Here is a 56112-nt window from a genome sequence, read left to right as displayed (position 1 = left end):
AGCGCGAGACTTTCGAACCCGCCCCAGGAATATCCGAGCCCGAACAGCGACAGGGCGTCGAGGAAGGCATGCGCCTTGGATTTGAACCGACTGGCGCTATCGGCCGCAAGAACAAAGGAAAAAATGCCGCTTGATCCCTTGAAGTCACGCTTCCATAGCTCATGGCCCGCAAAACTCGGCAGCGCCGGATGCAGCACGCGCGCAACGTCGTCGAAGCCTTCGAGCCACTTGGCAATCGCCAGCGCGCTTTCCTGATGGCGCTCCAGGCGAACGCCCATAGTCCGCAGGCCGCGCAACACCTGATAGGCATCGTCCGGAGCCCCGCAGATGCCGAGCGCGATGTTTGCTTCTTGCAACCGGTCCCAATGCTCCGCGTTCGCCGACACGGTGCCCATGAGGATATCCGAATGGCCGGCCGGATACTTGGTTGAGGCATGGATCGAAATGTCTACACCATAATCGAGTGGTTTGAAGAAGACGGGTGTTGCCCAGGTGTTGTCCATCGTCACAACGCAGCCATGCCGGTGGGCAGTTGCCGATATCGCCGGGATATCCTGCATTTCGAAGGTGTTCGACCCGGGAGCCTCCGTATGTACCAGCCTTGTATTGGGCCTGATCAACTGTTCAATGCCGGCGCCGATGGAAGGGTCGTAATACTCAACCTCGACGCCCAGCCGCTTCAACATCGTATCGCAGAATATGCGGGTCGGCCCATAGACGGCATCGACGATCAGCGCGTGATCGCCCGACGACAGGAAGCCGAGAAACGGCACCGTTATCGCTGCGAGGCCCGAGGGCACGAGAATTGTCCCGGCCGAACCCTCCAACGCATCGACGGCTTCGCACAGCGCATCCGTTGTTGGAGTGCCTCGCGTGCCGTACGTGTATTTCTGGGCGCGCGTCTCCATCGTGCGGGCGTTTGGAAACAATACCGTCGACGCATGGACGACTGGCGGATTGACGAAGCCGTAATAATCGGAGGGCGAATTGCCGATATGCGAAAGACGGGTGTTGATACCGGCGTTCTTGAGCGAAGGGTCTTTGTCTTTCATCTCTATTTCATGCCTTTGACGCGCTAAAAAACAGATTTGTGAAGGCCAACCAAAGCCGGGTCAACCCCGATCCCGCATCATTCTCATGCAATTGCCGCATTGCATCAAACGCAAAGCAACTGCTCATTTGGCACTGATTTTTGGCAAAACACTGCCCAACAGATACCCAAACGCCTGTTTTCAAAGCAAATTCAGGCAAAATGCCGAATTAAGCCGCAATAATTAAGGCCTTCTCTTGACCATGAATGCATTTCCGACTGTGATAGGTTCACTCGCGCCGGGAGGGCGACGGAGATGGCTCGTTTGCGAGCCTTTCGGGCAGCGATACAAATCAATTATAAAACACGTAAAAAAGGTTGGGAAAAATGAAAAAGACGCTTCTGTCTCTCATAATTGGCTCAGCAGCCTTGGCATTTGGCGTGTCAGGTGCTTCGGCTTCGACGCTCGACGATGTCAAGGCAAAGGGCTTCGTGCAGTGCGGTGTTAACGGCTCGAATCTGGCAGGCTTTGGTGCGCAAGATTCTTCTGGCAAATGGTCGGGTCTGGACGTCGACCTCTGCAAGGCAGTTGCGGCAGCTGTGTTCGGAGACGTTGACAAAGTCAAATACACGCCCCTGTCGGCAAAGGACCGGTTTCCGGCGTTGCAGTCAGGCGAAATCGACGTTCTCGCCCGCAATACGACCTGGAGCGCCAGCCGCGACAGTCAGCTCGGCTTCGATTTCCGCGCCATCAACTATTATGACGGCCAGGGCTTCATGGTCCACAAGAGCATCGGCGTGAAGTCGGCGCTCGAATTGTCCGGAGCAGCTGTGTGCGTCCAGTCCGGCACAACAACTGAGCTAAACCTTGCGGACTACTTCAAGGCTAACAAGCTCGAATACAAGCCAGTCGTCTTTGAAAAGCAGGAAGAAGTCGACGCAGCCTATAGCTCGGGTCGTTGCGACGTCTACACAACCGACCAATCCGGCCTGTATTCAATCCGCCTGTCACTCGCCAACCCGGACGACAACATCGTCCTGCCTGAAATCATTTCCAAGGAGCCGCTCGGCCCGGCTGTACGCCAGAATGATTCCAAGTGGTTCGACGTTGTGTCCTATGCACATTACGCGATGGTTACAGCCGAAGAGTTTGGCATCACCCAGGCAAACGTCGATGAAATGGCAAAGTCTGAAAATCCCGATATCAAGCGCTTTCTCGGCCAGGAAAAGGACGAGACGATCGGCAAGGATCTCGGTCTTGACGAGAAGTGGGCCTATAACATCGTCAAGCTAGTAGGCAACTATGGTGAAGCTTTCGAACGCAATGTCGGCGAAGGCAGCCCGCTCAAGATAAAGCGCGGCTTGAATGCCCTGTGGAACAAGGGCGGTCTGCAATACTCACCGCCGATCCGGTGATCGTCAACTAAACTGAACTGCGGGAAGACGCTCTGCGTTTTCCCGCAGCCGAAAAGATAACGCTCGAAAAGGGCGAGTGGAAACAGGGGAAAATGTATGGCCGTTGCAGCCGCAGAAGGGACCGGCGACAGTCGTTCCTGGCGTTCTTTGCTTTACAATCAACAGCTGCGCCAGTTTGTCTATCAGGCGCTTACTGTAATCTTTCTCGCCTGGCTCATCTGGTACGCGAGCACCAATGCGGCGCAAAACCTGGCCAAGGCCAACATGACAACGAGTTTCAGCTTCCTGAACGGTCGCTCTGGCTTTGATATAGCCCAGACTCCTATTCAATATTCGAGCGACTCGACGTATTTCCGTGCCCTCGTCCTCGGCTTGATCAATACCCTGATCGTTGCGATTGCCGGGATCATAACCGCCACGGTCGTCGGGTTGCTGGTCGGCATCGGACGCCTCTCGCACAACTGGCTGATTGCCAAACTTTCGACGGTTTACGTCGAAGTCTTCCGCAACATTCCCCCGCTTCTTGTTATCTTCTTCTGGTACAAGGGCGTTCTGTCGCTTTTGCCGGACGTCAAGAAGGCGTTGTCCCTGCCCCTATCCGTCTATGTCAGCAACCGTGGCATCTTCATGCCCGCCCCGGTTTTTGGAGCGGCTGTCTGGATCGTACCGATCGCCTTTGTGCTGGGCGTGGTCGGCGCAATTGTCTACACCCGATGGGCCAACAAGCAGCAGCTGGCGACCGGCAAGAGACCACCGGTGCTTCTGATCAATCTTGGCCTGATCGTGGGTCTGCCTTTGATTGCTTTTGGCATCGCCGGTTTTCCAGTTACGTTTGATGTTCCGGTACTCGGAAAATTCAACATGAGTGGCGGCACTGTCGTCGGCCCGGAGTTTCTGTCGCTTTATATGGCGTTGTCCTTCTACACAGCCGCGTTCATTGCCGAAATCGTCCGCGCCGGGATCCGCGGCGTTTCGAAGGGTCAATCGGAAGCAGCACATGCGCTTGGCATCCGCCCTGGTCTAACGACGCGGTTGGTTGTCCTGCCGCAGGCGCTTCGCATCATTATTCCGCCGCTCACGTCGCAGTATCTGAACCTGACAAAAAACTCCTCGCTCGCGGTAGCCATCGGATATGCAGACCTCGTTGCGGTCGGTGGAACGATCCTCAATCAATCGGGCCACTCGATCGAGATCATTGGTATCTGGATGGTGATTTATGTGTCGCTGAGCCTTGTTACTTCGCTTTTCATGAACTGGTTCAACGCCCGTATGGCATTGGTGGAGCGCTAAGATGACCGGTCAGATCGCTTTTGTTCGTGAGAACCTCATCGCCGCTGAAACGGCCCCGCTTAGTGACAAGACCGTTCGCGGTTGGGCCAGGCACAATCTTTTCGCCAGCCCGAAGGATTCGATCCTGACCGTTGTGGTGGCGGTGGTCGTCGTTTGGTTCCTGGTGTCTGTTGTTGATTTCCTGTTTATCAAGGCGGTGTGGATCGGTCACGATCGCACGGCATGCGCAACAATCAGCCAGGGCGGTACGCAGCCAGATGGTTGGAGAGGCGCTTGCTGGGCCTATGTCGGAGACTGGTTTACCCAGTTCATGGTCGGTTCTTATCCGCGTGACCAGCTCTGGCGGCCGATCCTGATAGCCGTTCTGTTCGTAGGGCTGCTGGTTCCCTTCCTGATGCCGTCTGCGCCGCGCAAAGGGCTGAACGCGCTTCTCCTCCTCGTGGCTTTGCCGATACTCGCCTTCATCCTGCTCCTCGGAGGCTGGTTCGGCCTCTCCCATGTCGAGACATCCAGCTGGGGTGGTTTGTTGGTGACGTTGATCTTGTCCTTCGTGGGCATTGTTGTGTCGTTGCCTTTCGGCATCGTGCTCGCCCTTGGGCGGCGATCGAACATGCCGATCCTCAAGGCTGCCTGCATCGGCTTCATCGAACTGGTTCGCGGCGTACCCCTGATCACGGTGCTCTTCATGGCAAGTGTACTCCTGCCATTGTTCCTCTCGCCCGGGACCAACATCGACAAATTCCTCCGTGCACTCGTCGGCGTGTCGATTTTCGCTTCGGCTTACATGGCGGAAGTCATTCGCGGCGGTCTCCAAGCCATTCCGAAGGGCCAGTATGAAGGCGCAGACTCGCTTGGATTGAACTACTTCCAGAAGATGACCTTCATCATCATGCCGCAGGCAATCAAGCTGGTCGTTCCCGGCATCGTCAACACATTTATCGGCATGTTCAAGGATACCTCGCTGGTATCGATCATCAACATGTATGACCTGCTCGGCATCGTCAAAGCCAGCTTCGGGGACGCCAGATGGCTAACCCCAGTCACACCACTGACCGGACTGATATTCGCAGGTTTCGTTTTCTGGCTATTCTGCTTCGGTATGTCGCGCTATTCAGGCTTCATGGAACGCCATCTAGACACTGGCCACAAAAGATAAGACTCGAGGGAAAAAACATGGCTGAACCCCTACTCAAAAAACTCACCGTCTCCGAGACCGAGGTTGCGGTCGAAATCATCAACATGAACAAGTGGTATGGCGACTTCCACGTGCTTCGTGACATCAACCTCAAGGTCATGCGCGGCGAGCGTATCGTCATCGCCGGACCGTCCGGTTCCGGAAAATCGACGATGATCCGCTGCATCAACCGTCTCGAGGAACACCAAAAGGGCAACATCATCGTCGACGGCGTCGAGCTCACCAACGATCTGAAGAAGATCGACGAGGTGCGGCGCGAAGTCGGCATGGTGTTCCAGCACTTTAATCTATTTCCGCACCTGACCATTCTCGAAAACTGCACCCTCGCCCCGATTTGGGTGCGCAAGATGCCGAAGAAGCAGGCTGAAGAAGTCGCCATGCACTTCCTCACCCGCGTCAAGATCCCTGACCAGGCGCTGAAATATCCAGGCCAGCTCTCCGGCGGTCAGCAACAGCGCGTCGCGATCGCCCGCTCGCTTTGCATGAATCCGAAGATCATGCTGTTCGACGAGCCAACATCGGCGCTCGATCCGGAAATGATCAAAGAAGTGCTCGACACGATGGTGGGCCTTGCCGAAGAAGGCATGACCATGCTTTGCGTCACCCATGAAATGGGCTTCGCCCGCCAGGTGGCGAACCGGGTCATCTTCATGGACCAGGGCCAGATCGTCGAGCAGAATTCGCCGGCCGAATTCTTCGACCACCCGCAACATGAGCGTACCAAGCTGTTCCTCAGCCAGATCCTTCACTGATCTGCCGTTTCCCCAGGACGACATCAGCCCGCCCCTGCCTTGCAGGCGGCGGGCTTCTTTTGATTGCGAATTGTGAAATATAGAATCTTATACAATCTGGGATAGATTTTTCCATCGACAGATGAAACGCTACAGCCGCAACGGTGGATTTCGGAGCGTTACGAGACGGCCTCAAACGCGACCGCCAGAGACGAAGACGATCGAGAAAGCTTGTTCGCAGCGATGGCATGCTTCCCGATCTCAATCCTTTGACCTGACTGCGGTTCAGATCGGCATTGCCGGTGGAGCCGTCGATGCTATGCTGCCAACGAAGACGAGAGGATGCGACTGTGACCGAAGTTGCTTTTCAACCGCAAAAAGACGTCGACCAGGCCAATGCGCCGAATGCTGCGGCCCGCACCGACGACATGATATGGATCAAAGGTCGTACATTTGAAATGGGCTCGGATTGAGCCTATCCAGAGGAAGCACCGGCGCACCTTGTTGCCGTCGACGGTTTCTGGATCGATGCGACGCTGGTGACAAATCGCCAGTTTGCCGCCTTCGTCAAGGCAACCGGCTATGTGACTGTCGCTGAAAAAGCCCCCGATCCAAGGGATTATCCGGGTGCGCAGCCAGACATGTTGAGGGCGGGATCACTTGTCTTCACCCCGCCGAAAGGCCCCCTCAACGGCAACGATATCAGCCAATGGCGGTCGTTCAAGTTTGGGGCAAACTGGCATCATCCCTATGGCGGGCGGAGCGATATTCGCGGTGGCGGCCTCGAGGGCGTCGAATTTGCCTGGGGCGACGAGCTCACCCCCGATGGCAAGCTGATGGCCAACACCTGGCAGGGAACCTTTCCGACCCATAGCACCAAGCCACCCGGGCTCGACAGAACGAAACCTATTCGCAGCTTCCCCGCAAACGGCTATGGCGTCTACGACATGATCGGCAACGTCTGGGAGTGGACGTCCGACTTCTGGTCGACGCGGCACCCGGAACCGGCGGCGAAATCCTGCTGCATCCCGAAGAACCCGCGCGGCGGCGCGTTGGAGGCGAGCTACGATCCACGCCAGCCGGCCATCCTCATCGCGCAGCGTGTCCTCAAAGGCGGCTCGCACCTCTGCGCGCCGAATTTTTGCCGCCGCTATAGGCCGGCGGCGCGCCATGCGGAGCCGGAAGACACGTCAACCAGCCACGTCGGCTTCAGATGCCTCAAGCGAGGCTGAACAAGGGCGCGCTGAGATCGGTGGTGCGCACGTTGGCGTTCTCAAGCGGATTGGATGCCCTCAACATCATTGCCTCGATCAGATGAAAGTCATGGCCGCTGATTGGGCATAGCCCGAAGCGCAGTTGATAGCCCCATGCGGACTTGTTCTCGGTGAATTCCAGGCTATCGAGCAGTGGCCGAATGGGGACCTCGACACCGTCTTTCCATAGAACGTCGCGGCGGTAGGCATTAAAGCCGCCATCCATCTCCACGAGATAGGGCTCGTGATCGCACACTGTGCCGAGAGCGGTAAATGCCTGCAGACGGTCGTTGACGCCCATTGTCGTCGATGGAGAATAATACACAATGCCGTTGCCGGGCTTGACGCGCCTGAGTGGCGCGCCCTTTCCATGGCAAACCTGCATGAAACCCTGCTCGCGGCCGCGCCTGACGTGTTCCGCCGAGGCAACCGCAATCCAATGTCCGCTCATGACGGTTGCTCCTATTCCTGCTCGGGAGAAAAAACGCGCAGGCGGTGGCCGTCGAGATCGAGCGCGACGAAAGTCCGGCCGAAATCCATCGTCGTCGGCTCCTGAAGGATCGAAAGGCCACGTCCCTTCCATTCCCGATAGGTCGCATCGACATCGGCTTCGTTCTCGACGGTGAACGCGACCTCTCCGCCGCCACCCGCAGCCGAGGCCGCCGGCTCCACCGTGTGGCGAGACCAGAGCCCGAGCATCAACCCGGAATCGAGGGCAAACAGTGCAAAAGTCGGCGAAGATTCGACCGGTTCGCGCCCGAGCAGCGAACCGTAGAACGTCTGACTGGCGGCGGGGCTATCGACGTAAAGCAGCATGAAATTCTGGCGGAACATGACTTTCTCTCCTCTTTGAACTGAAGCAACGATATCAGGACATGCTGCCGCTTTCTGGCAGTAGTGATCAAGAATTTGTTCGATATCTGCCGGCGATGCACTCAAATTGCGCTCAAGCCTCTCCCCCCGAGGGCCCTACTCCCGTATTCAAGTCCCGTTCATAAGCGTCTCCTTAGAATTATGGCAAGTCAAACAGCAACGACATGATTCGGCCACGCGCCGAACGGTAGGGAGTGAAGTTCATGAGGAAGAGGCTTCTCAGCGCGATCGCCTTGTTGGCAGCCATCGTGGCGCCCGTCGTCGCGCAGGCCGCCGAGGGCTACGCGACAGCCAATGTGAACATGCGATCCGGTCCCAGCACTGCCTATCCCGCCGTCACGATGATCCCCGCGGGAGTTCCCTTGAACATAAACGGCTGCCTTGCAGAGACACCCTGGTGTGACGTGTCATTCGTTGGAGGGAGAGGCTGGGTCGCAGGCCGCTATGTCCAGGCCATCTACCAGCAAAGGCGGGTCTATGTCGGACCGGAGTACTACGCTCCACTCGGCATCCCAACGATTGGCTTCGACCTGGATAATTACTGGGGACGGTACTACCGAGGCCGTGATTTCTACCGTGACCGGGATCGCTGGCGGCAGGAAGGCAGCTGGGGTAACCGGCAGGACAATTACGATCAGTACCAGCGGGATAACCGGCCGGATCCCGATTGGCGCCGCCGGCAGAACGACAATGCGGACTGGGGCGATCAACCCGACGACAACCAGGATTGGAACAGGCAGCCGGACCGCCGACGCGACTGGAACAGGCAGGGAGACAACAATCCGGACTGGAACAATCGCCCTGACCGCAACCCGCAGGCGCAACGTCCCGACCGCAATCCACCGCCACCGCGCGCCGACAACGCCCAGCCACGGCCGGAAAGGCAGCCCGACAGGCACAACAATCCGCCGCCGAGAAACGACAACAAAGCCGGGCCCTATAGCCCCGACTCATGCGGCCTGCCGGATTGCACCGGCCAATCGCCACGCGGCTCCAACCGATAGGGTTGTCATCGGCCAGCGCGAAGGCGTTCCTCGCTCCCGGCGAGGAACCAAATTCCAATCTCTCTGGACCCACAAGTTGATGGCGACCCCTGCAGGACTCGAACCTGCGACCACCTGCTTAGAAGGCAGGTGCTCTATCCAGCTGAGCTAAGGGGCCCTTTTGTGCTTCGCCGTCCGAATTTGATGCGGCGAAGGCTATAGATATACTGCCGATAACGCGATCAATGCGTCCAGGGCTGAATGCGGTTGTAGCGGAAATTGTCGGTGTAGGACAAGGTCTGCCGCGTTGCTTCCTTCGGGGGGATCACTCGGTAGTCTATGTCGTTGCGCTTGGCATAGGCTTCCGCCTGAGCCTGGCTCTCGAACGTCAGCTTCAGCTGCTGGCGCGTGTCGGCCGAGGAGGTATAGCCCATGATCGGATCGATCTTGCGCGGGCTTTCCTGGTCGAATTCCAGAACCCAAACGTTGGTCTTCGCCTTGCCCGACTGCATTGCGGTTTTCGCGGGACGGTAGATCTTGGCAGACATCGCTGCGCGCCTCCGAATGAAGCGGCGATGCCGCTTTTTAATCTCTATCATCGCCATGCCTTGGGTACGTTGCGATGTTGGTTTTGCTTAGCCGCGAATCCCGCTATTTTCAAGCGAAAAGGCGCCCAATGCGGATCGGGGAGCTGGAAGAGGTTTATGCGCACCACGAAGCGCGGCTGCCGGCGGCGCGATGCGCCAGGCCTTCCGTGATCAAAGTCTCGCCGATCGACCTGCCACCGCGCAGCACCGTCCGCAGCTTCTCGCCCTTCTCGTCCTCATGCGCGACTGCTTCAAGAGTAAAGGGACCGGAGTTCAACAAGCCCAACAGCCGAACCTTTGCCGCTAGGCCGCGGCGCTCCTCCTCGACGCAGCGCGGCGGATTGAGCGCCGGCGTGTCGACATCGGCAAGACGGATCTTGATGCCGCGCACCCAGAAGGTATTGCCGTCAAGGACGCAATTGAAATGGGCTCCCTCGCCACAGAGGCCGAAACTCTCGGACACAGATGCCGGAACGGGTGCTGCAGACGGCACCGGCGGCATCGACTGCAGGCGCATCGCGGCTGGCACGGGCATAGAGACAGGAATCGCAGCCGGCGGCACCGGCAATGCGTCCGACGACTTGGTGTCCGATGACTTGGCGGCGATTTGTTTGGAAGATGGCGACGGCGATGCCTTGAGCGCCGACGAGGGTGTACTGACCGCCGAGCTGGCCATATGCGCTACAGCCAACGCCTTCGGCCTGATATCACTCCAATGATCATATCCGACGATGAGCGCCACGGTGCCGAGCGCCAGCCATGGCAACATGCCGAAGCCGCTGCCGCTTCTCGACCTGCCCCTTGCCGATTGCCTTCGCCTTGCGCGTTTCGCTGCCATGGTTCACCTCTATACCGTCCTCGCCAGGATTATCGCCGGCAACCCTTTCCGAAAGGTTGGCATCACGCCGAGGTGCTGGCGCTTTTGCAATTTTTCTTGGGCAATGGGCGAAGGCGGGCGGCGGGGCACAATTGGCGTCAGGCGGTGAACGCTTCACAGCGCGGATGAAGCATCGCTTCAGGCCGCCATCGCAGACAGTGTTGAAAGTGGAATTTTTGCTGTTGCAGCGCGGGGGTGAAGCGTGTATCTCCCCTGCATCGCCGGTTCGGCCCGGTTCGGAGTGTAGCGCAGTCTGGTAGCGCATCTGGTTTGGGACCAGAGGGTCGGGAGTTCGAATCTCTCCACTCCGACCATCGCCTTCCCCCTGCCGGGCGAGGCTTGCAAGTGGGTAGCGTGGCAAATGGCCCTTGCCGTGTGTGTCTTCCACTAACACAAAGCTACCCGCCTAGACGTGGCGCGCCTCCACCTTCCTCGTCTTGTATTCAACCGAACCATTCAGCCTGACCGTAAGCACGGGCTCTGGGACCTTATGCCAAGCAACCTCTCGCATGCCCGCTGGGATGTGGGTGAAGTGGACGCGGGACGCCGGATAACTCGCCGTTACGTCGAATGGCACGGCATCTCGCCGTGAAAAGATCGTGAAATTTCAATTGTCCCTCCAGGAGCAGAATCTGATCTTGACAAGGGCTGCGATATTTACAGCTAAGGTCAACTCCGTGCCGACTTCCACGCCCAGCATCTTTTGCAGCGCATAAGGAATACTGAACACCGTAGCATCGCCTCTGGCGAATTTTCGTTGTTTAGCCATCTTCGCGTCTCCGCATTGTGCTACATAGACAGCACATTTTAGGACTGTCGCGAGGGCTTCATTGGCGATAACTTCGCAGCCGGATCTGGTGGCATTAGCTAACTGATTGCGCAATTCCGACCTCCGTATCCCAACCAGAAATCGAGGATATCGCATCTTGGACGCAACCCTCTCCCCTCCGGTAACCTTGGTTATATTCGGAGCCACAGGCGATCTAACGCGCCGCCTCCTAGTACCGGCCGTGGTCAATCTCACTCGTAGCGGCCTGGCTGGCGACGATCTGAACATTCTCGGCGTGGGCATCGAACCTGGTGACGACGAAATGCTCCGGCGACGCCTGGACGAGTTTCTTTCGGGGCTAGGCGGAGACAGTCCGCTTTCGAAAGATGAAGCTTGGCTGAGGCTGCGCCAGCGGATTTCTTATGTCTCAGGCGATTTCACCAAGGACGACCTCTTTCTCGAAATTAGCCGCAAACTCGCGCTGGCTCCGCACGGAAATGCGGCCTTCTACTTTGCGGTGCCGCCACAGTTCTTCGGAGCGATCGTTGAAAAATTGGCTCTGCACGGCCTGACCCACGAAACGAACGGCACTTTTCGGAGGATAGCGATCGAGAAGCCGTTCGGGACAGACCTTGCCTCGGCACGGGCGCTAAACGCGCTGATCCTCTCCAACGTTGCCGAGAGCCAGGTTTATCGGCTCGACCATTTCCTCGGCAAAGAGACGGTTCAGAACATCATGACAACCCGTTTCGCCAACATGATGATCGAGTCACTTTGGAACAGCAATTTCATTGACAACGTACAGATCACCGCAGCCGAGACTGTCGATGTCGGGAGTCGTGGCAAATTCTATGATGCCACCGGTGCGCTGCGTGACATGGTGCCGAACCACCTGTTTCAATTGCTGGCCCTGGTGGCCATGGAGCCACCGAATAGTTTCGACGCCGAGGCAATTCGCAATGAGAAAAGTAAACTTCTAAGCGCACTACGGATATACACGCCGGAAGAGGCGGAGATCCATTCCGCCCGTGGCGCTTATTCCGCCGGAGCACTCAATGGAAGAGACATCCCTGGCTTCGCTCAAACGCCAGACGTGTCCCCCGATACCACCACCGAGACATTTGTGGCATTGAAGCTCTATGCAGATACTTGGCGATGGGCGGGCGTGCCGTTCTATCTGAGGACTGGAAAGGCCATGACGGCGCGCGATACAGAGATCGTCGTCACGTTCCGCCAAGTACCATTCGCCCAGTTCCGGAAGACCGACGTCAGTCGCCACTTGCCGCCGAACCGCCTAATTATCCAGGTGCAGCCAGACGAAGGTATCAGCATGGAAATATCGATCAAGTCGCCGGGGCTTTCGGTAGACACGGTGCCCGCCTCGCTTGATTTCCGATACGCCGACGCTTTCGACATCGGCAAGATGACGGGATACGAATCCCTTCTGTACGAACTGTTCGTGGGCGACCAAACGCTGTTCCAGCGTGCAGACGGCATCGAAGCGGGATGGGCAGCGGTGCAGCCCTTCCTCGACGCATGGGCGAAGGGCGGCAAACCGGAGCCCTACGAGCCGGGTAGCACAGGGCCGGCCTGTGCGGAAGACCTGATCAAGCGTGATGGTCGGCAATGGCACGCGTTGGGCACGGCTTCGGGTCGCGACAAGCAGCAATAGCTGGACCGCCGTCCTTCAACTCCAATGGAGCGAACCATATGGCTTCTTGTTGCAGCTACGTGCCGGGTTTGTGGTTGGCAGATTCCTCCTAAGCGAAAAGGTTAGCAACCTTGAAAGCCGTCTTAAAACTCGGGATAAACGAATAAAAGAGACAGAAGGGAAGCTATCTGCCTCAACGGCCGCTACGACGATGACCCAAATCCAATACGGCACATGTTGTTTGGCCGATTTACGGCCGCATACCAAGACACGCGCAAAGATTATCAGTGCTCGTATGAAAGCAGGACTTGAGTTGCCACCGGCCGAGTTTATGAATGCTGAATTGGAGGAGCTGGAAGAACCATGGAGGGTGCGTAATCAATCGAAGAAACTGCGACATTTATGAAGTGTGAAAGCCTAGATTGCCAAGCATGGGCCAATCTCGTCAGCCTTGTAGACAACCATCGTCAAGGTCACAAATCTTAGCACGTCACGACGTTACAAAACCGACAATTATCGTTTCTTTTCAATGAACTATCCGATTTCCAATCTATCCACTCGGACCATTTCCCCCTTTTAAAACCTATCTTTTGGCAATCGTTGCGCTTGATGCATTGTCGCCGACGCTCAGGCCGAACTTCTTGACGATGCCGCCATTGAGCTCGATCACGTATTTCACCGGCCCGCCGGAATTGATGATCGCCTTTGAATAGGGGACGGCATTTTCCTGGATATGGGTGATCTTTCCATCGGCATCGAGAAAAAGCATGTCGAGCGGCAATGGCGTGTTCTCCATCCACATCATGATGTCGCGCATTTTTTCAAAAACGAACAACATGCCGTGGTCCGGCGGCATGACCTTGCGGAACATCAGGCCGTATTCGCGCTGGTCTTCAGTGGTCGCGAGCTCGACCGTGAAGCTATGCGTGGCGCCCTTGGCTGTCTTTATCGTCAGAGGCTCGGACGCGAACTGGACGGCCTCCTGCTGCGCGAGCACAGGCGTCGATACCGTTGGAGCGGCGCTCATGAAAAAAAGCGCCAGTAGGGCGCTTTTCAAGATCACAAGGATGCGGGACCCCATTAGTGCGGCCTGCTGACGGGGCTTGGTGAATCAGGATGTATTTCGGCTGCCATCAGACCCTTTTCACCAGGCCCGAAACGAACGAGAACCACCTGCCCGGGGCGCAGTTCCGTCAGGCCGAAGCGGCGCAGGGTTTCCATGTGTACGAAGATGTCTTCGGTCCCCTCGCCCCGCGTCAGGAAGCCGAAGCCTTTGGTGCGGTTGAACCATTTGACCAGGGCTCGCTCGAGCCCACTCGTCGGCGTGACCTGAACATGGGTGCGAACCGGCGGCAGCTGTGACGGATGCACGGCAGTCGACTGATCCATGGAAAGGATCTTGAAAGCCTGGTAGCCGCGATCCCGCTTCTGAATGAGTGCAACGATCCGGGTGCCTTCGAGGATAGTCTGATAGTTGTCGCGGCGCAGGCAGGTCACGTGCAGGAGAACATCCTGCATGCCGTTATCGGGAACGATGAAACCGAAGCCCTTGGCGACGTCGAACCACTTGACAACGCCACTGATTTCGATGAGCTCGACTGCTTCCCCCGACAGCTCTTCAAAGTCGGCAATTCCACTCGATGAAATTCGGTCACCCATCTTCGCCAGCCCCTCGATTACGCGTCACACTGTTACGGTCAACTGATTCTTCAAATGAAGATTAACATCTTGGTAACCGAAAAGCGCAAGTGCTAGTTTTCGATTATTACCAACTGCAAATCTCGCTCCTGAGACTTGCCCCAGGCTGGCGTAACGTCATCTAAAAAAGACGAATGCAACATTAGAGAGGAAATAGAATGAGATACCTGCACACAATGGTTCGCGTCAAAGATCTCGACGCATCGTTACACTTTTACACCACATTGTTCGGTCTCACCGAAATACGCCGATATGAGAACGAGAAGGGCCGCTTCACCTTAGTCTTTCTTGCCGCAAAAGGCGATATAGATCTCGCGCGCGCCAATCTGTCTCCCTGTCTGGAGCTGACTTACAACTGGGACACCGAGAACTATACCGGTGGCCGCAACTTTGGACACCTCGCCTACGAGGTGGACGACATCTATGCGATCTGCCAGAAATTGATGGACAGCGGCGTCACGGTCAACCGTCCTCCACGCGACGGCCATATGGCTTTCGTGCGTTCGCCAGACGGGATTTCCATCGAGTTGATCCAGAAGGGCGAGAATCTTCCCTCCTCCGAACCCTGGGCTTCCATGGCCAATACAGGGGTCTGGTAAAGCGAGGCTTTCCCGAGGCTTGCGGCAAGTGCGAATAGCATCGTCTTGAGCGCTGCGCGCACTTGCGAAGGCCACCGCTGCCCTGCATGTTCGACCTTATCGAAGCATCAGGCATCGGATTCGGGGGCGCCTCTACCATCCGCGCTCCAGGAAGCATCATCCCAGGCGGGATAGGTTCCGACGCTTGTTCAGACATGAGCGAGGAACATCCTTTGCGCCACCGGCAGATAATTTTGAGCACTCGGAACGGCATCAGTCTGATCGCGCTGTTGGTCTCCGTGGTTGCCCTTTCCGGATGCGTCACCACAAAGGCAAAGACGAAGGAAGCCGGCGAGATCAAGCCAGAGATCAGCGCCTCGGAGCAGCTTGCTTCAGCACTCAATGCCAAGGCGGCGGCCGCGCAGAAGCCCGGCGGCTATCGCGATCCGCAGGTCAGAAGTGTTACCGGCGCGCAGCGTGACGTTGCTCAATCGCAGAGCAGCACCGGCTTTTATCCCAGTGCCCCGACGCCCCCTGCCGGGTCCGTTGGCGGCTCGGCGGGGATAGGCGGCCTCGTTACGCAGCCGACCGCGCTCAACGCTAACAGGTCGAGCATCTATTCGGCGGCGCCGCCAATCGCGGTGCGGCCGGACGGGACGCTTGCCGGCCCGGTCGAGGCCTATGCCGCTCCCCAGCCATTTCGCAACGTTTACAGCAGCCCAGCGCTTGCCCCTGCTCCGATGCCGCAGCAGGTTGGCATCATGCCACTGAGCGAACAGACGTCCCAGAACGCAGCACCGCCGCAGCCGCAGCCACGGCAGGCTGCCGCGATGCCAGCATCGGCGAGGGGCAGGCCAACGGCGGATGCGACGCCATCCCGCATTCTTCCTCCTCCGGGCAAGTCACATATGCTCGATAGCCAGGAGGCGCTGATGGTCGCGCGCTCCCTTGCTGCAAAGCAGAGCCAGGGCGGAAACATGACGATGCCGCAGGGAAGCGCGATTGCAACACTGCCGCAACCCAGCTCCGACATAACGATGACGCCCGGCATGGCGGCATCGCTAAAGTAGACGCAACAGACGGAAAGCTGTCCGCGGCAAGCTTGCTCCGAGTCAACAAAATCTGGGGCGGGGATGGGCCTGGCGCTGCAGCAGTCACTTCGACAATCCGATATAACGTGCTGTTAAACGTCACTATTTCCCGATTGCGCAGATTGCAATCATTCTGTCATTTTTTTACGGAAAAGCCGAAATAGCGGCTTGCGGGATTGAAATCGCCTGACTATAAGGGCGCCACACACCGGACGCGCCCTTCGTCTATCGGTTAGGACGACAGATTTTCATTCTGTAAAGAGGGGTTCGACTCCCCTAGGGCGTACCAGTGTTTCCCCCCGCATCAGCATTTGAGCGACGCTTGCTTGCAGGGCAACTAAATTTTCCCTATCTTTGTCTTCACGCATGCGCCCTTCGTCTATCGGTTAGGACGACAGATTCTCATTCTGTAAAGAGGGGTTCGACTCCCCTAGGGCGTACCATCCACGGCTCCATTTGCCTGGCAGAACTTACCCCCAATTTCTGCCCGCGAGGCGTGATTTTCCTCTTGCGGGATTGGGGGCCCCTGACTATAAGGGCGCCACGGTATGCGCCCTTCGTCTATCGGTTAGGACGACAGATTTTCATTCTGTAAAGAGGGGTTCGACTCCCCTAGGGCGTACCACTTCCCAAACGAACGTCTAATTTGAGTTGCCGGCCACAGCGCCGTTTTCCTACGGCGCCTTGGCTGCATCCGTCACGCGCAGTTGCACGCGACGCGAGCCTTGCCAATGATCGGCACCGAGCGTCCCTGCTACATGGAGCTGCGCCCCGCGGGAATTGAGCAGGAGGTTGCCGAGCGGCGTCTCCACTGAGCGAAAAGCTATCCCCTCCAGCTTGCCGCCGTCCTGCGCCTCAAGCGTTATCTTGACGTGCGACTTGCCGACCAGGCGGACATCGCGCAGCCGGTGGGCGGGGATGGCAAAAATCGGTTGCGGGTGGCCGGAACCGTAGGGACCGGCGGTTTCCAGCTTGTCGACAAGATCGACCGTCGCGCCGGTCGCACCGAGCGCTCCATCGATCTTCAGCGTCTCGTTTGCAACGAGGCCCTGCACCTGCTTTTCAGCTTTCTCAGTGAAAAAGGCTCTAAGCTTGCCAAGATTGGCGCGCTCGACCGTCAGGCCGGCAGCCATTCCATGCCCGCCACCCTTGACGAGCAGTTCGGCATCGACCGCCGCGCGCACCATGCGGCCCATGTCGAAGCCAGTAATCGACCGGCCGGAACCGGTGCCGATTCCGGAGGAATTGAACGCGATCGCAAAGGCCGGGCGCCTGAACTTGTCCTTCAATCGTGACGCGATCAGACCGACAATGCCGGGATGCCAATTTTCGCGCGCCGTGACGATGACCGAGGCGCCGTCGCCATTGCCGTATTCGGCGAGTGCTTCCGCCTCCGCCTCCTGCAGCATCGCCACTTCCATGGCCTGGCGCTCCTTGTTGAGATCGTCAAGCCGCTCGGCGATTGCCTCGGCCTCGGTATTGTCCTCCAGCGTAAGCAGGCGGCTACCGAGCGCCGCATCGCCGATGCGGCCGCCGGCGTTGATGCGCGGGCCGATCATGAAGCCGAAATGATAGGGTGTTATCGGACCGCCGAGGCCGGCCTTGCGAAAAAGCGCCGACAGGCCGGCATTGCCCTGGTGGCGCGCTGCGATCAGGCCCTTGACGACATAGGCGCGATTCAAACCCTTCAGCGGCACGACATCGCAGACGGTTGCAAGTGCCACGATATCGAGCCAGGCTAGAAGGTCGATCGTATTCACCCGCCTGTCGCCAGCCTCGCGCAGAAGGCGAAGGGTCGCAACCAGAACAAGGAAGGCGACGCCGGCAGCGCAGAGGTGGCCCTGGCCCGATAAATCGTCTTCGCGGTTGGGATTGACTAGCGCATGGCATGGAGGCAACGCGGCGCCGACCTGATGGTGATCGATGACAACCACGTCAACGCCACGCACCCTCGCCGCTTCCAACGCTTCGAAGCTGGTCGATCCGCAATCGACCGTGACGATCAGCCGAGCGCCGTTGTCGATCAACTGGTTGATAGCAGTGGGATTTGGCCCGTAGCCTTCAAAAATGCGATCCGGGATATAGATCGTTGCCGGCACGCCGAAGTGATTGAGGAGACGAAAAAGCAGCGCCGAGGAGGAGGCGCCATCGACGTCATAGTCGCCAAAGATTGCGACACTCTCGCCTGCCTTGACTGCCTGCAGCAGACGCAGCGCTGCCTCTTTGCAATCGGTCATCGTATAGGGATCCGGCATCAATCCGCGGATCGTCGGGTCGAGAAAAGCGGTGGCCTCTTCGACGCCGACCCCGCGACCGGCCAGAACCCGGGCGATCAAATCCGGCATACCCTGCGTCTGCGCCATGGCAAGCGCACGATTTTGACCGGCCTGATCCAGCCGCGCGACCCAGCGGTTTCCCAAGATCGAGCGCTCGACACCCAGAAAGGCCCGCTGTACAGGATCGGCCGCGGTTTCCACCGTTCCCCTCGCTTCTCGAGTCAGTCTTCCCTCGGCCGCTCGATACGGATGACCTGGGGTTCGCCGACGAGATAGCCTTCGGTCTTGATGGCCGCGACTGCCTTGCGGACGGAATCTTCCTGGGTCGCGTGGGTGACAAGGATGATCGTCTGATGGTCGGAAGGAGACAGATGCTGCTTGGAGCGCTGGACGATCGATTCGAGCGAGATATTGTTTTCAGCCATGCGGCCGGCGACGCTTGCAAAGACGCCGGTGCGATCCTCGACCGTCAGGCGGATGAAGTAGCCGCCCGAATGCCGCCGCATCTGGGCCTTCTGGTAGGGCTTCAACTGTTTTGCGGGATGTCCAAGCACCGGCACGCGCTGCGCGCCAGGCTGGCTCTTGGCGATGTCGGCAATGTCGCCGAGCACGGAGGACGCGGTCGCATTGCCACCGGCGCCAGGGCCAACCATCAGCAGTTCGCCGAGAATGTCGGATTCGATCGCCACGGCATTGGTGACCCCATCGACCTGGGCGATGACCGAATCAAGCGGTACCATGGTCGGATGGACCCGCTGTTCGATGCCGGTATCGGTGCGCTGGGCGACGCCGAGAAGCTTGATGCGGTATCCGAGCTCCGACGCGGCGCGAATGTCCTCGATCGAGATATTGGTGATGCCCTCGAGATGGATATCGTCGGCGGCAATACGGTTGCCGAAGGCAAGCGTCGTCAGGATAGCCAGCTTGTGGGCCGTATCGTTGCCCTCGATATCGAAGGCAGGATCGGCTTCAGCATAGCCGAGACGCTGCGCTTCCCTGAGGCAATCGGCGAAAGACAATCCCTCTTTCTCCATCCGGGTCAGGATGTAGTTGCAGGTGCCGTTCATGATGCCATAGACGCGTGAAATGGTGTTGCCGGTCAGCGATTCGCGCAGCGCCTTGATGACGGGAATGCCGCCGGCGACTGCCGCCTCGAAATTCAGGAGCGTGCCTTTCTCTTCCGCGATCTCGGCAAATTCGACTCCGTGATAGGCAAGGAGGGCCTTGTTGGCCGTCACCACATGGAGACCGCGGGCAAGGGCTGCCCGCACCGAAGCATTGGCCGCACCTTCTGACCCGCCGATTAGTTCGACAAAGACATCGATATCCGCCTTGTGGGCCAGGTCGACCGGGCCGTCGAACCATTCGACGCCGGAAAGGTCGATGCCGCGATCCTTGGTTTTATCCCGCGCAGAGACGGCAACGATCCTGATCGGTCGGCCACAGGTGGCGGTGAGTTCATCGCCGCGCTGCTGAATGATACGAGCGAGCGCTGCACCGACGGTGCCTAAGCCCGCAATGCCGATTTTGAGGGCATCTGCCATGGATCGTTCCTGATAAATGTCATGAACCGGCAGCCTTGGCGGCTGCCGGAGAATAATGAGATCAACGGTGAGCGTTGAGCGAAATCACATTATGCATGGTCTCGTCCGCCGTCGACAGGAAACGCTTCAGATTGCGCGCGGCCTGGCGGATGCGGTGCTCGTTCTCGACAAGGGCGATGCGGACGTATTCGTCGCCCTGCTCGCCGAAGCCGATGCCAGGTGCCACCGCGATATCAGCCTTTTCCACCAGCAGCTTGGAGAACTCGAGCGAACCGAGGTGGCGGAACTTTTCCGGTATCTTCGCCCATGCAAACATCGTCGCCGCCGGCGGCGGGATGTCGAACCCGGCCTTGCCGAAGCTGTCGACCAGCACGTCGCGGCGGCGCTTGTAGATGCTGCGCACCTCGGCGATGTCGGAGCCGTCGCCGTTGAGCGCATGGGTTGCGGCAACCTGGATCGGCGTGAAAGCGCCGTAGTCGAGATAGGATTTGACCCGCGTCAGCGCTGCGATCAGGCGCTCGTTGCCGACGGCAAAGCCCATGCGCCAACCGGGCATGGAAAAGGTCTTCGACATCGAGGTGAATTCGACCGCAACGTCCATGGCCCCGGGCACCTCCAGAACGGAAGGCGGCGGCGCATCGTTGAAATAGATTTCCGAATAGGCAAGGTCCGAAAGGACGATGATGTCGTGCTTCTTGGCGAAGGCGATGACATCCTTGTAGAAATCAAGCGTTGCCACATAGGCCGTCGGATTGGACGGGTAGTTGAGGATCAGCGCGATCGGCTTTGGGATGGAGTGCCTGACTGCCCGCTCCAGCGGCGGAAAGAAGCTCTCGTCCGGCTCGACCGACATCGAGCGAATGACGCCGCCGGCCATCAGGAAGCCGAAGGCGTGGATCGGATAGGTCGGGTTCGGGCAAAGGATGACGTCGCCCGGCGCGGTAATCGCCTGCGCCATGTTGGCAAAACCTTCTTTCGACCCGAGCGTGGCAACGACCTGCGTATCCGGGTTCAGCTTGACGCCGAATCGCCGCGCATAATAGCCAGCCTGCGCCCGGCGAAGGCCAGGAATGCCCTTGGAAGAGGAATAACGATGCGTGCGCGGGTCTTGCACGACCTCGCACAGTTTGTCGACAATGGCCTTCGGGGTCGGAAGATCGGGGTTTCCCATGCCGAGGTCGATGATATCGGCCCCACCCGCTCGCGCGCTGGCCTTCAAACGGTTGACCTGTTCGAAGACATAAGGCGGCAGGCGCCGGACTTTGTGAAACTCTTCCATTTCTAGACCCCATGGGACAGCGGCCAAAACGACCACACCGAAGTTCGTTCGTCTTCCGGACTGCCGCGATACGAACTTCGGAATCGCGGCGCCGTATTTCTATCATGACGCGAGGGATGCGGTTAAAATTAGGCAGTCGATTGCACCGCTTGCCTCGAACCCGGAAAGATATAGCGGGAAATCTGCGTCGTCGAACGCTTTGCGTCCAAATCGCCTGAAAGGCAAGGTTATTTCTGGATTTCCGACAAGGTATCCTGGCCGTGATTGGCAGCAAGCTTGCGCATTTCGATCACCCGGCGATCGTATTCCGCCTGTGTAATCGTGCCCGCCTTCTTCTGCGCGCCCAGCGCGGTCAGCTGCGCCCGGATGTCGGTTGCCTGCTGGTCGCTGATCTGAACGTTGGCGGCCGTCAGCGGCGTGTTGAAATCGGGGAAGCCGTTCGCCGATACCGCAGCGGCGGACCCGTCCATCGGCTTGCCCTCGTTGGACTTCATGACGACGGGTTGCGGGGCCGCGCGCTTGGCAGCATATGCTGCGCGCTGCGCTGGCGTGGTGCATCCGGCGAGCGCGATCGCGAGAATGCCGCAGATCACGAAATACCGGTTGAAACTTGCCACCATGCCGCCGTCCATCATTCTTGTCCTGCCCTGTCTGCGTCGCACACATGACTGTTAAATTTGTCGCAGCAGCAAAGCAAGAGGACGCTTGCCTGTCATTGGAACTTGTATTCCTTTTCCGCCACGATGTACAAATGGAAAACAAAACAGTGCTGCCGCCGGGAGGATGACGCGTGACCGACAGCAAGCAGGACGATAGCGAGGGCAACCGCGCCTATCCCGGCTTCGACCCGAAGTCGGTCGAGGCCTATATCGTCAAGGATCCAGAGGCGATGGCGATGAATTTCGCCCGCGCGCTCGAGAGCCTGGGCAAGGCGGCATCAGCATGGCTTGCACCTCGAGAGCGTGGCGAACGCGCTGAGGACATCGATCCGATGACCGATATGGTCAAGACGCTGTCCAAGGTTACCGAATATTGGATTTCCGATCCGCAGCGCGCCTTCGAGGCACAGACGCAGCTGATGTCGGGCTATTTCGGACTTTGGACCCGCTCGATGCAACGCCTGAGCGGCAACGAGGAGCCAATCGAGAGCCCGCCTCCTGCCAAGGACAAGCGCTTCGCAGACGACGACTGGCAGAAGAATCCCTTTTTCGATTTCCTGCGGCAGACCTATCTCCTGACCGCGGACTGGGCTGAAAAGCTCGTCATCGACGCCGATGGGCTCGACGCTCACACCCGCCACAAGGCGGCTTTCTACGTCAAGCAGATCACGGCTGCGCTATCGCCGGCCAATTTCGTTGCCACCAATCCGCAACTCTATCGAGAAACCGTTGCGTCGAATGGCGAGAACCTCGTGCGCGGCATGAAAATGCTGGCCGAGGACATCAGTGCCGGCGGCGGAGCTTTGAAGCTCAGGCAGACCGACATGAGCAAGTTCGCCATCGGCAAGAACATGGCGCTGACCTCAGGCAAAGTCATCGCCCAGAGCGATATCTGCCAGATCATCCAGTATGACGCGACCACCGACACGGTGCTCAAGAGACCGCTCCTCATCTGCCCGCCCTGGATCAACAAGTTCTATATTCTCGACCTCAATCCGCAAAAATCATTCATCAAATGGTGCGTCGATCAGGGGCAGACGGTCTTCGTCATCTCATGGGTCAATCCGGACAGCCGGCATGCCGGCAAGGACTGGGTGGCCTATGCCCGCGAAGGGATTGAGTTTGCGCTGGATACGATAGAGAAATCGACCGGGGAGACCGAGGTCAACGCCATCGGCTATTGCGTCGGGGGCACGCTGCTGGCGGCAACGCTGGCGCTGCATGCCAAAGAGAAGAACAAGCGGATCCGATCGGCGACACTGCTGACGACGCAGGTCGATTTCACCTATGCCGGCGACCTCAAGGTCTTCGTTGACGAGGAGCAGATCGAGGCACTCGAGAACCAGATGAAAGCCGTCGGCTATCTCGACGGCTCGAAAATGGCGACGGCATTCAATATGCTGCGCGCGTCGGAGCTGATCTGGCCCTATTTCGTCAACAACTACCTAAAGGGCCAGGAGCCGATGCCCTTCGACCTGCTCTACTGGAACGCCGACAGTACCCGCATGGCCGCTGCCAATCACTCCTTCTATCTGCGCAACTGCTATCTGGACAACACATTGAGCCAGGGGAAAATGGTGCTCGACGGCAAGAGGCTTTCCCTGAAGGACGTCAAGATTCCGATCTACAATCTCGCCACGCGTGAGGACCATATTGCGCCTGCCAGATCGGTTTTCCTCGGCAGCCAGTTCTTCGGCGGGCCGGTCGATTTCGTTGTCACCGGCTCGGGACATATCGCCGGCGTCGTCAATCATCCCGACAGGCACAAATATCAATTCTGGACCGGCGGCGTGGTTAAGGGCGAATTCGATACATGGATTGCGCAGGCGAAAGAGACTGCCGGCTCCTGGTGGCCGCATTGGCATTCATGGATCGAGGAGAAGGACAGTCGCCGCGTGGCCGCCCGCATCCCCGGCGGCGGCGCCATGAACGCGATTGAAGAGGCGCCGGGTTCTTTCGTCATGGAACAGGCCTGAACCGAGACATCCATGCTGTTTGAAAGACCCCTGGTCCCTGCCCGGCTGATTTCCCGCTATAAGCGCTTTCTCTTCGACGCCGAGCTTGAGAATGGCGAGATCATCACTGGTTCCTGTCCCAACACCGGCTCCATGCAGGGCTTGACCACTGCGGGCTCGCGCATCTGGCTGTCGGAGCATGACAGCCCAACCCGCAAATACCGGCATGTGTTCGAGATGATCGAGGCGGATGGCACAATCGTCGGGGTCAATACCGGTATGCCGAACCGGGTAGCGGCAGAAGCGATCGCCGCGGGTCAAGTGCAAGATCTCGCAGACTATGCGACCGTCAGCCGTGAGAAGAAATATGGCCGGAACTCGCGTATTGACCTACTATTGACCGATCCGCTCAGGACCACCACCTATGTCGAGGTGAAGAACGTGCATTTCATGCGCGAACCAGGGCTGGCCGAATTTCCCGACACCGTGACGGCGCGGGGCGCGAAACACCTCGAAGAATTGGGCGACATGGTCGAGGCCGGCTTCAGGGCGATCATGCTTTATGTCGTCCAGCGCAATGACTGCGAACGCTTTCGAATTTGCGACGATCTCGACATTTTCTATGCCGCCGCCTATGAGCGCGCACGACGGCGCGGCGTCGAGGCCTATGCCCTGAAATGCCTGGTATCGCCGGGCGAAATAACACCGGCGGGATTGATCCCGATAGACGAACCCGCCATAGCTGCATTATGTACAAGTATAGCGATTTCTGCTGAAGGCTGATCCATGGTGAACTACATCGAAGCGTCGACGGCGCCGGCGAAAAATACGGGCGCAATCCGCCTCTACGGCAATGACGCTTTTGAGGGCATGCGCAAGGCATGCCAGCTGACGGCGCGTTGTCTTGACGAGCTGGCCGCGATCGTCGAGCCGGGCGTGCCCACCGACGTGATCGATCGCTTCGTCTTCGAATTCGGCATGGACCAGGGCGCCTACCCGGCGACGCTCAACTATCGCGGCTATACGAAATCGTCCTGCACCTCGATCAACCATGTTGTCTGCCATGGCATTCCCAATGACAAGCCGCTGCGCGAAGGCGACATCGTCAACATCGACGTCACCTATGTGCTCGACGGCTGGCATGGCGATTCGAGCCGCATGTATCCCGTCGGCACGGTCAAGCGCTCGGCGGAGCGGTTGCTCGAGGTTACCCATGAATCGCTGATGCGCGGGATTGCCGCCGTGCGTCCGGGGGCAAGAACCGGTGCGATCGGCGAAGCGATCCAGACATTTGCCGAAGCGGAACGCTGCTCTGTCGTTCGGGATTTCTGCGGCCACGGCGTCGGTAGGCTGTTCCACGATTCGCCGAATATCTTGCATTACGGCCGCTCCAACGAAGGGCCAGAAATGCGAGAAGGCATGATCTTCACCATTGAACCGATGATCAATCTCGGCCGCCCGCATGTGAAAGTGCTTGGAGACGGCTGGACCGCCGTTACCCGCGACCGCTCGCTTTCGGCGCAATACGAACATACGGTCGGCGTTACGTCGACGGGCTGCGAAATTTTCACACTATCACCTGGAGGTCTTGATCGGCCGGGCCTCCGTCCTCTTCAAGGGTGAGCCATGGCCGAGCCCCCGGTCCGCATGGGCAAAGGCGAGATGAGCGCCGGACCGCTTTACGGCGGCTGGGGACGACGATCAGGAGCCGCTCCTGGATGAACGGATATTTTTTGACCCAAGAGGCGCAACTTGAACTCAGTGCACCTGGGGGAACGACAGCGAAAAGCCCATCGATGAGTTGGCGCTATGAAAACAATCAAAGTCTCATAGCCCTAGAACAGAGAAAGTAAACGACAGGCTGGCATGTGAGACATGGTCCAGTCACTAACGACGAGTAGCATCGGCTGTCGGGTCCTCCCTGGCGGCGGTCGCAAAGCGGCGCAAACAGGAGAGCGTCGTCACAGAGGATCGGTGCGTGCAAGGACACGCAACCAATGCTGCCACGCGGAGAAGCCAGCTAACCCGCCGTGGCTCGCCGCCGCCAAACAACAAGCAGCAGCACAATCGCCAAACCTAAAATAGCGCCAATGGCGATGCCAATACGTGCCAGAAGCAGGAGTGAGGACGCAGGACCACCAGCCCGCACCTGGGCGACATCGGCAGGTGTGACCGGGGTGCTGGCCCGACCGTAGTTGTCAATCACGTAACTCGCCAGCGTGGCAACTTGGCTATCAGTCAGAGCATTGATGTCATTCGCCTTGCCGCCGAAACCAGGCATGAATGCCTGGCCCTTGGGCGTAGTCCGCTCAACGCCATTCAGAATCGTGGCAATCAGATTGTTGTGATTGACCGCACCTGTCGCGGAATTGTGGAACAGGCTCGGATAATAGGCATCTTTGCTGCCTTGGCCAAAAGCCTGGTGGCAGGAAGCACAATTCCCGTAAAACAATACTGCGCCTCTGGCTTGCGCGTCCGTATCCGAGCGGATCGGGTTCGCCCCGCGCAAGCTTGCAAGCTGTGAGAAGGGCTTCCCATAGCCAAACCGCGACTGGTCATCCGACGCATCATGCAGCGGCGCCACGGTCTTGATATAGGTCGCGATCGCCGAGATATCTAGCTGCTTGAGCTGAGAAAAGCTGTGCTCTACGGCCTCTCCCATGCTGCCCGCGGCCTGCGCCTTGCCGGGCAGCGAGCCGGTCGCCAGATAGCGAACGAGTTCGTCCTTGCTCCAGCTCCCAATGCCACTGATGGTATCCGAGGTGATGTTTGGCGCAAACCATGGGCCGACTTGCGCACCACCCAGATAGTGCCCGGACAATTCCTGCATGAGGAAGCCGCGCGGCGTATGGCAGGTGCTGCAATGCGCCGCCCCATCAACAAGATATTTGCCACGATTCCACTCGGGTGATTGGGTGGCGTCGGCCTCGTCATCGCTGCTGCCGAGGAACAGGAGGTTCCACGCCATCATCGATCGGCGAATATTCATCGGAAACGGCAGTGCCCTGCGCTTCGGCACCGTATCGACGGGTGAGACGCCGTGCTGAAAGTAAGCGTAGAGGTCGTGGATATCTGCGTCCGTCAGCACGTTATAAGATGTGTACGGCATCGCCGGGTAGAGGTTCGCACCATCGGCCCGAACGCCCGCCCGCACAGCACGGGCAAATTGCTTTTCCGTATATTGTCCAATGCCCGCAGTCGCCGAAGGTGTAATATTGGTGGAATAGATCGTGCCCACTGGGGTCGCGATGGCAAGTCCGCCCGCGAATGGCTTGCCACCTGGCGTCGTGTGGCAGGCGGAGCAATCCGAGGCGGTGGCGATATACGCGCCGCGCTTGACCGAGGCAGCTTGCGCATCATCGTCGGCGGCAAAGGCCGTCGAGCTCGCAGACATCAAACAGATTATAGCGCCAAAGAGCCGGAAGAAAGTGTCCACGCTCAGCCCCGCTTCAACTGGTCAACGATGGCATCGGAGGCCTTCATGGCCAAGCCCGCCATGGTGATGGTGCTGTTGCCGCATCCGCCCGTCGTCATCGCCGCGCCGCCCGGCAAGAAAAGATTGTGATGATCATGCGCACGACAGTCGACATCGACCACAGAGTCTGTGGGATCGGTGCCCATGATGCAGCTCCCCATCATGTGGTCGCTGTTGGTGAAGGTCGTGGCGATCTCGCTTTCGACGGCACCAAGCTCCGCGATCAGTTTCTTGAGCAGTGGCAGGGTATATTCCTGGTGGCCGCGGCGGACATAGTCGCCGACATCATAGTAGATGTTTGGCTTGTTGAGGCCCAGCCAGTCTTTCTTATCCGACAACGTCAGGCGGTTATTGGGATCCGACAGGATCTCGTGCTCGATTGTTAGTCGCGCGGTGCAGGCTGATAGCCTGCGAATCTCTGCGTCCAGCGCCTTTCCAACCAGCCCCTTCGCGAGCGCTGCCTGACCGCCCACGGCGCTGAGAGCGGCATTTTCGCAACGAAGCATGGCACCTGCATGTTTGCTTCGGAAAGCGCCTTGCCCCGTCATCATGATGCTGCTGCCCTGCACGGGCCCCACGCCCGTCCACATAGGCTCTGCGAGCACCATCTGTGCGCTGATTTTGGGCTGATCCATCAGATTGCGCCCGACCTGGTCCGAATGATTGGCAACGCCATTCGGGTTGCGCTCGTCCTTGGACATCAGGAGCAGTTTCGGCGTCTCTATGGCATTACAGGCAATGACGAAAAGCCTGCCGACAACCCTTTGCGATTCCTTGTTAGGGTTGAAGAAATGTACCGCCTGGATGTTTTGCTTTGCATCCGTCTCCACCCGGTAGACGACCGAATTCGCAAGAATCCTGCCGCCCTTTGATTCGATCCTTGGCAGTGCCGATGCCGCATCGTATTTCGCGGAGATCGGACAGACCGGGAAGCAGTTGTTGTTGCCGCAACAGGGCGGTCGTCCGTCGTAGGAAACTCCGCTATTGCGAGCTTGAGGGGCGGGAAGATTGGTGATGCCAACCCGTGCCGCAGCCTCTGTAAAACGTTGCTCGCCCGGGCCGAAGGGAATACGGCCCATTGGATAGGACTTGGAGCGCGGCAGTGGCGGCCATTGCAGCTCAACCTCGGACGGACCGCATACTCCCAACGCGTATTCGGCGCGGGTGTAGTATGGTTCGAGTGTGTTGTAATCAAACGCCCAGTCCCGGCCGACGCCGTAAAGGCTCTTCATCCGCATATCATCGGGATGCAGACGCCAGCAAATGCCCGCCCAATGCCACGTAGCGCCGCCAGCATAACGCACATAGCCCTGCCGGTATGCACGCCCATTCGGCCCTTCAAGCTGCAGGTAGTCGGTCGTGGCGTCTACCAATTCTGATTCAATATGCGGTGCCCAGGGCTTCGCCGGATAGGGCGCATTCCAATTTTGCTTGAACCGAGGCGGTACGTTGCGATAATTTTCAACAATTTGCCACCGCTCCACACGAGGGCCGGCTTCCAGCATGAGAACAGACAACCCTGCGTCCAGCGCCTGCTCGGCCACGATGCAGCCAATGACGCCTGTCCCAACGACAATAACATCGGCACTGTAATCGTTTGCCATCTTATCGATTCCGACTATCCAAAGGCTTGAGTAGGCACGTCAAAACCCGCTGCAAGCTGATCCCATGACAAAGTCCTCGTTAGGGGCGTGTCGCTCGATTTGTTTGATAACCGCCCGCAACGCACCTTCGCGAACCGGGCAGCTCTCGTCAGAATGTCGGCATATCGCCAAGAGCCGAGGCCTCCGCATTCCATCCATTGGGACCGGATATTGCGTAGGTTGGGATTGTCATGACGTCATGGGTCGGCTGGTACATAAGCGCCGTCTCAAAGGCGAAGACCTCCGCGTCGGGTGAATTCTCAACAACGCCTGTATACCAGGCCGAAATGATGGCCAGGGCCGTGTCCTTCAGGCGCCCTTCCGGAATATCGGCAAAGAAGTCCTCGACGATCCTGGCGTTTTCTTTCTTTGCAATTTCAATAATTGCGCCAATATCATGCTCAATCTCCGGATGTATCCGCAGCATGGCGGCAGCCATACGTGCCCCAATCTCACCATCCAAATGGTGGTCAATGAGGAGAGACGACACTTCCATGAATTTTGGAGAAATCTCTGGCGCGCTCACATCTAAAGATTGAGCCAAAACCTCCGGAGGCAGCAACACGCCTCCTGCGAACAAAGCGCCACCCACCATCAGTTTCCGACGCGTGAGGCTGAATTCCTCGGGACAGTCATCGCGAGACGGGTGAGTTATGTCCATCAAGATGCCTCGTCAACCATTTTCCGTCATACTTCAACGCAGGCGCACGGCACGAGTAGAAAAACTATGTATTGCATGCGATAAAGTCAATCCAACATTCAACTGCAATACCTATCAATGTCTCTCCCATCGCCCCCAAACCACCCAAGAATTGCTCTTGGGCTCGGACCTGGCGCTAGCCAAAATCGCGTTTGCCTGCGGCTTCGCCGATCAAGGCCATTTTTCGCGAGTTTTTGTCGCTTGGGTCGGGGTCCCTCCAGGCACATGGCGCCGAAGCCGCAGCGCATGACCCTTGAAAATCGGGACGAGGCACTGGGCGAACAGTGAGAATGCAATGAGCACCCAAAAAGACATTATCGGCGCGATGAAGCAGCAGACTTTGGTGCCGTCCGGGCGCACGCTTATCGCCAGCGGCGTTGCGACGGCTGCTCCATAGCCATCCCTCCGGCGATCCAACATCATCACGGCCAGACATCGACATGACGAAGATGATCGTCGACACAGCCAAGCCTCTCCGGATCACTGTCCACGACCACATCATTATCGGCAAGGACGGCCACGCCTCCTTTAAAGGACTGCGCCTGATCTAGCCTGTTTACTTGTCCATCGCGGTCGTTTTCAACAGCTTCAGGTGGCCGTCAGGATGATCTGGCAGAAAGGACATGCTTTCGCCCGCCTACCGATTTCGGTATGGCGTCTGGAGATACCATGCAGATTGCACTGCCGCGCCGTCGTCCTATTCTCCAGTTCACCAAGGGATTTCTGCGCTTTGCAGTCCTGCCCTCGGCGTTGTTCGTCGGCGGCTTCTACTGCAACATGCTGCTGACCACGAATTTCCACCCGGTGATCGAGGGTGAGGTCTATCGCTCGTCCCAGCCTTCCGCGAGCGACATTGTCTCGTTCCAAAAACAATATGGCATCAAGACCATCATCAACCTGCGCGGCGACAACACGGGTCGCGACTGGTATGACAACGAAGTGGCACAGGCAAGGCAACTCGACATCAATCATATCGACTTCAAGATGTCCGCCGACAAGGAACTGAGCCAAGCCCAGGCCGAACAGCTCGTCGCAATCATGCGCGATGCGCCAAAGCCGCTGCTGATCCATTGCCAGGCGGGCGCCGATCGCACAGGGCTTGCCTCCGCACTTTATCTGGCAGCGATTACCAAGCTCGACGAGAGCATCTCGGAAAAGCAGATCTCCATACTTTATGGCCACATCTCGCTTCCGATCAGCAAGGCCTACGCGATGGATCGCACGTTTGAAAAACTTGAGCCATGGCTCGGCTTTTCCAATTCGTGATTGTTCGACGTTAGACAATCTGTAACATTGACCAGCTACCGGTTGAGCGCAACATTTGTTGCGGTGCGACATTGATTCCATCTCAATCCTGCGGGGCTATTCGATGTACCAGTTCGATCTCGTCGTTGTCGGCAGTGGCCCGGCCGGCCGCAGAGGCGCTATCCAGGCAGCAAAGCTCGGCAAGACGGTACTCGTCATCGAACAGGGCAAGCGGGTCGGCGGCGTTTCTGTCCATACCGGTACCATCCCGTCCAAGACGCTGCGCGAAACCGCGCTCAACCTCTCCGGCTGGCGCGAACGTGGCTTCTACGGCCGCGCCTATCGCGTCAAACAGGAGATCAGCGCTGACGACCTGCGCCGCCGCCTGCTGATCACGCTGGACCACGAGGTCGAGGTGCTGGAGCACCAGTTTGCCCGCAACCGCGTGCAGCATATCCGCGGGAGGGCGAGCTTCGTCGATCCGCAAACGCTCGAGATCGTCAAGGATGACGGCGAGGTGCTGCGCGTCACAACGGCAAGCATCCTGCTTGCTGTCGGCACCAAGCCGTTCCGTCCCGATTACATGCCCTTCGACGGCAAGGTTATCCTCGACAGCGACGAGCTGCTGGATATGGAAAAACTGCCGCGTTCGATGGTGGTGATCGGTGCCGGCGTCATCGGCATCGAATATGCGACGATCTTCAGCGCGCTCGACACGCAGGTGACGCTTCTCGATCCGAAATCAACCATGCTCGATTTCATCGATAGAGAGATCATCGAGGACTTCACCTACCAGCTGCGCGATCGCAATATGAAGCTGTTGCTCGGCCAGAAGGCCGATAAGGTCGTCAAGCTGCCGGATGGCAAGGCCGAAATCACGCTCGATAGCGGCCGTCGCATCGTCACCGACATGGTGCTGTTCGCCGCCGGCCGCATGGGCGCCACCGATACGCTGAACCTTGCAGCGGCTGGCCTTGAGGCTGACAGCCGTGGACGGCTCAGCGTCAACCCTGAGACCTTCGCGACGACCGTGCCGCATATATTTGCGGCCGGCGACGTCATCGGCTTCCCGAGCCTAGCATCCACCTCAATGGAGCAGGGACGCATCGCTGCGCGCGTGGCGGTCGGCGCCATTGCCAAGGAGCCGCAGAAGTACTTTCCGTACGGCATCTATGCCGTCCCTGAGATCTCCACCTGCGGATTGACCGAGGAAGAGGTCAAGGAGCGCCATATCCCCTATGAGTGCGGCATCGCCCGCTTCCGCGAGACTTCGCGCGGCCACATCATGGGTCTCGATACCGGCCTCCTGAAGATGATTTTCTCACTTAAGACCCGCCGTCTGCTCGGGGTCCATATCGTCGGCGAAGGCGCCACCGAACTCGTTCACATCGGCCAGGCGGTGCTGAATCTCAAGGGAACGGTCGAGTATTTCGTCGAGAACACCTTCAACTATCCGACACTTGCCGAAGCCTACAAGATCGCCGGCCTCGATGCCGGCAATCGTATGGGCGACATCAAGTCAGAGCTTTGAGGCTTCGCCTGCGAAGAACGCCCCTCATCCGACCTGTCGGCCACCTTCTTCCCGCCTGCGGGGAGAAGGTTAGAGTGAGGGGCAAGTGACATCCGCCAAGGATCAATACTACCGAAAACATAAAAGGCCCCGCCGCGAACGGCAGGGCCAGTGATCGCTTCGGAAATTTTCCGAATTACTCGGCGGCGTCCTCAGAAGCCTTCTTCTTCGCAGCGGCCTTCTTCTTCGCAGCGGGAGCTTCTTCGCCTTCGGCGTCTTCAGCCTTTGCTTCGGTCTTGGCGGCAGCCTTCTTCTTCGGCGCAGCCTTCTTGGTCTCGGACTTTTCAGTGCCTTCGTCGTCCTCGGCCATCAGCTCTTCCTTGCTGACGGTCTTGTCGGTGACGCTAACCTCAGACAGGAGGTGGTCGATGACCTTTTCTTCGAAGATCGGCGCGCGCAGGTTCGCAGAAGCGCCCGGCGTGTTGCGGAAGAATTCGAGGATTTCCTTTTCCTGGCCCGGGAACTGGCGAAGCTGGTCGTAGAGCGCGCGCTGCAGTTCGTCTTCGCTGACCTCGACGCCGGCCTTTTCGCCGATTTCGGACAGAACGAGGCCGAGGCGGACGCGACGTTCTGCAAGCTTGCGATAGTCTTCGCGAGCCTTCTCTTCCGTCGTATCTTCGTCTTCGAAGCTCTTGCCGGATTCGCCCAGATCCGTCTGGATCTGGCGCCAGATGCTGTCGAATTCGGCATCGACCAGCTTCTGCGGCGTGTCGAACTTGTACATCTCGTCGAGCTGATCGAGAATCTGGCGCTTGACCTTCTGGCGGGTCATGGAGCCGTACTGGCTTTCGATCTGGCCGCGGACGATTTCCTTCAGGCGATCGGCGGATTCGAGACCGAGCTTGGTGGCAAGTTCGTCGTTGATTTCGATGTCGGCGGCAGCGGCCACTTCCTTGACGGTGATGTCGAAGGTGGCTTCCTTGCCGGCAAGATTCTTGGCCGGATAATCAGCCGGGAACGTTACGTTGATGACCTTCTCGTCGCCGGCCTTGACGCCGACGAGCTGGGCTTCGAAGCCGGGGATGAAGCGGTTGGAGCCGATGACCAGCTCAGCGTCGTCATCCTTGCCGCCTTCGAAGGCCTCGCCATCGACCTTGCCGAGGTAAGCCATCTTGACGCGATCGCCATCGGCGGCCTTGCCCTTCTTGACTTCATAGGTGCGCGCGCTTTCAGCGATGCGCATGATCTGTTCGGTGACTTCGTCTTCGCCGATTTCGACGACTTCGCGGCTGACCTTGATGCCGTCGACGGGCTTCAGCTCGATCGCCGGAATGACTTCGTAGGACAGCGTGAACTCGAAATCGGCTTGCGCCGACAGGATCTTATCAGCTTCGTCCTTGTCTTCGGTCATGGCGATTTCAGGCTGTGTCGCAGACTTTTCTCCACGTCCGGTCAGGATTGCCGGAGGCTGGTCGCGGACGATCTCGTTGACGAGATCGGCCATGATCGACTTGCCATACACCTTCTTCAGGTGTGCGACCGGAACCTTGCCCGGGCGAAAGCCGTTGATGCGGACCTTGTCCTTCATCTCGGCCAGGCGCTCGTTCATCCGGCCTTCCATATCCTTGGCGGGAAAAACTACCTTGATTTCGCGCTTCAGCCCTTCAGCGAGCGTTTCGATAACCTGCATCTTCTTACCTTCATTTCGTGGCGGCCCTGCCCAGCCAGCCGTTCGTTTCGATGAGCACGACGCCGGACCGACGACCGGGCGTGGCTTTCATGCAATTCTCAAGCATTTTGCAAGGCAAAATGGCGCGTCTTATCGCAAGCCTTCGAGGCAGACTGGTTCTCAGTCTCCCCCGGCAGCAAAGCAGCCTTGGTGCGGGTAGAGAGACTTGAACTCCCACGCCTTACGGCACCAGAACCTAAATCTGGCGTGTCTACCAATTTCACCATACCCGCGTTCGCAAAACCGCATAGCAATGCCTACGCATGAGGCCTTCCGGAGCGCGGCGTCTCTATATCACCCGTTTCAAACCACGCAAAGGAAAAATGACGGTTCGACGAATGCGATTTGGCAAGCCCGGTCGTTTGTTCACTAAGCCGTCAATAAAGCGGCTCTTCATAGACCGGTTGACCGTCCAGAAGGAGCGTTCGGATTTGCGCCTGTCCATCGCCGGAAATGCGAGCCGCAATGGAAAGTTGGCCGTCCGACCGCGCCGTCTCAAGCTTGGCGCCCTCGCCTTCCGGCACGTAGTAGCGCTCGATGCCGTATTCCACCCGGAACGTCTGCTCGCTGTCGCCAGGATAGTATTGGAACGGCTGGCTCTTCAGGACGACAGTATCCGGTTTCGCCTCCAGCGAGCCAAAGGACGATTCGGCGATGCGCCAGAAGCCATCAGAATCCTTGTGAAGACGGACGGACAGCACCTGCTCGCCGGCCTCTTTCGGCAACCCGCCTACGATAGTCGAGGCCGGGACGCTGGATATCTCGTAGTTCAGGATCACATAATCGCCACGCAACAGATCGCGCGGATCGATCGGCGCCGTCTTCAAAACCACCTCGGTGCCACTTTGAAGGATGGAGGCATGGCTTTCGATCGTATATCCGATGATCGCCGTCTGTAGCAGGGCAAGGATGATCGCGGCGATCCATGCACGCTTGACATAAGGGTGAGCGGCCGCTCCCGCGTCAAAGATGGAGTTCATGGGCGTGCCTCCCGCCTGTCACCATGGGAAAACCGGCGCTCCAGGCGAACGACGATCCAGGCCACGAGGGCGACCAACAGGCCGGAGATCAGGAAGAAACCCGAAGTGCCGATGATCGAGCCGATTGTTTCCGAGGCGAGATAAAGCATCTCGGCTGCAAAGACGAGGTAGGCCGAATAACGCACCGCGCCGTTGTCCCGACCGCACAGCGTGATTGCCGCCACCGCTATCGCCAGCGTCGCGACGCCAAGCGCAATCAATCGGGGACCACTCTCGATCTCAGCATGGATAAGGAAGAGACCGATGCTGGTGAAGAGGAAGGTGTAGAAGGCTGGCGCTGCACCAGCGTTGCGGGCCATCCGGGCAAGCGGCGACACCGGCAGGCTGACGGCGAGGAACGCCAGGAGACCGCCGGCGGCAAATAGGATGGCCGTCATCAGATCCTCATGCAGCGAGTAGATCCAGGTAAGCCAGCCGATCAGCAGCAGGTAGACGAGATGTCGCGCCCTGCCCGCTCCGGTATAATAGATCAGCGCGAGAACGATCGCCGCCATGGCAGGCGGCGCCCATGGCGCCCAGCCGGTCCACCTCAGGTCGTTTTCCTCGAGAAAGAGCGCGAAATAGCCCCAGGCGAGAAATCCGGCGATCACCACCTGGCTGCCTGAGCGGAACAAAGCCGCCGCGATGCAGGCAATGGCGAACCATACTGCCATCATCGTCAGCTCATCGCCGGACAGATGGTACATCTGCCCGACAAGCGACATTGCGCCGCCGAAGCTCAGCGTCCCGAGCAAAAGCATCGCTGCGGCAAGCGATGTCTGGCCGCGCGCTGTGAAAGCGGCGCCAGCGAGATAGAACGCCCATATCAGCGCGATCATGAACGAAACGCGCACCAGGCGGGGTATGAGTTCCCAATTGGAGGCAACCAGGAGCAGGATCGCCGCGCCGACCAGCAGTGCCGCCAGAATGGACAGAACCCGACCGAGACTGAAGCTTGCGGGCCGGCTGTCATAATCCGCCATGATGGCCGAGGCCTGCGGAGACTGGATCAACCCCTTCTCCACCCACAACGAAAGATCTCTCTGAAGCCGTCCACGATACATCGTTACCTCTTGATCTGCGGCTGAGCTGAAAACGGCCGGCGTCGATTGCTATATATTCGCCAATAACAAGCCAGACGCAAATGCGGCCGCTAGAGCACATTAAATTCTGCGCCATGCGAGAAATTCTGCGCCATGCGAGATTTTGGAACAAACCTTAATCGGCTCTTAACGGATTACAAACTATGCATGTGCCATGGATGCGAGCCAATTCGCAGACATGCACGAGCAGCATATCTTCCGTGAAATTATTGCACTGCACAATTTTGAGATGCTACTTACCTTGATGCCAGCAAAGAGCTTCGGCGGCGCGAGGCCCTGACGTAGGTCGGCAGTGCCCTGGGACATGACGGTCCCGGTACGAAATTCGGAAAAGCACGCTCCTCCTCCCAGTGCTCTCCGATAGATTGGCGGCGTTCCTCCTCCCCGCTGCCGGTCATCCCAAATGACGCCCGTCGCACCTCCTCCCGCGATGGGCGTTATTTTTTGCGGCGATTCCCGCGGAGTTGACCCGAGCTGTCATTGTTTACCTACCAGCTGCAAGAACGCCGAATAAGTGATCACCAATTAGCCACATCTACGGCAAGAGATGCGCTATATGCATAGGTGACATGAAGGATTGGGGCTTTTAGTTTTCGCAGCGCAGCATATATTGGCGTCATCAGATAGAGGCCAGCGCGAAGCAAGAGCTGACCCATCGGCGAAACCCTAGGAAAGGGGATTTGACATGAACATCACCCGCTCTTTCAATAACTGGCGTAAGTATCGTCAGACCGTTACCGAACTCGGCCGCATGAGCACTCGCGAACTGCACGACCTCGGTATCGATCGTTCCGAAATCCATCGCGTCGCCCGCGAAGCCACCGGCCGTTAATCAACAGCCCTGGCATCGGCTGACACCAGCGATAGCCTATCAACGCCCGTTGCGGACCTCCGCAGCGGGCGTTCTTTTTATTGCTCGCAAATGCAGCACAATTATTGAGCTTTTCAGCTGCCCGCTGACCGCATAGCGCCTATAATTTAAATGTTGCGCGTTTTTTCATCATCACACTGCACAAACGCATAGCAGGAGCCTTTTATTTGCACTGCAAAACAACGCGGAGATCGCCTATATGAGTGTCAAGCGCTGATGCGGCAATAACGCCGCTCGCCAACTTGATGACTTGAGGAAATGACCATGAACCCGCTTCGCATTGCAAAGAGCTGGATTAGCTATCGCCGCACGCTCAACGAACTCGGCAGCCTTTCGAACCAGGCGCTTTCCGATATCGGCATCAGCCGTTACGAAATCCGTTCGATCGCCAACCGCTCGTTCCGTTAAGCCTGGACCGGTAATCCCGGCCATCAGCTTTCTACCTTCAAAACGGCGCTACCAGGGCGCCGTTTTTGATTCGAAGTGATTGGAACCTGCCCGGCTCCGTGGTAATCACCCGCGCATGAAAACAAACTCATCCTATTCGCCCATCCACGTTGTCGGAGGGGGCCTGGCTGGCTCAGAGGCCGCCTGGCAGATCGCCTCCGCCGGCGTTCCTGTCATCCTGCACGAAATGCGCGGTGTCCGTGGCACGGAAGCCCACAAGACCGACGACCTGGCAGAACTGGTCTGCTCGAATTCCTTCCGCTCCGATGATGCCACCAGCAATGCCGTCGGCGTCATTCACGCCGAAATGCGGCTGGCCGGCTCGCTGATCATGGCGTGCGCCGACAGGCATCAGGTGCCCGCGGGTGGCGCGCTTGCCGTCGACCGCGACGGCTTTTCGGCGGCGGTGACGCGGGAGATCGCCAGCAATCCGCTGATCACTGTCGTTCGCGAGGAAATTTCCGGGCTGCCGCCTAGGGATTGGGACCAGGTGATCATCGCCACCGGCCCCTTGACGGCGCCCGGTCTTGCCAGCGCCATCCAGGCAGAGACCGGCGCTGATGCGCTCGCCTTCTTCGACGCGATCGCGCCAATCGTCTACCGCGATAGCATCGACATGGATATCTGCTGGTTCCAGTCGCGCTACGACAAGGTCGGGCCCGGCGGTACCGGTAAGGACTACATCAACTGCCCCATGGACGAGGCGCAGTACAACACCTTCATCGACGCGCTTATCTCAGGCGATGCCGTGGGCTTCAAGGAATGGGAAGGCACGCCCTATTTCGACGGCTGCCTGCCCATCGAAGTCATGGCCGAGCGCGGCCGCGAAACGCTGCGTCACGGGCCGATGAAGCCGATGGGCTTGACGAACGCGCACAACCCCACCGTCAAGGCCTATGCTGTTGTCCAACTTCGCCAGGACAACGCGCTCGGCTCGCTCTACAACATGGTCGGCTTCCAGACGAAGCTGAAGTACGGCGCACAGGCAGAGATCTTCCGCCTCATTCCCGGCTTGCAGCGTGCCGAGTTCGCACGGCTCGGCGGACTGCATCGCAATACCTACATTAACTCGCCGATCCTGCTCGACCATTCTCTGGTGCTGAAGTCGCGTCCAGGATTGCGGTTCGCCGGCCAGATCACCGGCTGCGAAGGTTACGTGGAAAGCGCCAGCATCGGGCTTCTTGCTGGCCGTTTCGCTGGCGCCGAGCGAAAGGGAGACGCTGTCTCGTTACCGCCGGCGACGTCGGCCCTCGGCGCGTTGCTCAACCACATCACCGGCGGCCACATCGTCTCTGACGAGGAGCCGGGAAAGCGCTCCTTCCAGCCGATGAACATCAATTTCGGATTGTTTCCTGAGCTGGAACCGGGCTCGATCGTCAAGCCCGAGGGCATCAAGCGTTTCCGCGGCAAAGACAAGACGATCATGAAGCGTCAGCTGGTTGCCAAGCGGGCTCTGGCCGACTGCGCCGGATGGCTTGGCCTCGACCAGGGGGAAACGGCGGCTTCGAACGCCTAGATGTCAAGGCTGGTTTGCGGCAGCGGTCGCCGGCGGCTCGAGATCGTCGGTTGCAACGTAGTTGCCAAGCAGCCATAGCGAAACTTCCGCCGCATCCATCGGCGTGGAAAACACAAATGTGCCGTTGTGATGCGGCGCGTCGAGGAAGTCGATGGTGATTGCCTTGGGATTGGCGGCATCCCTCACCCGCACTCGGCCGGGCTGTATCAGATGGCAGGCGAAGTGGTTGCGCAGGTTTTTCATGAAACCTGCCTTGTTATCGTGAAGGCGCACGAAGACGGCCTGTCCGTTCTCCGTTCTTTGAAGCTGCCGGATGGCCTCGGCCGGGAAAGCGCGGCCAAATTCCAGGATGGCGAGACCCGTATCCTGCAGTCCCTCCTCCTTGCTCTGCGATGCCAGGCGCGTGGCAATGAAGGCAAAGAAAATGACGATTGCGAAAATCACCAACCATATGAATATTGTCATGGCGACTCTCCTGTCTGGACAAGATTTATTCGGATCATAGCCTAACCGGCGAGCCTTGCGCGAATTTGACCAGTTTCAAAACCTTCCGCGCATCGAGGCCACGGCCATTTTGATCTGCCGCTGCCATTGCGGCCGCTGGATAGGCTTGTCGAGCAAACTGCTTCCCAGGCGCTGGGCCTCGTTCAAGACCGCCTCCGCCAACGCAACCGGCAGGTATGCAGCCATGACACGTTGTGATATCGGCCCGCCTACCCTCGCCTTGGCTAGGTGTTCCAGTCCCAACCCCGCAAAGGCGTCGATGGCCGCCGTGGACCGCTCCACATCCTTGCCGGAAAGGAAGCCGTCGCGATCAAGGCCGGTTGCCGACAGGATATCCAGCGGCAGATAGAGCTGCCCGCGACGGCGGTGCAACGGCATCAGCGCCAACATTCCCGAAATTGCCTGCGCGACGCCGGCATGGCCTGCCGCATCGGCCAAACGCGGCGCATCTTCAGGCGAAAGGATCAGGCTTGCCAGCTGGATAAGCGCCGAAGCTGTCTCGCCAGCATAGCCCTCGAGCGCGCCGCGCGTTTCCATCGGATCGTCGTAGAGGTCGAAAATGCGTGCCTCGATCATGTCGATCAGCGACTGGCGCGGCAGGCGGTGGACTTCAATGGCGGTCAGCAACTCAGCTGCCACGGGGTTGGCTTCGCTGGAGCCATGCGCGTTTCCTTCGAGCAGGTCGCGCCAGTATTGCATGCGGACTTCGCCGGGGAGCGGCTCATGGACGAGATCGCGAATGCGCGCCAGCTCGGCATGGAAAGCATAAAGTGCCGCCAGCGGCCGGCGCTTGTGCGCAGGCGACAGCAGGCAGGCCAGATAGCGGTCTCGGTCGGTCTCTCTGAGCGTTGCCAGGCAGATATCCTGGTTACTGCTTGCGGCGGCTGATGTCATCCCCTGCCCGGTTCCCTATCAGACGGCGATCAAAGCCGCAGCGACAGCGCGCGATTCGGCCAGCATGATGTTGAAGGTGCGCACGGCAGCCCCTGTGCTCATCGGATCCGACGAAATTTTCTTTGCGCGCAACGCAGCCTTCAGTTCGGCCGGAAGCGGACGCAGCTCCGTGCCGGTTCCGACCAGCAGGACCTCGATCTCGGCTGCCTCGTCCAGCACCCGTTGGAACTGTGCAATGGTCAGGGGATCGCCAAGCTCCATGTTCCAGCCGTAAATTCCCGAGGGAAGGCAGAGCAGCGAGCCGCGATGCGACATGTCGGCAAAGCGAAATCCGCCATTGCCGTAAGCATCGATCGGTGCGCGACCCGGAAAATGCGCCTGCCGGATTTCTATTCCTTTTGCCATCGCCTCACACCGCCGGTTTGCCGGATTGAACGTCTGCCTCGATCTTTTCTTCCTCTCCGTTCTTCGAGCTTCCCGGTCGGAGCTTGAAGACGATGAGAACCGGGGCGGCAATGTAGATCGACGAGAACGTGCCGACGGCGACGCCGAAAAGCATGGCTGCCGTAAAGGAGCGAATAACGTCGCCGCCGAACAGAAACAGCGCCACAAGCGCCAGCAACATGGTTGCCGAAGTCAGGATCGTACGCGACAGAGTTTGATTGATCGACGCGTCGATCAGGATCGGCAAAGGCATCTGCGGATACCGATCGAGGTTCTCGCGCATCCGGTCGTAGACCACAACGGTATCGTTCAGCGAATAACCGACGATCGTCAGCAGCGCAGCAACGCTGATGAGATTGAATTCCATGCCAGTCAACACAAACAGACCGAGCGTCAGAATGATGTCGTGCAGGATCGCGACAATTGCGCCCACGGCAAACTGCCATTCGAAACGGAACCAGATATAGACGAACACCGCAACAAGCGCCGCCAAAATTCCAAGCGTCGCGGTCCTGCCGATCTCGCCGGAGACGGCGGGACCGACAACCTCGACCCGCGAGAAATCATAATCCGCAGACAATTCATCGCGAACGAGGGTGACTGCCGATTGCTCGGCATTCTCGCCGCCGTTCTGGGCGTGAACGCGGATAAGGGCGCCGGAGTGCCCCTGCGTACCACCGACCTGCACCTCGCCCAAGTTCAGTTGGTCCAGTCGAGACTGTATGTCGGCCGGGTTGGCGTCAGCCTGCTTGGCGCGAACTTCGATGATCGAGCCGCCGGTGAAATCGATGCCGAGACGCATTCCGACGGTCGCGAGCGCCAACAGCGTTGCCAGCGAGAGGATCGCAGACAACGTGAAGGTATAGCGGCGGATGCCCATGAAACGGATACGAGAACCATCGAAGATACCGCTGCGGACGCCGACAAGCAAAATTCTCGGCCTTCGGTGCGAAATCCACAGATCGACGATCGACCGGGTGACGACGCAGGCGGTGAAAAAAGTCGTGAAGACGCCGATGATCAGCGTTGCGGCAAAGCCACGCACGGTGCCGCTGCTTACATAGAACAGAATGATTGCGACGATGAGGACGGTCAGATTGGCATCGACAACAGTTTTTGCCGCTCTTGCAAACCCGTGCTTCAGGGCATCGACGAGGAAATGCGTCTGCATTTCTTCTTCCCTGACACGCTCGTAGATCAGGACGTTGGCATCAAGCGCGATCCCGATGATAAGCACGATAGCGGCTAGGCCAGGCAATGTCAGCGCCATGCCGAAAATCCCCATGATTGCCAGAACCATGAACACATTGATGGCAAGCGCGAGGGTCGCGGCCACGCCAAGCAACCCGTAGAAAATCACCATCAGCGCCGCCACGAAAACACCAGCCGCGATGCAGGCGATGACGCCGGAACGCATCGTCTCGCTGCCGAAGCCCGGCCGGATCGTACGCTCCTCGACGGCTGTCAGCGTCGCCGGCAAGGGTCCTGCCCGCAACATGACGGCAAGATCTTCCGCGCCCTTGGCGGACAGGACGCCTGATATATCGACGCTGCCGTTCGGAATTGCCGTCGCCAGCACGACGGTTGCGATGACCTGGTCGTCAAGAACGATTGCGACAGGCTTGCCGATGTTGTTCTGCGTGGATTGGGCAAACCGCCCGGCTGCCTCGGGATTAAGCCTGATGGTAACTGTGCCGCTGTCATTTTGTGTGTCGACCTGGGCCAGAGCGTCGGCGATATCGACATTGGACACCATCGGCTGCCGTACCAAGAGGTAGCCGACTGGTGGATCGTCTTCGGAGTAGAGTACCTGCGAGGTCGGGGGCATTTGCCCGTCGATTGCCTGCTGCACCGGCATGCTCTGGTCGATCAACTGGAAGCTCAGGCTCGCTTTCTGGTTCAGCAGCGATTTCAGAAGCTGAGGATCGGCAAGACCAGGTTCCTGAACGACGATGCGGTCTGCCCCTTGCCGCCTGATCAACGGCGTCTCGTCGCTGATCTGGGTGACACGACGACGGATGGCCTCGATGGACCGCTTTTGCGCGAGGGACACACGCCGGGCTACGCCTTGATCGGTTAGCTTGATGGTGATCAAACCGTCGCTTAGCTGCGCCAAGGTAGCTTCCTGGATGGCTTTGCCCGTTGTCTCGTCGGTGACAGCCATGGCAAGCGGGGCCAGAGCCGCCATCGCGGCTTGGGCCTGGTTCGGCGCCGGAATGCGAACGGCAATCACCTGGCCGGTACCGCTGAGCCCCGTATATGGGATGTTGACAGTTCGAAGCCGTGTGCGGGCGTCGCCAACAGTGGCCTCGAGCCTATCCTTGACAACGTCGTCACGCTCGACCTTCAGCGTCAGCGCCGAGCCGCCTTGAAGATCGAGGCCGAGCATAACCTTGCTGCGCTGCGCCCAGCCGGGCAATGCGGACAGCTGAGCGCTGCTGAAAAGATTGGGCAAAGCAACGAGCATGCTCGCGGCGACGGCGCACCAGATCAGGATAGTTTTCCACCGTGAAAAGTGCAGCATACCGTCCCCGACCTTGAACAATCGTCGCGACGCGGCCGCTACGGCCCGCCGTTATCTCAAGATGCTACGCTGCGTCCGCCTTGACTGGCTCGCCCTTGACGCGAACTTCGGAGATTGCGCTACGAACGACGCGAACCTTGACGCCTTCAGCGATTTCTACTTCGAGTTCCTTGTCGTCGACGACTTTGGTCACCTTGCCGACGATGCCGCCGCCGGTGACGATCTGGTCGCCACGGCGGATGTTCTTCAGAACATCCTCACGCTTCTTCGCCTGCGCGCGCTGCGGGCGGATCAGGAGAAAATACCACACCACCATCAGCGGAACGAAGAGGAAAAGCATCTCCATGCCGGAGCCGCCGAAAGCGCCCAAACCAGAATCCGTCGCGCTCTGGGCGTATGCATTGGTGATAAACATCGAGAACTCCTCAAACTTCCAGCGGGAATGCCCCGTTTCAGATCGCCGGAATATCATTGCGAGCATGACGAATGCAACAGAAAGAGCCGCGTTCCGTACCGTTTTCCCTTGCTGTTAGCCTTTCGGCTGCGGAAACACCATGTTACCCGGCACAGTGTACAATATTTGACCATCGCTGGCGTCACATTGTCGGAGGAAAGCTGATGAGCGAAGACCAAAATTCTCTGATCCTGACCGAAATTCGCCGCCTGACCGCCGCGGTCGAACGGCTCGCGGGTCCACCACCTGCCATCAACGACTGGACGGCGGCCGACTGTTTCGTCTGGGCTCCAGCGCGCCTGCAGCTACAGCCCGTAGCAAGGCCGAACCGGGTAGCGTTGAGGCTTATTCGCGGTGTCGACCATGTCCGCGATATCCTCCACGAAAACACGCTGCGCTTTGCCGAAGGATTTGCCGCAAACAACGTGCTCCTCTGGGGCGCACGGGGCATGGGAAAATCATCGCTGGTCAAGGCCGTCCATGAGGATGTCCGCCGTGCGACCGGCATATCGCTGAAGCTGGTCGAGGTACATCGCGAGGATATCTCGACGCTGCCGGTGTTGCTCGATCTCATCAAGGGCGCCCCGGATCGGGTCATCGTCTTCTGCGACGACCTTTCTTTCGACCATGACGACACGGCCTATAAGTCATTGAAGGCAGCGCTGGACGGAGGCGTCGAGGGGCGACCGGACAATGTGCTTTTCTATGCGACGTCCAACCGCCGCCATCTCCTGCCGCGTAATATGATGGAGAACGAGCAATCGACTGCAATCAATCCGTCGGAGGCTGTCGAGGAAAAGGTGTCGCTGTCGGATCGCTTCGGGCTGTGGCTCGGCTTCCACAAGTGCAGCCAGGACGACTACCTCTTGATGATCGACGGCTATGCCGACTATTTCAAGCTTTCGATGGATCGCGGCCAGATGCACCACGAGGCACTGGAATGGGCGACCACTCGCGGCGCCCGCTCCGGGCGCGTCGCCTGGCAATATATCCAGGATCTTGCCGGCCGCCAACGCATCACGCTCGATCAGGCTTGATCGCCGACAAGGCAGAAAGACAAAAAGCCCGGTTTTGCCGGGCTTTTTGCAGACTCCTTGAGACGCAGTATCTATTCAAGGAATGTCATTGGGTTGACCGGCGAGGCATTCTTGCGCACTTCGAAGTGAAGCTGCGGCTGCTTGGCGTTGCCGCTCATGCCTGAGGTTGCGAGGGTCTGGCCGCGCTGGACCTTCTGGCCGCGGGCGACGCTCAGCGCGTCGGCATGGCCATAGACTGTGACCGTGCCGTCGTCATGGCGCAGCAGCACCGTGTTGCCGAGTTCCTTCAGGCCGTTGCCGGCATAGATGACGACGCCGTTTTCAGCCGCCTTGATGGGCGTGCCCTGCGGGACCGAGATATCGATGCCGTCGTTGCGGCTGCCTTCGACATTGGCACCGTAGGCAGCAATGACCGCTCCGCGGACCGGCCAGCGATACTTGCCGATGCCGGTCGCTTCCGGAGCAACTGACGCAACGTCGGATTTCTCCGCAGCATCGTCGACGGACTGGGTCGCCACGGGTGCCGCCTGCGCCTTGACCGGCGCGATCGCAGCCGTCTGGACCTTTGGCGAAGGGGCTGTGGCCGGTGTCTTCAGGTTTTGTTCGGCGGCGCCTTTTTCAGTGGCGATCGATGCAGTCTTGACCTGATCGACAGGCGCAGTTGCGCCATGCGGCAGCTTCAAGGTCTGACCGATGTGAATGCCGCCCTTGCCGATGTCGTTTGCCTGTTTCAGGTCGTCGATGTGGGCGCCTGTCGCCTTGGCGATCTTCGCGAGCGAATCTCCCTGCTTGACCACATAGGTGCCGCCCGTTGGCGTCGGGCCCTTGCCGGAGCCGGCTGCAAGCTTGCCGCCGGCGCCTTGGGCCGATAGCTGCGACTTATCTCGCAGGGCGCCGTTGCCCGGAAGGACGGCTGCATCCTGCACTGGAGCCTTGACGGGCGCAGGCACCTTGCCACCCTTGGACAGGTCAGCCGCCTCTGAGGCCGCCTTTGCCGAAGAGCTGCCACCATTGAAAGTAGGGATGATGATCGTCTGGCCAGGCATGGCGGCAGCGGAAGACTTGAGATTGTTCGCCTTCAGGATTTCCTTTTCCGGCACACCGAAGCGGCGCGAAAGTATTGCGGTTGTCTCACCAGGGTGCAGCGTCACGCTCGGGGCGTTCATTGCGGACCAGCCGGAAACCTTGTCCGGCGTCGTTCCGGTAGACATCGGATCCGGAGCGAGCCTCGGCGGCGCCAGGTCGTGGGCCGGAGCACCCCTGGTCGCCGGGAAAGGCTGAGCCATGGCGGCCTGCCGTTCGGCATTGCGCACGACCGGCGCCGGAGACGAGCCCATTGAGGGAGCTGCAAGTTCCGAGCGCTGGACTGCGACCGGCGCAGATGCGACCCGGGCGCTGGAATAGGACGGATTGTAGCGGGCCGGCGCACTTGGATAGGGCTGGTTGGAGGCCATGTTGCCGTTGCCCTGCTGATACTGAGCACCCGACGCCACATTTTCGCGCGGCACCGGATCGCCGTCCAGTCCGCTCATGTTGCGACGCGGTATCGAGCCGGTGGTCACCTGATCAGAACTCTGGAACAGCCCCGCAAAACGCTGCGAGTCAGAGCTGCAACCTGTCGCGGCGCTCGCCAGAAGAGCTGCCATGAGCACTTTACCGATGTTTGACGATAGATTGAAACGCATGACTCGACCCACTTTAGACGCAACCGTTTGTGAGTGAGATTAAAGCGCGTTAATCTTACCATGCCGTTAAAGCACTGGTCTGATGAGCATTTTTTTGAGGAATTGCTAACCATACACGCAAAAACGCCTAGGTTGCAGGGAACCCAGGCCAAAGAAGCAAGCCAGCGCTTACAAATAGGAGGCGAGAAGCGGAACGATCGGCAGGTACGGAACCTCGAAAAGCTCCTCTCGTTCGAAGCGGCTACCGGTCTTGGTCAGGCGCACCAGCCGGCAAACATCGTCCGAAATCATCAGCGGCGCGATCATTGATCCGCCCGATACCAATTGATCGGCATAAAAGCGCGGCATGGAACTGAACGCCGCCGTTACCAGGATGCGATCGAAGGTCCCCTCGCCCTGCATCCCGCCGCTGCCATCGGCGTGGCGGACAATGACTGTTCTGAGCGACAGCGCATCCATGCGGCGCTGGGCATTGGTCGTCAGTGTCTTATAGCGCTCGACAGTCAGCACCCGCTCCGCCATCCGGCCCATTACAGCCGCTGTAAAGCCGCTGCCCGTGCCGATTTCGAGCACTCGATGACCGGGCTTGACCTTGAGATGATGGAGAATCCTGATGACGAGATCAATGCCCTCGATGAAGGAACCGCAATCGATCGGAATGGTCCGGCTCGAATAGGCCTGATCGGCAAACTGCGGCGGGACGAAAAGCGAGCGCGGCGTCTGTTCGACCGCCGTCAGAAGATCGAGGTCGGAGATGCCTTCGGCGCGCAGCCGCAGCACCACCGCCGCAAAGCCTTCCTTCTCGACCAGTCGAGCTGTCAATCCGCTACTCCATACCCAAGCGCCCGCGCAACGCGGTCCTGGACGGAATAATCGGTCAGATCGAGTTTCAAAGGAGTTACCGAAATGCGTTTTTGTTTGAGGGCATGAATATCCGTCCCTTCGCGAAACTGGCCGCTCCTCTCTCCGAAACGCAACCAGTAATAGGGAAAGCCGCGGCCATCGGCCCGTTCGTCCACCTGAAGATTGAAGGCAAGGTTTCCTTGGGACGTAACTTCGGTTCCAGCAACTTCCTCCGGCCGGCAATTCGGAAAATTGAGGTTCAGGAAAGTGCCGACCGGCAGATCGAGGTTCAGGAGCTTGTCGAGCAAGGGGGGAGCATGGGTCTCGGCCACCTCCCAGGGGACGACACGTTCGCCGCTATCATAGGTATAGGCCTGGCTGAGGGCAAAGGATCGGACGCCTTGGAGCGTGCCCTCGATGGCACCGGCGATTGTGCCGGAATAGGTGACGTCGTCGGCGACATTCGAACCGGAATTGATGCCTGACAGCACGAGATCCGGCTTGATATCCATCACCTGGCGAATTCCCATGATGACACAGTCGGTCGGCGTTCCCCTGAGGGCGTAGTGCTTGTCGGCGACCTTGCGGAGCCTCAGAGGCTCCGACAGGCTCAACGAATGGGCAAGGCCGCTTTGGTCCGTCTCCGGCGCCACGATCCAGATATCGTCGGAGATGGTGCGCGCGATGCGCTCCAGCGCCGCGAGCCCTTCGGCGTGGATACCGTCGTCATTGGTCAGAAGAATTCGCATGCTACCCGCCCAATCACGCCGCCCGTTCGATCTTCTTCAATCCGCCCATATAGGGCAGCAGCGCATCAGGAATAGTCACCGAACCATCCTCGTTGAGATAGTTCTCCAGCACCGCGATGAGGCAGCGGCCGACGGCGGTCCCCGAGCCGTTCAGTGTGTGAACGAACCTCGTCGCCTTGTCTTCCTTGCCGCGATAGCGGGCGTTCATGCGCCGACCCTGAAAATCACCACAGACGGAGCAGGAGGAGATCTCACGAAATGCATCCTGTCCCGGCAGCCAGACCTCGATGTCGTAGGTCTTGCGCGAGGAAAAGCCCATGTCGCCGGTGCAAAGCGTCATGGTGCGGAAATGTAGTCCAAGGCGCTTGAGCACTTCCTCGGCGCAAGCCGTCATCCGTTCATGTTCGTCGAGCGCGCTTTCAGCGTCGGTGATCGACACTAGCTCGCACTTCCAGAACTGATGCTGGCGCAGCATCCCGCGCGTATCGCGGCCGGCCGAGCCCGCTTCCGAACGGAAGGACGGCGTCAGCGCGGTAAAGCGCAGCGGCAATTTCTCCTGTTCGAGGATATCGCCGGACACCAGATTGGTCAGCGTTACCTCGGCAGTCGGGATGAGCCAGCGTCCGTCGATGGTGCGAAACAGGTCTTCGGCGAATTTCGGCAGCTGCCCCGTACCGAACATCGCCTCATCGCGCACCATCAGCGGCGAACTCACCTCGGTATAGCCGTGCTCGCCCGTGTGCAGATCGACCATGAACTGGCCGAGTGCCCGCTCAAGCCGCGCCAGTGGGCCCGTCAGCACCGTGAAGCGCGATCCGGAAAGCTTGGCGGCGCGCTCGAAATCCATATAGCCGAGCGCTTCGCCGATTTCGAAATGTTCCTTGGCCGCATGGTTCCAACGCGGCTTCTCTCCAACGATGCGCGTGACGACGTTGTCGTGCTCGTCCTTGCCAACCGGCACGTCGTCCAGAGGCAAGTTCGGGATGCGCGACAGCGCGTCGTTGAGCGCCGCCGTCAGCTCGCGCTCTTCCTCTTCCGCCGCTGGAAGTGAAACCTTGATCTCGGCGACCTCAGCCTTGAGCTTGTCCGCAAGCTCTGCGTTCTTCTGCGTCAAGGCAGCGCCGATTTCTTTCGACGCCGTGTTACGGCGAGACTGCATATCCTGCAGCCGCTGGACGATGGAGCGGCGCCTCTCGTCAAGTTCTATGAGGCTTTGCGAAAGCGGCTCGGCGCCGCGCTTGGAAAGCGCTGTGTCAAGAGCCTGGGCATTCTCACGGATCCATCTGATATCGAGCATTGTTGTTCCAGGTCCTTCACATGAAAACAGCTCCGGCCGGGGCCTGATCAAGCCTCCAGCCGGAGATAGAGATCGGCAATCGCCGCTATGGAACCCGTTCAGCGCCTAATGTTCAGTCATCTTTTGAAACGATGTCTGAAGACGCGCTGCTTTCCTCGAGCGCCTGCCGGCTGCGCTGGCGTTCCACGAGTCGCGCCGCGTAGATGGAAATCTCGTAGAGAAGGATCGTCGGCAGCGCAAGACCGATCTGGGACATCGGATCCGGCGGTGTCAGCACTGCGGCAACGACGAATGCAAGCACGATCGCGAACTTGCGCTTCTGCGCCAGCCACGCGGACGTCAAAAGGCCGACGCGGGCCAGAAGCGTGGTTATAACCGGCAGCTGGAAGACGAGACCGAAGGAGAACACCAGCGTCATGATGAGGCTCAGATATTCCGAGACCTTCGGCATCAGCGAGATGGCAATTTCGCCGTCGGTCGGCGATTGCTGCATCTTCAGGAAGAACCACATCACCATGGGGCAGAAGAAGAAGTAAACGAGCGCGGCCCCCATCAGGAAGAGGAGCGGTGATGCGATCAGGAACGGCAGGAAGGCCGCACGCTCGTTCTTATAGAGACCGGGTGCCACGAACTTGTAAATCTGCGCGGCAATGATCGGGAAGGCGATGACCAGCGCTCCGAACATCGCCACCTTCACCTGCGTGAAGAAAAATTCCTGCGGCGCGGTGTAGATCAGCTGTGACTTGGCAACGTCAAGATGGGCCCAGATCACCGCCCATTTGTAGGGATAGACCAGGTAGTTGAAGAGGTGCTTGGCAACGGCGAAACAGCCAATGAAAGCAATGAAGAATGCCGCCAGAGACCAGATCAGCCGCGTGCGCAGCTCCATCAGATGTTCGATCAGCGGCTGCGGCTTGTCGCCGATATCACTGGTCATGCGTCGTCCTTCTTCTTGGCTGGGGCACGTCTCTTCGGCGTGGCCTTGAGCGTCTCGGCAACGACTGCTGGTGTTACAACCATAGGCTTGCCGTCAGCGATACGCTTAGGCTTTGCAGCAACAACCGCTGCCTCTGCCTTGGCAGGCACGACAACAACCGGGGCCGCAGCGACAGGTTTGCTGGCAGGCGACCGCTTTGCCTTTGAAGCACCGACCGGCGTCTCAACCTTCTCAGGCGCGACAATCGCGGGCTCCTCGACCTTGGAGGCAGCCTTGGCTCTGGGCTTGCGAACCGCTTTCGGCATTGCCGGCGCTTCTGCGACGACGGCGGGCGACGGCGTAATGACCGGCGCCCCCGGCAGGCTGACCGGTGGCTCCGATGTCATGACTGCCGGTGTTTCAGAAGGGCGATCCGCCGTCGTCACACGCTGCAGGTCCGACTTGATGTCGTCCCCCATCTGGCGGAGCGGCGTCATCGCTTCCCGAAGCGTATTGATCGGGTTCAGCTTCTGCGCGTCGGCGATCGTCTGCCGAACATCCTCGAGATCGGCCTCTTTCAAGGCTTCGTCGAACTGTGCCCGAAATTCGCCCGCCACCTTGCGGAAGCGGGTCATCATCTTGCCGAACGCCCGCAACATCGGGGGAAGATCCTTGGGACCGACGACCACGATCAATACAACCGCTATGACAAGCAGTTCGGTCCAGCCAATGTCGAACATGCGAAGGCTCCTGGGCAGGCACGGCACGTCAGGCCGTCATGCAACCAACGTGATTATTTCGTTTCGTCGGCCTTGTGATCGACGGTCCGGCCCATTTCGGGGCGTACACCATCCGGGCGAGCGGCGTCATGCGCTGCTTCGTCCTCGTCTGTCATGCCCTTCTTGAAGTTCTTGATGCCCTTGGCAACGTCGCCCATCAATTCCGGGATCTTTCCGCGACCGAACAACAGAAGGACAATGGCCAAGACGATCAGCCAGTGCCACATGCTAAAAGAACCCATTGCGATACTCCCTTTTTGTTATATTCCCGATGTAAGCCGTTTGGCTCTGTTTTTCAAACACCAATATCAACTGCCCCTCATCGTGTTCGCATCACGAGATGCACACCTTGGAACAGTCATTTTAGACCATCGGAGAATGGTTCGCCGATGATCTTCTTTGCTAATGGCAAAACCAAGACCTTGGCAAGTACCCGCGACGCTTCGTCCCAAACCTCGGCAACCCCTTAATTATCAGGGGCACCGCCGGGGGCCAGCAAGCCGAGCTCCTCGAGATCGAGCTGCGTGATCGGATCTTCGTCCTCGGTGAGTTCATCGCTCATCAGTGGCGAGGGGATATTGAAATTGGCGGGGATACGACCAGACAGAAGCCCTGCCCCCTTCAATTCTTCGAGACCGGGCAGGTCACGGAGTTCCTCAAGGCCGAAATGGTCGAGGAATTCCTTGGTCGTGCCGAGCGTGACGGGGCGACCTGGCGTGCGCCGCCGACCACGGAAGCGCACCCAGCCGGCCTCCATCAGGACGTCGAGCGTGCCCTTCGATGTCTGCACGCCACGGATATCCTCGATTTCCGCGCGGGTTACCGGCTGATGGTAACCGATGATCGCCAGCACCTCGAGCGCTGCCCGCGACAGCTTCTTGACCTCATCCTCATCGCGGCGGATGACGAAAGAAAGATCGGCTGCAGTCCGGAAGGCCCAGGAATCGTCGACCTGGACGAGATTGACGCCGCGCATGGCATAGTCGGCTTTAAGCCGCAGCATGATCGCCCTTATGTCAGAGCCGATTGGCAGGCGATCCCTGATAAAGGCTTCGGAGACAGGCATGGCGGAGGCAAACACCAGTGCTTCGGCAATGCGTTCCGCCTCGAGAGCCGTTCGCATGTCAGGCATTTCGGTATTCAGCTCTGCCTCGATCTTGTCCTCAGGGCTTTGCATCGCCCTCTCCTATTCTGCAGCCGCGAGCGTGCCGTGCTTCGGGCCGCGACGCATATAGAGCGGCTGGAACGCACCATCCTGCCTGATTTCCATCTGGCCTTCACGCACCATTTCGAGCGAGGCCGCAAAGGCACTGGCAATCGCGGTCGCCCGTTCGCTGGGGCTTGTCATATAGCGCAGCAGATAATGTTCCAGGGCCGTCCAATCCGCGATATCGCCGATCATCCGCGTCAGGATCATGCGGGCATCGACCAACGACCACACACGACGACGCTCGATCGTTACCTGCGTGACTGCCTGACGCTGTCTCAGGCCGGCATAGGCGCTGAGCAGATCGTAGAGATTTGCGTCATAGGCAGAAGCCCGGCGGTCCGGAATATGCTCCGGTGCTCCACGGGCAAAGACGTCACGGCCGAGACGGTTGCGGCCGGTAAGCTGAGCTGCCGCCTGGCGCATCGCCTCCAGCCGTTTCAGGCGAAAGGCCAGCGCGTCGGCCATTTCCTCGCCGCTTGGACCATCGTCCTTGCTTTGCTGGGGAATAAGCAGCTTTGATTTCAGGAAGGCGAGCCAGGCGGCCATGACGAGATAATCGGCGGCAAGTTCTATACGAACGCGGCGCGCGGTCTCGACAAAGATCAGATATTGCTCGGCCAAAGCCAGAACCGAGATGCGCGACAAATCGACCTTCTGGTTGCGGGCAAGATGCAGCAGCAGATCGAGCGGTCCTTCAAAACCAGCGATGTCTATGACGAGCGCAGGCTCGTGCAGACCGCGGTCGACGGCGTTTTCCTGCCATAGCCTGTCCATGGGTGCCGTCATTGCAGGTTCCGTGATGCTGACCTTATTCACCCTTCGGCTCCCAGGAAATCCGTCATCTTCATCAAGCGACCGCGAACATGGCATCGAATTCCGCGCGAATAGCATCCTCGTTCGCGCCGTCATTGTGGCCGAACGCCGCTTCGACCGCCTGTGCCCGCGCCAGCGACTGGCCGACAAGAGTGGGCACGTTGCTTACGACCTGTTTCATCTCATCCATCACACCATTGCAATGCAGCACGATATCGCAGCCGCCTGCAATAATATTCGCCGCCCTCTCGCCGATTGTGCCGGCGAGCGCGTTCATCGAGGTGTCGTCCGAAAGCAGCAGGCCCTTGAAGCCAATGAAAATCCGGATGATCTCGTCGATGACCTTCCTCGACGTCGTCGCCGGATTGTTCGGGTCGATATTGGCGAAAACGACGTGGCATGTCATCGCCATCAACTCGTCCTTCAACGCGATGAAAGGCGGGAAATCATGTGCCTCGAGTTCCGCGCGCGAAACAGTCACGACAGGGAGCTCATGGTGACTGTCGGCAAAACCGCGGCCGTGACCCGGTATGTGCTTCATCACCGGCAAGACGCCGCCCGCCTTCAGGCCTTCGGCCGCCGCGCGACCCATCGCAGTCACCGTGACCGGATCGCCGCCATAGGCACGGTTACCGATGACATTGCTGCTTCCCTCAACCGGCACATCGAGCACTGGCAGGCAATCGATATTGATGCCGAACTTCAGAAGGTCGAATGCATGGAGCCGGGACATCAGCCAGGCTGCGCGCAATCCGGCCTCACGATCGCGGCGATAGACTTCGCCCAACGCCTGGCCAGAGGGATAATGCTGCAGGAGCGGCGGCCGAATACGCTGAACCCTGCCCCCTTCCTGATCGATTAGAACCGGAACGTTTCGGCCAACGCTCTCTCGCAGCGAGGCGACGAGATCGGAAATCTGCGCTGCCTCGGAGATGTTCCGTCCGAAGAGGATGAAACCCCAGGGCTGCTCGGCGCGATAGAAGGCGCGTTCCTCCGGGGTGATGGTCAGGCCGCTGCAGCCCAGGATCATTGCTTTCGATTCGCTCATGTCCGAATCATAGACACCGCGTCGGGAAATGCGAGAGCCTGCTGGATCATTCACAAGAAAGAACGGGGCACAAAAAAGAACGGCGGACTCTTGCCCGCCGTTTCAGGTCGATATTGCCGGGCACAGCCCGCTTATGGTGCTATTTCGAAATCAGGCAGGTACCGCCGGCGGCACGGAAGCGAACGCACAGGGCCGCCGCGTCGTCCTTTGAGCCCGCAGCGACGCGAACCCGGTAGTAGGTGCCCTTGCCGGAAATCTCGGCCTTGCGGACCTCGATGGCATGGCCGCCGATGATGCTGCCGAACTTGGCCATCAAGTTGGCCTGGGAGCGCTTGGCTTCCTCTTCAGACGGCAGCGAGGCGATCTGCATGACGTAGCCACCTGCGCTTGCGGCTGCCGTTGAGGCAGTTGCTGTTGCCGGCGTGGCTGAGGCAACCTGCTTCTGCACTGGAGCCGCAGCCGGAGCCTGCTTTGCAGCAGGCGCTGCGGTAGCAACCTCCGTCTGTTTCGGCGGAACAGCAGCCTTCGCAGCGGCGGCAGGCTGCGCGGGGCGGGCGGACGGGACCGGAGCCGTATCGGAAGCCTGTGCCGTGGCTGCGGCCGTATCGCCGATCTTCGTGGTTTTAACGACGCGGATCGGCGTGCTTTCGGCGCTGGCGGCATCGCTTTCGGGAGCGTCGGAATGCGTGGACGAAGCCGCGTTGCCAGATTCTGTTGCGCGCAAACTGGTGGATGCGACCTGGCTTGCAGCCGGGGCGGCGTTTGCCGTGGGGGTTACGGGCCGAGCGGGAGCCGCAGAAGCCTGCTGCTTGGCTGCGGTCGGCGCCGGTGTCTTGGCGCTATTGTCCGCGGTCGGGGCCGGCTCGTCGCGGGCGACAAGCGTGCCATCCGGCTTGACGATCATCGTGCGCACCTTGCGCGGCGACACCGATGGCGCATTTTCCTGATCGCCGGCTGCGGCCGCGTTGTCGGTCGAATTGCCTTGCCCAGGCAACAGGCGCGGATCCTGGGTCTCACCGACCGGCGTTGCCGTCACCGGGCCATTGGTGTCGGCCACTGCGCCGTCGTTGTCGTCGGGCGACATTGCTTCGGGAATGAGCGTCTTCTGGACGACGTCGACCGGCTGCTCATTCGACGAAACAAGCTGCTTCTGCTTCGGGGGCTGCGTTGCGTCGCCAGCTACGCGGTCGTAGACGGCCTTGTCCTGGTTTGGAACCACTTTGCCGCCGGGATTTTCCGGAGCGACCTTAACAGGCTCCTTGTCAGCCGTGATCACGCGCGGATCGCCGGAAGACAGGCCAAGCGACGAACCGTGAAAGAGAAATCCACGAACGCCATAGGCGCCGGCACCGAGAACGAGCACGGCAGCGGCGGCAACTGCGAAGCCACGCATGGAACGGGCACGGCGGCGATCGGTGGTGACACTCGAGGACTCCAGCGTCATGCGAGCGACGTTATCGGCCGGCTGCTCCTGCGGTTCGGTGAAGCTGCGACGGAAGTCTTCCTCCAGCGCCTTCTCGAACTCATCGAGTTCTCCGCCTGGCTTGCCGGTCGGGTTCGTCATCGCGGCATCGGCCGCGCGCGGTGCGGCAGCTGGCGCTGCCTTTAGCGCTTGAGGGGCTGCCTCCTTCGCAGGCTGACTGAAGAGGTTTGCCAGTTCGGCATCGATGTCGAAGTCGTATTCATGTGGAACGACGACTGGCTCTTCCTTTTCGACATGCGGCAGAGAAGGGACGGACGTGCCGTCGAATGTTTCCAGCCGGTCCTCCGTGTCAGTGATTTCCGTCGGATCGAACGGCAAGGGCTGTTCGGAATCAAATACCGGAAGCGTCGCTGGCGGCGGTGGAGCAGGCGCTGCGGACGGCGGCAGCGTCAAGATCGGCGCAGATGCAGGACGCGCAGCCAATTCGGGGCGCACGGCT

The 56112-nt window shown here is 59.1% G+C and carries 52 protein-coding genes, 6 tRNA genes and 2 pseudogenes (2 of these 60 running past the window's edge); 24 read left to right on the top strand and 36 right to left on the bottom strand.

Annotated features, from left to right (window positions below; translation table 11 throughout):
* Positions 1 to 1052, bottom strand: the 5' portion of a protein-coding gene (locus tag AB4Z52_RS11110; RefSeq protein ID WP_442217966.1) for a cystathionine beta-lyase. The gene continues 139 nt to the left of window position 1, outside the view; 1052 of the gene's 1191 nt are visible here — the first part of the coding sequence; its start codon is at positions 1050 to 1052; its stop codon lies off the left edge, out of view.
* 365 nt (positions 1053 to 1417) lie between these two features.
* On the opposite strand from AB4Z52_RS11110, the gene AB4Z52_RS11105 reads away from it, so the two are divergent.
* The 5 genes and pseudogenes from AB4Z52_RS11105 (at position 1418) to AB4Z52_RS11085 (ending at position 6894) form a co-directional block, all read left to right on the top strand.
* The gene (locus tag AB4Z52_RS11105) at positions 1418 to 2446 is read left to right on the top strand and encodes an amino acid ABC transporter substrate-binding protein (RefSeq protein WP_442217965.1); all 1029 of its coding nucleotides are present in this window, start codon (positions 1418 to 1420) and stop codon (positions 2444 to 2446) included.
* Positions 2447 to 2542: 96 nt separating this feature from the next.
* The gene (locus tag AB4Z52_RS11100) at positions 2543 to 3736 is read left to right on the top strand and encodes an amino acid ABC transporter permease (RefSeq protein ID WP_442217964.1); all 1194 of its coding nucleotides are present in this window, start codon (positions 2543 to 2545) and stop codon (positions 3734 to 3736) included.
* A 1-nt stretch (position 3737) separates the two neighbouring features.
* Positions 3738 to 4892 (top strand): amino acid ABC transporter permease, encoded by a 1155-nt coding sequence (locus AB4Z52_RS11095; protein ID WP_442217963.1) that lies wholly within the window; start codon positions 3738 to 3740, stop codon positions 4890 to 4892.
* A 17-nt stretch (positions 4893 to 4909) separates the two neighbouring features.
* A complete protein-coding gene (locus AB4Z52_RS11090; protein WP_442217962.1) occupies positions 4910 to 5683 on the top strand; it encodes an amino acid ABC transporter ATP-binding protein in 774 nt (257 codons plus the stop codon).
* A 407-nt stretch (positions 5684 to 6090) separates the two neighbouring features.
* Positions 6091 to 6894: pseudogene (locus tag AB4Z52_RS11085) on the top strand (SUMF1/EgtB/PvdO family nonheme iron enzyme).
* Here the strand turns inward: AB4Z52_RS11085 and AB4Z52_RS11080 are convergent.
* Together AB4Z52_RS11080 and AB4Z52_RS11075 are read right to left on the bottom strand one after the other, a co-directional pair.
* Positions 6881 to 7366: an EVE domain-containing protein gene (locus AB4Z52_RS11080; protein WP_442217961.1), complete on the bottom strand. Its 486-nt coding sequence runs from the start codon at positions 7364 to 7366 to the stop codon at positions 6881 to 6883. The pseudogene AB4Z52_RS11085 and the gene AB4Z52_RS11080 overlap by 14 nt on opposite strands.
* A gap of 11 nt (positions 7367 to 7377) precedes the next feature.
* Positions 7378 to 7749, bottom strand: a complete 372-nt coding sequence (locus AB4Z52_RS11075; RefSeq protein WP_442217960.1) for a VOC family protein — start codon at positions 7747 to 7749, stop codon at positions 7378 to 7380.
* Positions 7750 to 7991: 242 nt separating this feature from the next.
* On the opposite strand from AB4Z52_RS11075, the gene AB4Z52_RS11070 reads away from it, so the two are divergent.
* Positions 7992 to 8792 carry an SH3 domain-containing protein gene (locus tag AB4Z52_RS11070; RefSeq protein WP_442217959.1) on the top strand — a complete coding sequence of 267 codons (801 nt, stop codon included), beginning with the start codon at positions 7992 to 7994 and terminating at the stop codon, positions 8790 to 8792.
* 80 nt (positions 8793 to 8872) lie between these two features.
* Here AB4Z52_RS11070 and AB4Z52_RS11065 read toward each other — a convergent pair.
* The 3 genes from AB4Z52_RS11065 to AB4Z52_RS11055 form a co-directional block, all read right to left on the bottom strand.
* Positions 8873 to 8949 (bottom strand) — tRNA-Arg (locus tag AB4Z52_RS11065).
* Between the two features lie 64 nt (positions 8950 to 9013).
* A complete protein-coding gene (locus tag AB4Z52_RS11060) occupies positions 9014 to 9319 on the bottom strand; it encodes an ETC complex I subunit (RefSeq protein WP_442217958.1) in 306 nt (101 codons plus the stop codon).
* 154 nt (positions 9320 to 9473) lie between these two features.
* Positions 9474 to 10196, bottom strand: coding sequence for a thermonuclease family protein (locus AB4Z52_RS11055; RefSeq protein WP_442217957.1), 723 nt, complete (start codon positions 10194 to 10196; stop codon positions 9474 to 9476).
* Positions 10197 to 10472: 276 nt separating this feature from the next.
* Here AB4Z52_RS11055 and AB4Z52_RS11050 point away from each other — a divergent pair.
* Positions 10473 to 10549 (top strand) — tRNA-Pro (locus tag AB4Z52_RS11050).
* Positions 10550 to 10842: 293 nt separating this feature from the next.
* Here AB4Z52_RS11050 and AB4Z52_RS11045 read toward each other — a convergent pair.
* Positions 10843 to 11004, bottom strand: coding sequence for a hypothetical protein (locus AB4Z52_RS11045; RefSeq protein ID WP_442217956.1), 162 nt, complete (start codon positions 11002 to 11004; stop codon positions 10843 to 10845).
* 157 nt (positions 11005 to 11161) lie between these two features.
* Here AB4Z52_RS11045 and zwf point away from each other — a divergent pair, with 157 nt between their 5' ends.
* Positions 11162 to 12676, top strand: a complete 1515-nt coding sequence (gene zwf, locus AB4Z52_RS11040; protein ID WP_442217955.1) for a glucose-6-phosphate dehydrogenase — start codon at positions 11162 to 11164, stop codon at positions 12674 to 12676.
* A gap of 562 nt (positions 12677 to 13238) precedes the next feature.
* Here the strand turns inward: zwf and AB4Z52_RS11035 are convergent.
* The gene (locus tag AB4Z52_RS11035) at positions 13239 to 13682 is read right to left on the bottom strand and encodes a DUF192 domain-containing protein (RefSeq protein ID WP_442217954.1); all 444 of its coding nucleotides are present in this window, start codon (positions 13680 to 13682) and stop codon (positions 13239 to 13241) included.
* 53 nt (positions 13683 to 13735) lie between these two features.
* Positions 13736 to 14314: a cold-shock protein gene (locus AB4Z52_RS11030; protein ID WP_442217953.1), complete on the bottom strand. Its 579-nt coding sequence runs from the start codon at positions 14312 to 14314 to the stop codon at positions 13736 to 13738.
* 197 nt (positions 14315 to 14511) lie between these two features.
* Here AB4Z52_RS11030 and gloA point away from each other — a divergent pair, with 197 nt between their 5' ends.
* The 5 genes from gloA to AB4Z52_RS11005 all read left to right on the top strand — a co-directional run bounded on the left by gloA (position 14512) and on the right by AB4Z52_RS11005 (position 16647).
* Entirely contained in the window at positions 14512 to 14952 is a 441-nt protein-coding gene (gene gloA, locus AB4Z52_RS11025; RefSeq protein WP_442217952.1) for a lactoylglutathione lyase, read from the top strand.
* 233 nt (positions 14953 to 15185) lie between these two features.
* Positions 15186 to 16001, top strand: coding sequence for a hypothetical protein (locus tag AB4Z52_RS11020; protein ID WP_442217951.1), 816 nt, complete (start codon positions 15186 to 15188; stop codon positions 15999 to 16001).
* Positions 16002 to 16236: 235 nt separating this feature from the next.
* Positions 16237 to 16311: transfer RNA gene (locus AB4Z52_RS11015), tRNA-Glu, on the top strand.
* Between the two features lie 79 nt (positions 16312 to 16390).
* Positions 16391 to 16465 (top strand) — tRNA-Glu (locus AB4Z52_RS11010).
* A 107-nt stretch (positions 16466 to 16572) separates the two neighbouring features.
* A tRNA-Glu gene (locus AB4Z52_RS11005) sits at positions 16573 to 16647 on the top strand.
* A 49-nt stretch (positions 16648 to 16696) separates the two neighbouring features.
* On the opposite strand, the gene recJ is transcribed toward AB4Z52_RS11005, so the two are convergent.
* From recJ to AB4Z52_RS10985, 4 genes are all read right to left on the bottom strand, one after another.
* Positions 16697 to 18499 (bottom strand): single-stranded-DNA-specific exonuclease RecJ, encoded by a 1803-nt coding sequence (gene recJ, locus AB4Z52_RS11000; protein WP_442217950.1) that lies wholly within the window; start codon positions 18497 to 18499, stop codon positions 16697 to 16699.
* A 20-nt stretch (positions 18500 to 18519) separates the two neighbouring features.
* A complete protein-coding gene (locus AB4Z52_RS10995) occupies positions 18520 to 19842 on the bottom strand; it encodes a homoserine dehydrogenase (protein ID WP_442217949.1) in 1323 nt (440 codons plus the stop codon).
* A 61-nt stretch (positions 19843 to 19903) separates the two neighbouring features.
* Positions 19904 to 21121 carry an LL-diaminopimelate aminotransferase gene (locus AB4Z52_RS10990; RefSeq protein WP_442217948.1) on the bottom strand — a complete coding sequence of 406 codons (1218 nt, stop codon included), beginning with the start codon at positions 21119 to 21121 and terminating at the stop codon, positions 19904 to 19906.
* A gap of 227 nt (positions 21122 to 21348) precedes the next feature.
* Positions 21349 to 21753: a hypothetical protein gene (locus tag AB4Z52_RS10985; RefSeq protein WP_442217947.1), complete on the bottom strand. Its 405-nt coding sequence runs from the start codon at positions 21751 to 21753 to the stop codon at positions 21349 to 21351.
* A gap of 158 nt (positions 21754 to 21911) precedes the next feature.
* On the opposite strand from AB4Z52_RS10985, the gene AB4Z52_RS10980 reads away from it, so the two are divergent.
* Genes AB4Z52_RS10980 through map form a run of 3 tightly spaced genes read left to right on the top strand, consistent with a single transcriptional unit; the run spans position 21912 to position 25358 of the window.
* A complete protein-coding gene (locus tag AB4Z52_RS10980; protein WP_442217946.1) occupies positions 21912 to 23756 on the top strand; it encodes a PHA/PHB synthase family protein in 1845 nt (614 codons plus the stop codon).
* A gap of 12 nt (positions 23757 to 23768) precedes the next feature.
* Entirely contained in the window at positions 23769 to 24518 is a 750-nt protein-coding gene (gene sfsA / locus AB4Z52_RS10975) for a DNA/RNA nuclease SfsA (RefSeq protein ID WP_442217945.1), read from the top strand.
* Positions 24519 to 24521: 3 nt separating this feature from the next.
* On the top strand, positions 24522 to 25358 hold the full coding sequence (map, locus tag AB4Z52_RS10970) for a type I methionyl aminopeptidase (protein ID WP_442217944.1): 837 nt from the start codon (positions 24522 to 24524) through the stop codon (positions 25356 to 25358).
* A 397-nt stretch (positions 25359 to 25755) separates the two neighbouring features.
* Here the strand turns inward: map and AB4Z52_RS10965 are convergent, their stop codons facing one another.
* From AB4Z52_RS10965 to AB4Z52_RS10955, 3 genes are all read right to left on the bottom strand, one after another.
* Positions 25756 to 27129 carry a c-type cytochrome gene (locus tag AB4Z52_RS10965; RefSeq protein ID WP_442217943.1) on the bottom strand — a complete coding sequence of 458 codons (1374 nt, stop codon included), beginning with the start codon at positions 27127 to 27129 and terminating at the stop codon, positions 25756 to 25758.
* Positions 27130 to 27173: 44 nt separating this feature from the next.
* The gene (locus tag AB4Z52_RS10960) at positions 27174 to 28754 is read right to left on the bottom strand and encodes a GMC family oxidoreductase (RefSeq protein WP_442217942.1); all 1581 of its coding nucleotides are present in this window, start codon (positions 28752 to 28754) and stop codon (positions 27174 to 27176) included.
* Between the two features lie 208 nt (positions 28755 to 28962).
* A complete protein-coding gene (locus AB4Z52_RS10955; protein ID WP_442217941.1) occupies positions 28963 to 29514 on the bottom strand; it encodes a sorbitol dehydrogenase family protein in 552 nt (183 codons plus the stop codon).
* On the opposite strand from AB4Z52_RS10955, the gene AB4Z52_RS10950 reads away from it, so the two are divergent.
* The 4 genes and pseudogenes from AB4Z52_RS10950 (at position 29507) to sthA (ending at position 32329) form a co-directional block, all read left to right on the top strand.
* Positions 29507 to 29803: a helix-turn-helix domain-containing protein gene (locus AB4Z52_RS10950; RefSeq protein WP_442217940.1), complete on the top strand. Its 297-nt coding sequence runs from the start codon at positions 29507 to 29509 to the stop codon at positions 29801 to 29803. The genes AB4Z52_RS10955 and AB4Z52_RS10950 overlap by 8 nt on opposite strands.
* 112 nt (positions 29804 to 29915) lie before the next feature.
* Positions 29916 to 30104, top strand: a pseudogene (locus AB4Z52_RS10945) (JAB domain-containing protein); the annotation flags it as partial.
* Positions 30105 to 30222: 118 nt separating this feature from the next.
* Entirely contained in the window at positions 30223 to 30819 is a 597-nt protein-coding gene (locus AB4Z52_RS10940) for a dual specificity protein phosphatase family protein (protein ID WP_442217939.1), read from the top strand.
* Between the two features lie 103 nt (positions 30820 to 30922).
* A complete protein-coding gene (gene sthA, locus AB4Z52_RS10935; RefSeq protein ID WP_442217938.1) occupies positions 30923 to 32329 on the top strand; it encodes a Si-specific NAD(P)(+) transhydrogenase in 1407 nt (468 codons plus the stop codon).
* A 175-nt stretch (positions 32330 to 32504) separates the two neighbouring features.
* On the opposite strand, the gene tig is transcribed toward sthA, so the two are convergent.
* From tig to AB4Z52_RS10915, 4 genes are all read right to left on the bottom strand, one after another.
* On the bottom strand, positions 32505 to 33998 hold the full coding sequence (tig, locus tag AB4Z52_RS10930) for a trigger factor (RefSeq protein ID WP_442217937.1): 1494 nt from the start codon (positions 33996 to 33998) through the stop codon (positions 32505 to 32507).
* Positions 33999 to 34185: 187 nt separating this feature from the next.
* Positions 34186 to 34270: transfer RNA gene (locus AB4Z52_RS10925), tRNA-Leu, on the bottom strand.
* A gap of 144 nt (positions 34271 to 34414) precedes the next feature.
* A complete protein-coding gene (locus tag AB4Z52_RS10920) occupies positions 34415 to 35017 on the bottom strand; it encodes a GDYXXLXY domain-containing protein (RefSeq protein WP_442217936.1) in 603 nt (200 codons plus the stop codon).
* Positions 35014 to 36120: a DUF2157 domain-containing protein gene (locus AB4Z52_RS10915; protein ID WP_442217935.1), complete on the bottom strand. Its 1107-nt coding sequence runs from the start codon at positions 36118 to 36120 to the stop codon at positions 35014 to 35016. The genes AB4Z52_RS10920 and AB4Z52_RS10915 overlap by 4 nt, the downstream gene beginning before the upstream one ends.
* A 724-nt stretch (positions 36121 to 36844) precedes the next feature.
* Here AB4Z52_RS10915 and AB4Z52_RS10910 point away from each other — a divergent pair.
* From AB4Z52_RS10910 to trmFO, 3 genes are all read left to right on the top strand, one after another.
* Positions 36845 to 36991, top strand: coding sequence for a DUF1127 domain-containing protein (locus AB4Z52_RS10910; RefSeq protein WP_442217934.1), 147 nt, complete (start codon positions 36845 to 36847; stop codon positions 36989 to 36991).
* A 303-nt stretch (positions 36992 to 37294) separates the two neighbouring features.
* A complete protein-coding gene (locus tag AB4Z52_RS10905) occupies positions 37295 to 37438 on the top strand; it encodes a DUF1127 domain-containing protein (protein WP_442217933.1) in 144 nt (47 codons plus the stop codon).
* Positions 37439 to 37553: 115 nt separating this feature from the next.
* Positions 37554 to 38993, top strand: coding sequence for a methylenetetrahydrofolate--tRNA-(uracil(54)-C(5))-methyltransferase (FADH(2)-oxidizing) TrmFO (trmFO, locus tag AB4Z52_RS10900; RefSeq protein WP_442217932.1), 1440 nt, complete (start codon positions 37554 to 37556; stop codon positions 38991 to 38993).
* A 3-nt stretch (positions 38994 to 38996) separates the two neighbouring features.
* Here the strand turns inward: trmFO and AB4Z52_RS10895 are convergent, their stop codons facing one another.
* The 5 genes from AB4Z52_RS10895 to yajC all read right to left on the bottom strand — a co-directional run bounded on the left by AB4Z52_RS10895 (position 38997) and on the right by yajC (position 43774).
* Positions 38997 to 39458 carry a hypothetical protein gene (locus AB4Z52_RS10895; RefSeq protein WP_442217931.1) on the bottom strand — a complete coding sequence of 154 codons (462 nt, stop codon included), beginning with the start codon at positions 39456 to 39458 and terminating at the stop codon, positions 38997 to 38999.
* A 75-nt stretch (positions 39459 to 39533) separates the two neighbouring features.
* A complete protein-coding gene (locus AB4Z52_RS10890; RefSeq protein WP_442217930.1) occupies positions 39534 to 40391 on the bottom strand; it encodes a phytoene/squalene synthase family protein in 858 nt (285 codons plus the stop codon).
* Between the two features lie 18 nt (positions 40392 to 40409).
* Positions 40410 to 40796 carry an Mth938-like domain-containing protein gene (locus tag AB4Z52_RS10885; RefSeq protein WP_442217929.1) on the bottom strand — a complete coding sequence of 129 codons (387 nt, stop codon included), beginning with the start codon at positions 40794 to 40796 and terminating at the stop codon, positions 40410 to 40412.
* A 4-nt stretch (positions 40797 to 40800) separates the two neighbouring features.
* Positions 40801 to 43359, bottom strand: coding sequence for a protein translocase subunit SecDF (secDF, locus tag AB4Z52_RS10880; protein ID WP_442217928.1), 2559 nt, complete (start codon positions 43357 to 43359; stop codon positions 40801 to 40803).
* A 64-nt stretch (positions 43360 to 43423) separates the two neighbouring features.
* A complete protein-coding gene (yajC, locus tag AB4Z52_RS10875; protein ID WP_442217927.1) occupies positions 43424 to 43774 on the bottom strand; it encodes a preprotein translocase subunit YajC in 351 nt (116 codons plus the stop codon).
* A gap of 203 nt (positions 43775 to 43977) precedes the next feature.
* On the opposite strand from yajC, the gene AB4Z52_RS10870 reads away from it, so the two are divergent.
* Complete coding sequence (locus AB4Z52_RS10870) at positions 43978 to 44850, top strand: ATP-binding protein (RefSeq protein ID WP_442217926.1); 873 nt, start codon at positions 43978 to 43980, stop codon at positions 44848 to 44850.
* Between the two features lie 71 nt (positions 44851 to 44921).
* Here the strand turns inward: AB4Z52_RS10870 and AB4Z52_RS10865 are convergent, their stop codons facing one another.
* From AB4Z52_RS10865 to AB4Z52_RS10815, 11 genes are all read right to left on the bottom strand, one after another.
* On the bottom strand, positions 44922 to 46535 hold the full coding sequence (locus AB4Z52_RS10865) for a peptidoglycan DD-metalloendopeptidase family protein (RefSeq protein WP_442217925.1): 1614 nt from the start codon (positions 46533 to 46535) through the stop codon (positions 44922 to 44924).
* Between the two features lie 168 nt (positions 46536 to 46703).
* Positions 46704 to 47357, bottom strand: a complete 654-nt coding sequence (locus tag AB4Z52_RS10860; protein WP_442217924.1) for a protein-L-isoaspartate(D-aspartate) O-methyltransferase — start codon at positions 47355 to 47357, stop codon at positions 46704 to 46706.
* Positions 47354 to 48127, bottom strand: coding sequence for a 5'/3'-nucleotidase SurE (gene surE, locus AB4Z52_RS10855; RefSeq protein ID WP_442217923.1), 774 nt, complete (start codon positions 48125 to 48127; stop codon positions 47354 to 47356). Before surE ends, AB4Z52_RS10860 begins: the two co-directional genes overlap by 4 nt.
* A gap of 13 nt (positions 48128 to 48140) precedes the next feature.
* Complete coding sequence (gene serS, locus AB4Z52_RS10850) at positions 48141 to 49424, bottom strand: serine--tRNA ligase (RefSeq protein WP_442217922.1); 1284 nt, start codon at positions 49422 to 49424, stop codon at positions 48141 to 48143.
* 112 nt (positions 49425 to 49536) lie between these two features.
* Positions 49537 to 50361, bottom strand: a complete 825-nt coding sequence (gene tatC, locus AB4Z52_RS10845) for a twin-arginine translocase subunit TatC (RefSeq protein ID WP_442217921.1) — start codon at positions 50359 to 50361, stop codon at positions 49537 to 49539.
* Complete coding sequence (gene tatB, locus AB4Z52_RS10840) at positions 50358 to 51080, bottom strand: Sec-independent protein translocase protein TatB (protein WP_442217920.1); 723 nt, start codon at positions 51078 to 51080, stop codon at positions 50358 to 50360. The genes tatC and tatB overlap by 4 nt, the downstream gene beginning before the upstream one ends.
* Before the next feature lie 53 nt (positions 51081 to 51133).
* Positions 51134 to 51361, bottom strand: a complete 228-nt coding sequence (locus AB4Z52_RS10835) for a twin-arginine translocase TatA/TatE family subunit (protein ID WP_442217919.1) — start codon at positions 51359 to 51361, stop codon at positions 51134 to 51136.
* A 224-nt stretch (positions 51362 to 51585) separates the two neighbouring features.
* Positions 51586 to 52251 carry an SMC-Scp complex subunit ScpB gene (gene scpB / locus AB4Z52_RS10830; RefSeq protein ID WP_442218086.1) on the bottom strand — a complete coding sequence of 222 codons (666 nt, stop codon included), beginning with the start codon at positions 52249 to 52251 and terminating at the stop codon, positions 51586 to 51588.
* Between the two features lie 54 nt (positions 52252 to 52305).
* Positions 52306 to 53115, bottom strand: a complete 810-nt coding sequence (locus AB4Z52_RS10825) for a segregation and condensation protein A (protein ID WP_442217918.1) — start codon at positions 53113 to 53115, stop codon at positions 52306 to 52308.
* Positions 53116 to 53176: 61 nt separating this feature from the next.
* Positions 53177 to 54190 carry a beta-N-acetylhexosaminidase gene (gene nagZ, locus AB4Z52_RS10820; RefSeq protein ID WP_442217917.1) on the bottom strand — a complete coding sequence of 338 codons (1014 nt, stop codon included), beginning with the start codon at positions 54188 to 54190 and terminating at the stop codon, positions 53177 to 53179.
* Positions 54191 to 54329: 139 nt separating this feature from the next.
* A protein-coding gene (locus AB4Z52_RS10815; RefSeq protein WP_442217916.1) for an SPOR domain-containing protein crosses the window boundary here: on the bottom strand, positions 54330 to 56112 show its 3' portion. Its footprint extends 1358 nt past the window's final position; the window shows 1783 of its 3141 coding nt (coding positions 1359-3141); its start codon lies off the right edge, out of view — the gene reads right to left on this strand; its stop codon occupies positions 54330 to 54332.

The organism is Rhizobium sp. 2YAF20, assembly GCF_052114685.1.
In the GTDB taxonomy this organism is placed as follows: Bacteria; Pseudomonadota; Alphaproteobacteria; order Rhizobiales; family Rhizobiaceae; genus Rhizobium.
The sequence above is the reverse complement of the archived record's forward strand: the minus strand, read 5'-3'. Positions and strand labels throughout refer to the sequence as shown.

Excerpts from the sequence above, each read along its gene's own strand:
- AB4Z52_RS11105 (WP_442217965.1), top strand. The coding sequence starts at position 1,418 with ATGAAAAAGACGCTTCTGTCTCTCATAATTGGCTCAGCAGCCTTGGCA.
- AB4Z52_RS11100 (WP_442217964.1), top strand. The coding sequence starts at position 2,543 with ATGGCCGTTGCAGCCGCAGAAGGGACCGGCGACAGTCGTTCCTGGCGT.
- AB4Z52_RS11095 (WP_442217963.1), top strand. The coding sequence starts at position 3,738 with ATGACCGGTCAGATCGCTTTTGTTCGTGAGAACCTCATCGCCGCTGAA.
- AB4Z52_RS11090 (WP_442217962.1), top strand. The coding sequence starts at position 4,910 with ATGGCTGAACCCCTACTCAAAAAACTCACCGTCTCCGAGACCGAGGTT.
- AB4Z52_RS11080 (WP_442217961.1), bottom strand. The coding sequence starts at position 7,366 with ATGAGCGGACATTGGATTGCGGTTGCCTCGGCGGAACACGTCAGGCGC.
- AB4Z52_RS11075 (WP_442217960.1), bottom strand. The coding sequence starts at position 7,749 with ATGTTCCGCCAGAATTTCATGCTGCTTTACGTCGATAGCCCCGCCGCC.
- AB4Z52_RS11070 (WP_442217959.1), top strand. The coding sequence starts at position 7,992 with ATGAGGAAGAGGCTTCTCAGCGCGATCGCCTTGTTGGCAGCCATCGTG.
- AB4Z52_RS11060 (WP_442217958.1), bottom strand. The coding sequence starts at position 9,319 with ATGTCTGCCAAGATCTACCGTCCCGCGAAAACCGCAATGCAGTCGGGC.
- AB4Z52_RS11055 (WP_442217957.1), bottom strand. The coding sequence starts at position 10,196 with ATGGCAGCGAAACGCGCAAGGCGAAGGCAATCGGCAAGGGGCAGGTCG.
- AB4Z52_RS11045 (WP_442217956.1), bottom strand. The coding sequence starts at position 11,004 with ATGGCTAAACAACGAAAATTCGCCAGAGGCGATGCTACGGTGTTCAGT.
- AB4Z52_RS11035 (WP_442217954.1), bottom strand. The coding sequence starts at position 13,682 with ATGAGCGCCGCTCCAACGGTATCGACGCCTGTGCTCGCGCAGCAGGAG.
- AB4Z52_RS11030 (WP_442217953.1), bottom strand. The coding sequence starts at position 14,314 with ATGGGTGACCGAATTTCATCGAGTGGAATTGCCGACTTTGAAGAGCTG.
- gloA (WP_442217952.1), top strand. The coding sequence starts at position 14,512 with ATGAGATACCTGCACACAATGGTTCGCGTCAAAGATCTCGACGCATCG.
- AB4Z52_RS10995 (WP_442217949.1), bottom strand. The coding sequence starts at position 19,842 with ATGGCAGATGCCCTCAAAATCGGCATTGCGGGCTTAGGCACCGTCGGT.
- AB4Z52_RS10990 (WP_442217948.1), bottom strand. The coding sequence starts at position 21,121 with ATGGAAGAGTTTCACAAAGTCCGGCGCCTGCCGCCTTATGTCTTCGAA.
- AB4Z52_RS10985 (WP_442217947.1), bottom strand. The coding sequence starts at position 21,753 with ATGGACGGCGGCATGGTGGCAAGTTTCAACCGGTATTTCGTGATCTGC.
- sfsA (WP_442217945.1), top strand. The coding sequence starts at position 23,769 with ATGCTGTTTGAAAGACCCCTGGTCCCTGCCCGGCTGATTTCCCGCTAT.
- map (WP_442217944.1), top strand. The coding sequence starts at position 24,522 with ATGGTGAACTACATCGAAGCGTCGACGGCGCCGGCGAAAAATACGGGC.
- AB4Z52_RS10965 (WP_442217943.1), bottom strand. The coding sequence starts at position 27,129 with ATGTCTGCGAGCTCGACGGCCTTTGCCGCCGACGATGATGCGCAAGCT.
- AB4Z52_RS10950 (WP_442217940.1), top strand. The coding sequence starts at position 29,507 with ATGTCCATCAAGATGCCTCGTCAACCATTTTCCGTCATACTTCAACGC.
- AB4Z52_RS10955 (WP_442217941.1), bottom strand. The coding sequence starts at position 29,514 with ATGGACATAACTCACCCGTCTCGCGATGACTGTCCCGAGGAATTCAGC.
- AB4Z52_RS10940 (WP_442217939.1), top strand. The coding sequence starts at position 30,223 with ATGCAGATTGCACTGCCGCGCCGTCGTCCTATTCTCCAGTTCACCAAG.
- sthA (WP_442217938.1), top strand. The coding sequence starts at position 30,923 with ATGTACCAGTTCGATCTCGTCGTTGTCGGCAGTGGCCCGGCCGGCCGC.
- tig (WP_442217937.1), bottom strand. The coding sequence starts at position 33,998 with ATGCAGGTTATCGAAACGCTCGCTGAAGGGCTGAAGCGCGAAATCAAG.
- AB4Z52_RS10920 (WP_442217936.1), bottom strand. The coding sequence starts at position 35,017 with ATGAACTCCATCTTTGACGCGGGAGCGGCCGCTCACCCTTATGTCAAG.
- AB4Z52_RS10915 (WP_442217935.1), bottom strand. The coding sequence starts at position 36,120 with ATGTATCGTGGACGGCTTCAGAGAGATCTTTCGTTGTGGGTGGAGAAG.
- AB4Z52_RS10910 (WP_442217934.1), top strand. The coding sequence starts at position 36,845 with ATGAACATCACCCGCTCTTTCAATAACTGGCGTAAGTATCGTCAGACC.
- AB4Z52_RS10905 (WP_442217933.1), top strand. The coding sequence starts at position 37,295 with ATGAACCCGCTTCGCATTGCAAAGAGCTGGATTAGCTATCGCCGCACG.
- trmFO (WP_442217932.1), top strand. The coding sequence starts at position 37,554 with ATGAAAACAAACTCATCCTATTCGCCCATCCACGTTGTCGGAGGGGGC.
- AB4Z52_RS10895 (WP_442217931.1), bottom strand. The coding sequence starts at position 39,458 with ATGACAATATTCATATGGTTGGTGATTTTCGCAATCGTCATTTTCTTT.
- AB4Z52_RS10890 (WP_442217930.1), bottom strand. The coding sequence starts at position 40,391 with ATGACATCAGCCGCCGCAAGCAGTAACCAGGATATCTGCCTGGCAACG.
- AB4Z52_RS10885 (WP_442217929.1), bottom strand. The coding sequence starts at position 40,796 with ATGGCAAAAGGAATAGAAATCCGGCAGGCGCATTTTCCGGGTCGCGCA.
- secDF (WP_442217928.1), bottom strand. The coding sequence starts at position 43,359 with ATGCTGCACTTTTCACGGTGGAAAACTATCCTGATCTGGTGCGCCGTC.
- yajC (WP_442217927.1), bottom strand. The coding sequence starts at position 43,774 with ATGTTTATCACCAATGCATACGCCCAGAGCGCGACGGATTCTGGTTTG.
- AB4Z52_RS10870 (WP_442217926.1), top strand. The coding sequence starts at position 43,978 with ATGAGCGAAGACCAAAATTCTCTGATCCTGACCGAAATTCGCCGCCTG.
- AB4Z52_RS10865 (WP_442217925.1), bottom strand. The coding sequence starts at position 46,535 with ATGCGTTTCAATCTATCGTCAAACATCGGTAAAGTGCTCATGGCAGCT.
- surE (WP_442217923.1), bottom strand. The coding sequence starts at position 48,127 with ATGCGAATTCTTCTGACCAATGACGACGGTATCCACGCCGAAGGGCTC.
- serS (WP_442217922.1), bottom strand. The coding sequence starts at position 49,424 with ATGCTCGATATCAGATGGATCCGTGAGAATGCCCAGGCTCTTGACACA.
- tatC (WP_442217921.1), bottom strand. The coding sequence starts at position 50,361 with ATGACCAGTGATATCGGCGACAAGCCGCAGCCGCTGATCGAACATCTG.
- tatB (WP_442217920.1), bottom strand. The coding sequence starts at position 51,080 with ATGTTCGACATTGGCTGGACCGAACTGCTTGTCATAGCGGTTGTATTG.
- AB4Z52_RS10835 (WP_442217919.1), bottom strand. The coding sequence starts at position 51,361 with ATGGGTTCTTTTAGCATGTGGCACTGGCTGATCGTCTTGGCCATTGTC.
- scpB (WP_442218086.1), bottom strand. The coding sequence starts at position 52,251 with ATGCCTGACATGCGAACGGCTCTCGAGGCGGAACGCATTGCCGAAGCA.
- AB4Z52_RS10825 (WP_442217918.1), bottom strand. The coding sequence starts at position 53,115 with ATGACGGCACCCATGGACAGGCTATGGCAGGAAAACGCCGTCGACCGC.
- nagZ (WP_442217917.1), bottom strand. The coding sequence starts at position 54,190 with ATGAGCGAATCGAAAGCAATGATCCTGGGCTGCAGCGGCCTGACCATC.